Here is a 55558-nt window from a genome sequence, read left to right on the forward strand (position 1 = left end):
CGTGTTGGATTTGCAGCAGCGCAGGGAGGGGAAGCCGCCCCGGGAAAGGTCGGGGCAGGGGAATGACAGGGACGATATTTATTCTGCCTGCCAGAGGGTCTCCGGCTCGGCGAACCCCTCTTCGACTCGGGCAAAGAAGCGGCTGGCGTGCAGGCCGTCAACAAAGGCGTGATTGAATTTGCCCGCCACCGGGATGATGCCGTTTTTCAGCTTGCCCCAGGTGAGGGCGGGCACCGCCGCGCCGACGTAATACTCCGCGTGAGTGATGGCGCTGAAATGCAGCCACGGCAGGCAGCTGGCGCAGAAGAAATTCTCGCCGTTGACGATAAGCGGCACCGGCGCGGTATGTTTCGCCGCTTCAATGTTCGGCGTGGCGGCATGGCTGAAGGCGGCAAAATCGGCGGCGTTGTCGCACCAGACCTGGCGAAAGCCTTCCTGGGCGGTCATCACCGGCGTCATTACCGCCAGCTGGTCATATTCGATAATATCGTCGCCCAGCAGCCGCTGTTTCAGCTGCGGCACCCCGTTCGCCGCGCGAACCAGGGCGTAGAGCGCCAGCTGGAAAAACGAGACGCCGCGATCTTTCGCGCACTCATATAGCCGCTGCGCCTCGACAGGAACGCAGAGATTAAAGCTGGGGTTGGCAAAACCGCGATAAAAATCAAAATGATCTTTACGCGGCCAGTTTTGTTTGTCGATTACGCGATAGTTGGCCACGGGCGTCTCCTGTTGAGTCAGTGCCTGATACTATGCGACGATTTCAATCAGGTTGCCATCGGGGTCTTTAATCACCGCTTCACAATAGCCATCGCCGGTGGTCCGCGGCGGCGAGACCAGAATCCCCTGCGCGGCGGCGCGGTTTGCCAGCGTATCGACCTTTTCAGCGCCGCCAACGGTAATCGCCAGGTGTACCCAGCCGGTGTGGTTGTTATCCGCCGTCTGCGCGACAAGCCCCGGCTTGGTCATCAGCTCAATGGCAATGCCGTCGCCAATCTTGACAAAAAAGGACTCAAAGCCCGGGTTGGTTTGGCTGCAGTACTTCTCATTAATCTCGCCGTCGAAGAAGGCCACCCAAAAGCGGGCCTGTTGCTCAAGCTGGCGGGTCCATAGGGCGATGTGGGCAATTTTCATAGCAAACCTCTTTATAGGGTGTATTGACAGTCAGGGTCTGAATGCACGATCATGCACTTTGTTGCTCGATAAAGATTTTATCAGGAGTTATTTGTGCTCGATTATGCTGCTTTTCCTAAACAACGACAAGCGCTTATTTGCCAGATCCTGCAGGAGAACGGCAGGGTGGTTTGCGCCGAACTCGCCAGCCGCCTTAACGTCTCCGAGCATACTATTCGCCGTGATTTACATGAACTTAGCCGCGAAGGGTACTGTAAAAAGGTCTACGGCGGCGCGGTGATGACCCTGCCGGAGGCGGGGGACTATAGCGAGCGCAAAGAGAAAAATACGGCGACAAAAAGCAGGATCGCGCAGAAGTGCGCAAAGCTGGTGAAGCCCGGCGGCTGCATTTTTATCGATACCGGCACCACTAACCTGGCGATGGCGGAAGCGCTGCCGGCGGAGCTGGCGTTAACGGTGGTCACGAATTCTCCCGAGATCGCTGCCGTACTGCTCAAAAAACCGCTGTATGACGTGGTGATGCTTGGCGGTCAAATCCAGCGGGCAAGCGGCGGCTGCGTGGGCGCCTCCGCCGTGGCGCAGATTCAGGGCATGCTCTTCGATCAGGGATTTATCGGCGGCTGCGCCATGGCGCCTGAGTCCGGTCTGACGGGCTTTGACTACGCCGACTGTGAATTTAAAAAAGCGGTGATAAAACAGTGCAGCGAAATCATCGTCGGCCTGACCTCGGACAAAATCCCGGCGGTGGCGCGCTTTGTGGTGGTCGAAAGCAGCGCCATTGACGTGCTGGTGGTCGAGGAGAATATCAGTCGCGAATATCGCGACGCGTTTAGCGAACACGATATTCGTATTTATACCGTTTAAACGGTTTGCTGGCCTACTTTGACAGCGAAGTGGCAATCAGGCGCAGGCCGAGCGCGCCCAGCACGGTGGCGGTGACGATATCGATCTTACGCTTCATGCGCAGGTAGACGCTGCGCGGTCGCGCGGAAGAGAGCACCAGGGCCACCAGCGAATACCAGCTGACGTCAATCAGGAAGCTCATCAGCGGCACGATATAGTAAAAGGCCAGCGGGATGCGCTCCGGCAGCAGGGCGGTAAAAATAGAGGCGAACACCAGCGCCGTTTTTGGGTTGCTGAGCTGGGTATAGAGGCCATCGCGGAAGGTTTTCAGCAGGGAATGTTCCGCCGCCATGCCGCCTGCCGCAAAATCCATCGGCTGCGCCGCGCCGCGGTAGATTTTATACCCCAGCCAGAGCAGATAGAGGCCGCCCGCGACCTTCAGGCCAATAAACATTTCCGGCACTGCCGTCAGCACTTTTTGCAGCCCCATCATGGCCATAATCGAAAAGATAGCCGCCCCCGTCCCGGTTCCCAGCGCGGTGACCAGACCATGCATCCTTGAGCGCGCAACGGCGTTGCGGGCCACGTAAATAAAGCTTGGGCCGGGGCTGATCACGCCCATGATGAGTACGGCGGCAATGGCCATCAGGCTGGATAAAAACATAAACGCTCCTGGTTGATGTTGAGCGCTAAAGTCGCATCCGGCTCCCGCTCATGATTGTTTCACCGTCAAAAAATAAACAATCTTTAGCGCGCTGTCACCCGACTTTACGGCGCGATGTTTCATCGCCTGTTCGAATAACGATTCCCATTTCGCGCGTCGGTGATAAACTGGCTAAATGTGATCTTTGTCATATCGTCATTAAAACAGAGAAAAGAGACACTGCTATGCAACATATCATTGAGGGCTTCCTCAACTTCCAGAAAGAGATTTTCCCGCAACGTAAAGAGCTCTTCCGCAGCCTGGCCTCCAGCCAAAATCCTAAAGCGCTGTTTATCTCTTGTTCCGATAGCCGCCTGGTGCCGGAGCTGGTGACCCAGCAGGAGCCGGGCCAGCTGTTTGTGATCCGTAATGCCGGGAATATCGTGCCCTCTTTCGGTCCTGAGCCGGGCGGGGTTTCCGCGACGATCGAGTATGCCGTCGTGGCCCTGGGCGTGACCGATATCGTCATTTGCGGCCACTCCAACTGCGGCGCGATGAAAGCCATCGCCACCTGCCAGTGCCTGGACCCCATGCCTGCCGTTTCCCACTGGCTGCGCTACTCCGATGCGGCGAAAGCCGTCGTGGAGAAGAAAACCTGGGCCAACGAGACCGATAAAGTCAACGGTATGGTGCAGGAAAACGTTATCGCCCAACTGAACAATATTAAAACCCACCCGTCGGTTGCCGTGGGTCTGCGGGATAGCACGTTGCGTCTGCACGGCTGGTTCTACGATATTGAAAGCGGTGACATTCGCGCTCTGGATAAAAACAGCAAAACCTTTGTGTCGCTGTCGGAAAACCCTGACGTTTATTTCGAATAAACTTCTCTTTCAGGGCACGGAAGCCCTGAGATGCTCACCTCCTGCCATAAATTCCCTGTCTGCCATACTCATTACGGCTCCCTGAATGATTTCTTAAGGAGAAGTGATGATTAAGCTGTGCGCAACCTGCGGGACGTCCTACGACGATCGCGGCAACACCCTGAACCATTGTCGTATCTGTGAGGATGAACGCCAGTACGTCCCGGCCAGCGGGCAGGTCTGGATCAAGCCAGACGATCTGACCGAGACGCATACGAATACGTGGCAGCAGCATAACGATCGGCTGTTGAGCGTCAGGACGGTACCGAAATTTGCAATCGATCAGCGCGCGTTTCTGCTGCTCACGCCGCAGGGGAATATTCTCTGGGACTGCATCGCCAATCTTGATGCCGCCAGCAAAACGCTGATTACCGCCCTGGGCGGGATAAACGCGATCGCCATCTCCCATCCTCATTACTACACCACGATGCAGGACTGGGCCGACGCCTTTAATGCGCGAATTTATCTCCACGCCAGCGATCGCGAATGGATTATGCGCGATAGCCCGGCCATCACGCTATGGGAAGGAGATGCGCTGGAGATCCTCCCGGCGGTGCGGCTGCTGCGCCTGGGAGGCCATTTCGCCGGAGGAACCGTTCTGCACTGGGCGAAAGATGACGGTATTATGCTGGCGGGCGATATTATCCAGGTGACGCCGGGGGCGCGCGCCGTTTCGTTTATGTGGAGCTATCCCAATTTGCTGCCGTTGGCGGCCGCCAGCGTGGAGAAGATCGTTGAACGTCTGGGCGATACGCCTTTCGGGGCGCTGTACGGCGCCTTTAAGGGGCAGAACGTCCCCAAAAATGCCCGGCAGATCGTTCTGGACTCAGCGCAGAAATACCTCGCCTGTCTTAAGACGACGGCGCACCGCTGAGGGGCGCGCCGCCGCGCGGGATTTACAGCACGCCGTCGCCGCCGTCGGAGCACCACACCTGGCCGGAGGTGAAGGAGCAGGCATCAGAGGCAAGGGTAACGTACAGCGGCGCAATCTCTACCGGCTGCCCGGGACGCCCCAGCGGCGTATCGGCGCCGAACTGACGCACCTTCTCATCCGGCTGGCCGCCGCTTGACTGCAGCACCGTCCAATAGGGACCGGGGGCGACCGCGTTTACCCGGATACCCTTCGGCCCCAGCTGTTTGGCCAGCGATTTCGTGAACGCCACCAGGCAGGCTTTGGTTTGCGCGTAGTCCAGCAGGATGGGGCTCGGCTTAAAGGCCTGCACGGATGAAGTATTAATAATCGCGCTGTGTTCTTTAAGATGTCGCAGGGCGGCTTTGGTGATCCAGAAGGCCGCATAAACGTTGGTTTTGAAGGTGGCGTCAAAGTCGGCGGTGGTGAGTTCTTCCAGTGATTCGCAATATTGCTGGCGTCCGGCGTTATTGACCAGAATATCCAGCCCTCCGAGTTCGCTGGCGGCCTGTTCCACCAGGGTTTCGCAGAAGGATTCGTCGCGCACATCTCCCGGAATCGCGACGGCTGTACGTCCTTCGGCCTGAATCAGGGCAATCACGGTTTCCGCATCGGCCTCCTCTTCCGGCAGATAGTTTATCGCCACATCGGCGCCTTCGCGGGCGAAGGCGATCGCGACCGCGCGCCCAATCCCGGAATCGCCGCCGGTAATCGAGGCGCGCTTACCGGCGAGCCGCCCGGAACCGACATAGCTCAGCTCACCGTGATCCGGCTGCGGCTTCATCTCTTCGGCAAGACCCGGCGGCGATTGCGGCTGGTCAACAAAGGGGGGACGGGGATACTTCGCGGTATTGTTAGCGTTGTCGCTCATACTGACCTCCTCGTGTTAAAAGAGTAAGCGTAGTTGCCTGGTCAGCCTGCCGTGGAATATTGAAGAATAATTGAACGGCTTCGCTGTTATAATTTTGGCGCTTTGATTCCTCTCCCATCGGTAATTTACTGATTGCCGGGAAACTTTTCAAAATGAGAGGCGCCAGCGGCGTTTGGCATTTTAGGATTATTCTATCGCAAGCCTGACGGTATATTTAGCGCCTTTTTAATGCTGTCCGGCGCGCATATTTACGCGGGCGGTGAAGTCGTTAAAAATATTTCCCGGGCGACTCACCAGGTACGGAACTTGTGAAAATGAACATCAGCAACCAGACTTATTAAGACAAGACAAAAATATGCCGGAGGTATGGTTGATGAAAAAATTACTGCCCGTTATTTTCTGTGCGCTGATGGCTCAGGGCGTTTATGCCGCGGATGACGGGGGATTTAAAAAAGATGCCGCTCCGCCGCCGCCGCATAAAATTGACGATGGCTACCGCGGGACGGAGGACGGACGAATTATGACCGTGCGCCAGGCCCTGGAAATGCACGATGGGGCAACCATCTCATTACGCGGCAATCTTATCGAGCAGCACGGTAACGACCGCTATAGCTTTCGCGATAAAACCGACACCATCGCAGTGATTATCCCCGCCGCGGTTTTTGATGGCCGCGAAGTGAAGCCCGATCAGATGATCAGCATCAACGGCAGCCTCGATAAAAAAATGACGCCGCCGGTAGTGCGGGTGGACCGGATCCAGAAATAACCGCTCAAGCAGGAGGAATTGATGTCCGTACAGCATCCAGCCGACCCGGATAAGCGGGGCCGTCATCCGTCGAAAGAGGACCCGCGCGAGCAGGGGGAAGTGCCGCGTAAAAGAGACGACAGCGAAGATCATAAAAAAGATCCCTGGCATCCCCAGCCTGAAAAGCGTTAAAAATAGCCGCCCGTCAACGGGCGGCTATTTTTCTTTCCTAAAGATCGAGCGGGGATAAACGCCTGCGCGAGCGGCTTGCCGGCTGGGATATCGCTTTCGCTATCGCCGCGCCGATCTCCGCGCAGGCGGTGATACCCTGAACGAAAGGCTGATCGTGCATCAGCCAGGGAATGGCGGCGAACGCGATGCGCCCGCGTACTTCGGGCGGTTCCCGCAACGTATAGTCGTCTCCGACCTCAGGAATCTCTTCTCCGGTCGCCAGCAGCTGCTCCCTTAAATGCGGGAAGGGAAGATCTTTATTTTTCAGCGGCTTTTGCCCTCTGGCATCAATAAATACATCAAACGTATAGCGATTTTGTTCGCTGGTAATCACCGTTTTTTCCTGCTCTACCGCCATCTCATAGTCATGCCCTAAGGCGAGAATACTGATGACGCCCGCTTCGCGCAGCGCCAGCAGCCGGCGGATAGACTCTGAAGGAATGGCGGCATAGCAGTCGATAAAGACCCGCGCAAGACCATTTTTGAAACGCTCCCGGTCATGGTCATTTAGGTGAGGCACCATCGCCTGAACGGCTTCATGCAGCCGCAGGATCGCGTAGCGCCAGGGAACCGTATATCGCGCGCGTTTGTTGCGCTCAACCTCTTCAAGGTTATCCAGCGCCCAGTGGAACGGATTATGCTGCTGGCGTTTAGCAAACCACGCCTCGCTGAAGCTGTCGGCGTTAAGGCTGTGAAGGGCGATATTTTCGCTCCATAGGGGGTCGGCAAGCGTGATTTCCTGCGCCACCAGCTCAAAGACGCGATCGAGCAGACCGTCGCTGCCCGCGGCGATGGCTTGCTCCATCGCGCTTTCGCTGACGATGCTCAGCGGCTCCCAGGGAATAGGACAGTAAAAATCCGCTTCCGGCAAAATGCCGGAGCGCGACATCAGCGCGATGCTTAGCGCCTCGCTTGCCTCGTCCAGCCTGAAGGCGAGGGCGTCATCGTCGGACCCGATAAACCGACCGTGCTGGACGGCGACGGCCATCGCGGCGTCAATTCCGCTTAGCGAGGTGCCCATAATGCCCACCCGGCAAGGGTGAATGCTGGCCTCCATGAGGCCAGACCACGGGCTGGGAAACCAGGTGCGGGTCGACTCTTCTTCATCGGGCCAGACGTGTCCGGTGGCGATCACCGCGAGGTCAAAGGCTTCGGCGACCGGCTCATCCTCAACCCACAGTCTGACCCCTTCTTCGGTCGCCTGCAGGTCGCTGACCCGGCAGGACTCATTGACCCGGATGCGAAAGCCCTGCTCCCTGGCCTCTCCGACCAGCGCAAGAAACTGGTCGCGAAAGTATTCACCCAGCAGGATGCGCGGTAAAAATTGACGATCGTGCAAAGCGTCGTAATCCACGCCGTAGCGCGCAAGGCGGGTCCGGCTCTGGGCTTTCAGCCAGTCGAGATAGCTGCTCTGAATGGGGGGGATTTCAATGCTGGCGATATTGGCCAGCATCATGCGCGAATTCTCTTCATCGCTGTAGGGCATGCCCACGCCCGCTTCCTCGGCCTGCTCGTAAATTGACACGTCCAGCGGCTCGCCCTGTTTGAGTAATGAGAACAGGGTATAAATTCCGGTTGGACCTGCGCCGATAATGGCAATTTTCTTCATAATGACTGACCCGCCGTTGTTGTTATCACATTTGTTGTCGGTGGCCTTCCGCCAGTTGAAAAGCTCCACGATAGATCATTTCCGGGTAACGGAAATCTGGCCCAATAATTGTGGTTCAAAATGAGGAAGAGGGCCAATTACTGGCGCGCCTCTTCCTCGGGGTTAGTCAAAGAGGCAGGCTTTCAGAACCAGGTTTCGAGCTGGGCGCCGAAGAATAACGTCCCCGCGCTATGGTATCCGGCGCTGCCGAAGGTGTCCGTCGAGGAGTAGTCATCCAGCGATTTGTCCCAGCGCATCCAGGTGGCAAAAAAGCGGATTTCCGGGCGTTCAAAGAAGTCCGTCACGTTCTGCATCTTGAAAGTAGGAGCAAACGTCAGCTTGTAATAGCTGCCGCTGGCAGCTCTGTTGCCATTAAAGCCTTTCGGATCGATATCCATATACTGATAGCTGGTTTCGTACTGCAGGGCGAAGTTCTGCTTAATCTGCTGAATTATTCTCGCGTTCAGGGTCACCCAGTCGTAATGGTCTGAATCGATATAGCGGCTATTGCTGCTTTGGGCGACGATCAGCGGCGCGAAGCTCAGCCTGTCGGTGAGGGACGTTGTCCCGTAAGAGGCAAACTTGACGGTCCATGCCGGGTTTATCAGATAGCCGTCGGAGCCCGGGCCGCGAACCTCCGCTCCCAGCGCGCGGCCATAAAGCAGGGCCGTTTTGGTACTGCCGGGACGCAGGCCGTAGAAGCTGTCGCCATGGTACGCCAGCATGGTGTTGAACCCCTGCGAGGCCGCTTTATCCGACGCCAGGCCATCGTTAATGCGTTTATCGTTGTCCTGCGAGTATAACCCGTTGAGCATCCACTGCCAGCTGTCCAGCCGGTTATTCAGCGAGAAGGTGTAGTTTTGAATATAGGTGTTATCCGCGCCGGTCATGTTGTTATATTCAACGTTGTCCATCGTATCGATATCGTTGAAATTACGCCCGTATATGGCGAGATTGGTTTTGATATCGCCCCACAAGTTCACGTCATAAATACCTGCGCCGGTACCGATTAAATTCATCATATCGGAATCAAGCCAGTGAATATCAAAGTTATCCCGGTCTTCACGCTTGCCGGCCCACAGCGTGGCCTGTTTAAATGCGCCGCTAAACGAAGGCATATCGCTCATTTCGACAAACGCCTGCCGTACGTTCATCTGACCGTTGTATGAACTGTCGGTATTATACGTTTTATCCCACTCGGCGATTTTCATGTAATAACGCAGCTGGCTGTTATTATCATATTTTCGCCGGTAGTTGATATCGGCGGTTACGTAGGTATCTGATTCATTGCCCAGGCGCCCGACGCTGCCGCCGGTACTGCCCGCAGGCGTCAGAGAGGGGCCTACGGTGCTGGTGGTGCCTTTGCTGGTCAATATTCCGCTGCGCGCGTAGCCGCCGAATTTAATCTCCCGATCCTTCTCTTGTGCGATAAGAGGCTGCGACGGTTTACTTTTTATTCGCGCCAGGTCTTGCTCGGTTTGCTGTTCGACAAACTGTAATCTTTCTTGCGCGCGCGCCGCGTTTTTTTCGGCGCTGGCCGCTCTTTTTTCCGCAGCGTCTATTTTTCGCGTCGCATCCTGTAATTGGATGCGCGACTGTTTTAATTCGGCCTCAAGCCTTTCGAGTCGGGCGTTAATTTCATTCAGGGTCGTATCCGCCGCAGCGGCGGATGCTGGCAAAGCCAGCGCGCAGAGCGTAAGCATATAGGCTTTCATCATTAATACCTGTACAGGGGTAGCTGTGCTCTGGACGCGCGGGCGCAGAGCACAGGTTACTGTGCCATTAAAATGGGATGTATATTGGGGTGTTAAATTAATAGTTGGGCTTTATTTTTTTCAGGCCTCTTTGGTCGCTTTATCGGTTTTGACAAAAATGAACGTGATAATAAAGGCAAAAATAAAGACCGCGAGTCCGACGGTAATATAGGTAACAAACTGATAGCGATCGTAGAGATACATCAGCGGCGACAGAAGGACCGCCAGACCGTATGAGTTCGCTTTTATCGACAATAGCGACAGCACCATGCCGCCCAGCGCCGAGCTGGTGAGCATCACCATTATCGCCCGTAGCCCGGATTGCATCACGATACCGAATAAAGCCGGTTCCGAAACGCCTAATAGCTGAGTAATGGTCGCGGAAATCCCGGCGGTTTTAAACGCGATATTTTTCGCCTTCAGTGAAATAGCCAGACATACGGCGGCGTTGGCAAAGCCGTACATCGCGCACACCGTAATTAATGGATTAAACCCGGTACCGGCAATCAGCGAGGTTTCAATCATAATAAACATATGATGCATCCCGGTCATCACGGCAATGGGATAGATGAAGCCGATTAACAGACCGCCAATACCCGCAGGCAACGTCAGAAATTGCTGAATAGCCATCACGGCATAATGTTCAAACGCATGCACCAGCGGCCCTAAAACCAGTAAAGCGATGGCCACCGCAATCAGGATGACGATAAACGGCGTAAAAATCAGATCCATCGAGTTGGGCATCACCCGGCGGAAAAAAATTTCCAGCTTAGCGCCGATAATGCCGGTGATCAGGGCGGTCAGAATAGACCCCTGATAGCCGACCAGAGGAATAAAACCCAATACATAAATTGGGCTGCTGTTGCCGTACGCCACGTCATAGGCGTTCGGCAGCGCGGGGGAGACCAGCATCAGGCCGATTAAGAAGCCGATAATTGGCGTACCGCCAAATTTCTTAAACGCCGACCAGCAAATAAACGCCGCCAGAAAGGCGAAAGCGGTGTCGCAAAGCACCGTGGTCAGCGTTTGCAGCGCCACCGGAACCTGATGAACGCTGCCGCCAAACCACGCCTGGACGGTATCGTTAAAAATGACCCCCTTCAGGCCGAGAAACAGGCCGGTGGCCCCGAGTACCGGGACAATCGGCACAAACACGTCTGATAAATTGCGAATTCCCCGCTGTAACCGGCCCGTACTCTGCTTCGTCATTTCATCCTTGCTGATTTCGGCAACCTGGAATTCGTTAACAAACGCCTGGTAAACCTTATTGACGATCCCGGTTCCGAGGATTATCTGATACTGGCCAGCATTAAAAAATACGCCTTTGACTTCGCTAATATTGCGGATTTTATCATCATCAATTTTCTGTCGATCTTTTACCTGTAAACGTAAACGGGTGGCGCAGTGGGTGGCTGAGGCAATATTTTCCTTGCCGATGATATTCACGATCTCAACGGCGATATTTTTATAGTTGTTCATATTTGACTCATTCCTTAACGAGAAGGGTTTGATAGGGTTTCAGGGGAGTCTCAGCGTCGGCATAATTATTGAGGACAATCTCACCCGCCGGGAGCGTAAAGGGCAGAGGCTGTGCGCTTAAATTGGTTATCGAGATAAAACGCTCGGTCGCCGTTCTCCGTTCGTAGGCAATGATGCGATCGTCAACGTCTTCTATGGCGGCGAATGAACCATAGATCAGCGTTTGCGGATAGTGCTTATTTCGCAAGGCGATCATCTTCTGGTAAAACGCGAATACTGAATCCGCATCGTTTATCTGGCTTTGCGCGTTGACGCTGAAGTCAGCTGCGGAAAACGCCAGCCAGGGCCGCGCGCCCCGGTTAAATCCGCCGTTGGCGCTATCTGACCACGGAAAGGGCGTTCGCGAATTGTCCCGCGAGCGCTGGTTGATAAAGCCTAACGCCTGCTGTTCAGAGAAACCTTCCGCCAGGGCGCGGTGGTAGTTATCAATACTGGAAATATCGTCAAATTCCGCGATCGATTGTCGGCGGAAATTTTTCATCCCCAGCTCCTGGCCCTGATAAATAAACGGCGTTCCGGCCATAAAGAAGTACATCGCGGCCAGCGCTTTGGCACCGACGTCATTTTGATAATCCGCGTCGCGGATGAGCTTGGACAGCGCGCGGGGCTGGTCGTGGTTTTCAATAAACGTCGTTCCCCAGCCGGCCTGGTAAAAGGCCCGTTGGCTGGCAAATAGCGCCTCCCTGAATTCGCGAACGTTCCAGTCGCGCTGCTTAAACCATTCAGAACCGTTTTCGACATCAATATCGGCGGCGTGAAAATCGAAAATCATATTAAAGTAGCCGTCTGGCCCAATATAGCTGTCGTACTCTTCCAGAGGCACGCCCGGCGCTTCGCCCACGGTTACGCAGCGGTGACGACGGAAAGTGCGCTCTTTTAGCTCGTGGAGAAAGCGCTCGATGCCCGGACGGTTGCGTGATTTCGCTTTAATCGATGCCAGACCATCAATACCGTCTGCGGGCAGAGAGGCGTAGTCCTGATCTTTTTTAATAAAGGTAATTGCATCGATGCGAAAACCGGCGATGCCTTTATCCAGCCACCAGTTAATCATGGCGTAGATTTCCTCGCGCAGCTGCGGGTTTTCCCAGTTGAGATCCGGCTGCTTTTTATGAAAAACGTGCAGATAGTAGCACTCCTCGCCAGCGACTTTTTCCCACGCGCTGCCGCCAAAAATCGATCGCCAGTTATTGGGCGCGCCGCCCGCCGCGGCGGGTTTAAAGATGTAATAATCACGATATTTCGATTGAGGGTCGGCCAGCGCGGCCTGAAACCAGGGGTGTTCATCGCTGGTATGGTTAACCACCAGGTCGACCATTACCTCAATGCCCAGCTCGCCAGCCTGTTTAATCAGGTTATCAACGTCCTGCATCTGGCCTAAATCGGGATTCACCGCATAGTAGTCCGCGATATCGTAGCCGTTATCTGCTCCCGGCGAGCGGTAGAACGGCGAGACCCAAATCAGGGTGATGCCCAGCGTTTTCAGATACGGCAGTTTAGCGATAATACCCGGGATATCGCCAACGCCATCGTTATTGCTGTCATAGAAGCTTTTTGGGTACACCTGATAAATAACCGATTCTTTCCACCATGCGCTTTGTTGTGATTGATTCATCATTTCTCCTGAGTATGAAATCGATACCATATTGAGTGAAAAAAATTACGCCGAGGCTCTGATAACCAGTTCCGATTTCAGGTCTTCCTCGTCATAGCGATACTGCGTGTGGTTGATCAGGGACAGCAGGCGTTCTACAGAGATGCGGCCCAGCTGCTCAATGGGCTGGCTAACGGTAGTGAGCGGAATATGCACCATCTCCGCCACGGGAAGGTTATCAAAGCCCATGACCGCCAGTTCGCCGGGAACGCTGACGCCGTGGGCCGATAGCGCGGAAATCAGGCCGCAGGCGACCTCATCGCTGCCGGCGAAAATCGCATCGGGACGTTCGCTTTTCGTCATCTGCAGAATTTGCTCAGCCAGGCGCTGCCCGTCGCGCCAGGTGTGGACATGACGAAAAATAAACCGCTCGTTAATCGCCTGCTGTCCGTCTTGCATAGCGGCAATAAAGCCGCGGTTCCTTCTGCTGCCGTGGCCCTTTTGCTGGAATGCGCCACCGGTGGAGTAGGCGATTTTTTTATACCCTTTGTTAAGCAGCCAGCTGACGGCGTTATAGGTTGCCAGTTCATCGTTCATTCTGACGACGGGCAAAGTGGTATTATCTATGCTGGTGTTGCACAGCAGGATAGGGCCATATTTCTGATATTGCTCAATGACGTCTTTGTCACTCTCTACGGCGCATAAGATCAGCCCGTCGATGATTTTTTTCTTCAGCAGATCGAGACAGTTTTCTTCTTCGCCCGCGCTATTGTGGTTCTGGACGATCAGCACCGAATAGCCGTTTTTTCGTGCCGTAACTTCAAGGGTGTCGACCAGGCTGGCAAAAAAAGGGTTGGTTATCCTTGAGATAAGCACGCCAATCCGGTGGGTTTTCACCCCGCGCATCTGCTGTGCGACGGTGCTCGGCTCGTAATCCAGCTCTTTCATGGCCGCGAGGATTTTTTCCTTTTTATCTTCAGAGATATAAGGATGATTGTTGAGGAAGCGGGATACCGTCGTGACCGACAGGCCGGCTTTTACAGCGACGTCTTTTATGGTTGCCATGGTTCTTATGAAATCGATATCACATGGGCATAAAATATTTTCGCGCAGGAGCCGGGTCAACCTCATTTTTATAAAACATGACCTGACTCACAATAAAGTTAACGACACGCCTGCTGAGCGGTACGGATGGCGTCGCGGGCAACGGCCTAAGCTCGAGACAACATCCGTGCACCCGCCGCGCTAAATGGAAACATCTTCCTCCGGATGGAGGCGGGGGAGATGCTCAACGAATAACAAGCGAGATGTCCCGTTTAGCTATTATTCCGGCTTTGGCGCGACGAACTTGACATATTAAACCGGGTTGCTATTCCTTAAACTGGCGCTCCGATAATAAGCGCAACGGTGAGGTGAAAAATGGCAAGTGAAAAAGAGAGGCTGCCCGGGATTAAAGAGAACGAATTTTTTCTTAATTTTGAATGCGCTGCCCGCCAGATAGGCCTCGGAATATTATTGGCGATCATACTGGCAGCCCTTTTGGGTCTCTTTTCTGGAGGCTATTTTAGCACTGCCGAAAAAAAAACTGCGCAGCGCAATTTAACGGTGGCCTATGACCGCTTCGGTCGTTTGCAAACTGAATTCAGGTTAAAGATTACCGCCCATCCGCGGGTCGCGGATAAATATATTTTTAGCCTTGGCGGTGATTTTACCTCTTCTTTTGAACCAGGCAGTATCTGGCCCCGGCCAGACAGGATGTACAGTCAGAACGACCGGCTCTTTCTGGTCTATAATGATTTGAAAAGCATGAATAATTTTTCTATATGGCTCTACGTTACGCCCACCCGCCCAGGTAAGTTGAACCACTCTTTGCAGCTAAACGGCGAACCCGAAATCCGCTTCTGGCAATTTATTTATCCTTAGGAGGATGCGATGGAGATGGTCTTGCGTGCGTTAGCGATATATTTAATTTTGCTGGTGGTGTTTAAAATCGCCGGCCGCCGGGCACTATTACAAATGACCAGCTTTGATCTGATTTTATTACTTATTATCAGCGAGGCTACCCAGCAGGCGCTGCTGGGGAACGATTTTTCGGTGACCGGCGCAATGCTGACGATTATGACGCTGGTGGTCGTGGATATGCTTTTCGGATTAATGAAGAAATATTCCGCTGGCGCAGAGTCAGCGCTTGATGGTTGCCCGGTGATTTTAGTCGAAAATGGCGTGCCGTTAATTGATAAGCTGAAAAAAGTGGACGTCTCCTGTGATGATATCCTGGTCGCCGCGCGGCAGAATCAGGGTATTACGGAATTAAGTAAAATCAAATATGCCATACTGGAACGGAATGGCCACATTTCTATTATTCCTGCTGAGAGTTAAAAAGGTCTTTTTATGTCAAATAACCCTTATAACCAGGCGAAAACCACCGGCGAGTTGACTAAACAGGTCGCCAGCGCGCTGATTGACCGTCGTTTACGCTTAACCACCGCGGAATCCTGCACCGGCGGTAGCCTGGCGGCAGCGCTGTGCGCGGAAGCGGATACGGCCGCATTCTACGATATTGGCTTAATCACTTTTAGCGATCGGGCGAAACAGCAGCTTCTCGACGTCAACGCCTCAACGCTGGAGAAATATAGCGCCGTCAGTCGGCATACCGTTGAAGAGATGTCCACCGGCGCGCTGGCGCGTTCCGGGGCGGATATCAGTATCGCCATTAGCGGATACGCGGGGCCGGACGGCGGCGATGACGGGACGCCTGCGGGGACCGTCTGGTTCGCGTGGAATTTTCGCGGCAGTATCGACGCGCATAAAACGCTGTTTTCCGGCGAGTGCCAGGATGTTGTGGAGAAAGCCGTGCGCTATTCACTGGCGATGCTCATCGAGAAACTGCCCAGCTGGCAGAGCGCATAACGCTTTTATTGCGGAGGTTTATATGGCAGTCATGGCGATCACTGGCGGTACTGCGGGAGTCGGTAAAGCAACGGCCCTGCGCTTTGCACGGGCAGGCTATGACGTCGGCATTATTGCCCGCGATGGCCGAAGCCTTGAGGCGACGAAGCAGGAGCTCCTTCGTTGCGGCGTTCGGGTGCATACCGTGCAGGCCGATGTGGCAAATGCCGATGCGCTCTTGACCGCCGCCGGCGAAATCGAAAATCGGCTCGGGGCTATCGAGGTATGGGTCAATAACGCGATGTGTGCGGTGCTGGCGCCTTTCAGAGCGATGACCCACGACGAATTTAGACGGGTAACCGAGGTCACCTACCTCGGCTACGTCAACGGGACTCGCGCCGCGCTGGCGCTGATGACGCCCCGCGATCGCGGAGTGATTATCCAGGTTGGCTCCGCGCTCGCCTATCGCTCCATTCCGCTACAGTCCGCCTACTGCGGGGCAAAGGCCGCGATTCGGGGTTTTACCGATGCGGTGCGTACGGAGTTGATGCATGAAAATAGCGGCGTGAGTATTGCGATGGTACAGATGCCGGGGCTGAATACGCCGCAGTTCGAGTGGGCGCGCAATAAGTTTGCCTGGGCGATGCGCCCGGTGCCGCCCGTATTTCAGCCGGAAGTGGCCGCCCAGGCTATCTTCAACGTCGCGCGCCGGCCCGTACGCGAACTCTGGGTAGGGAGCAGCACGATTCAGTCCATTATTGGGCAATTTCTTTTCCCGGGCTTCCTTGACCGGCTGATGGTCAAAAAAGCGTGGGAAGGGCAAATGACCCGGCGCTTGAATGCCGACGACCGTCAGGACTATCTCGAACAGCCGGTCAGCGGATTGCATAAAACGCACGGGCGTTTTTCCTCTGAGGCGAAATATCGCGCCACCGCCATCACTTCCGGCGTGCCCGGAAAAGCGCTGCTGGGCGGCGCGGCAGCGGCGGGGGTACTTTTAGCAAAATGGTTTATCTCGCGTAAAAAACGCTAACGCAGCGCGCTACTGCTGGTCCAGAACCATCGATAGCCATATGCGCTAATCTCCAGCTTAGCCTGCTTACCGGGAGTGAGGGCGTCCGCGTAGGTTTTGTCGGCCAGGCAGGGCGTCCACACCGCCGCATAGATCCCTTTCGCGGTAAAACGCAGCGGTTTATCACTGAAATTAAGAAAGGCGATAACGCTGCGCTCGTGGTCATCGTAGCAGATCCCGAGAATCGCCTGCCGATCGGTGCTAATGATGCGGAAAGGCGCAACGGCGATTTCCGGGAATTCTGACCGCGTATTGGCGATATCAATAATACGGTGCAGGAGAGAATGGCGGTGCAGCAGGGAATCAGCGACGTTGACTTTCTGATAGCGAAACGGTCCCCGGTCGATCATGGGAGCCACAAACGTCTGCGGATCGGCTGCGGAGAAGCCGCCGCCCGCTGAACCGGCCCACTGCATCGGCGTACGCACCGCGTAGCGCTCTTCCAGCGCCAGGTCGTCACCCATGCCGATCTCATCCCCGTAGCGCATGATCGGTACGCCGGGCAGCGAAAAAAGCACGGCATGACAGAACGCCAGCCGCCGCCGGTCGCCGTTCAGCATGGGCGCCAGCCGACGACGAATACCGCGCTGATAAACGTTCATCTCCTTATCCGGCGCGAAGGCATCCAGCACGGTCTGCTTGTTCTTGTTACCGATCCCTTCAAGATCCAGTTCATCGTGGTTGCGCAGCCAGTTTGCGAAGCAGCAGGCGTCAGGAGGCACCACCATTTTCTTGATGGCGTCGCTCAGCGGGTGGGCGCTCTGGCTGGCGAGGCTGACGTAAAAATATTTGTTCAGCCAGAAGTTAAGTACCATATTAAGTCGGTTATTATCGCCAAAATAGTCGCGATACTGCGCCACCTCAACGTCGACTTCGCCGAGCAGTATGGCCTGCGGATTATGTCGTTCAACCAGCCGACGCAGATGTTCCAGGAGCCATAGCCCGCGTTTCTCCTCGCCGCGTCCGGCCTGTTTCGTCAAATGCGAGGCGGCATCCAGACGAAAGCCGGAAACCCCCAGCTTCAGCCAAAAGATAACGATATTTTCGACTTCTTTGATCACCGCGGGAGAGGCCAGATTGAGATCGGGTTCATGGCGGTAAAACATATGGCGAAAATATTGCCCGGCTTCGTCATCCCATGACCAGATGCTCTCTTCGACGCCGGGAAACATGGGCTGCGTATCGTCATCATCGCTATCTGCCCACAGATAATAGTCGCGGAACGGCGAGCGACGGCTGCGCCGCGCTTGTTGAAACCATGGGTGAGCGTCGGAGGTGTGCTGGATCAGCAATTCAATAATAACCTGCATGCCTAATTCGCGGGCCTGCTCGATAAAAGCAATGATATCCGCCAGTTGACCAAATCGCGGATCGACCTGCAGATGGTCGCTGACATCGTAACCCTCATCCAGAAACGGCGTCAGGTAGAAGGGCGTTATCCAGATCACCGTCGCGCCCAGCCGGCGAATATAGCGCAGCTTCGCGGCGATCCCGGCGATATCGCCGCAGCCATCGCCGTTAAGATCGTAAAACAGCGCTGAATCAATCTGATAGATAATGGCCCGCGTATGCCAGTCAGCCATAGCCCACCTCAGTGATAGCCTTCATTTCCGGAAACTTTGCCGCGGAATACGTAGTAGCTCCATGCGGTGTAAACCAAAATCACCGGAATGATAAGCAGGGTTCCTACCAGCATAAATAGCTGGCTGGCCGGCGGCGCGGAGGCTTCCCACAGCGTGATATGCGGAGGGATGATATTGGGCCACAGACTGATGCCCAGGCCGCTGAAGCCGAGAAAAATAAGCCCAAGCGTCAGGAGGAAAGGGCGGGCGTGGCTTGCGGGATGAGCGCTCAGGCGCCAGATCCACAGGCTAAAGACAAGTACCAGAATGGGAACGGGCACAAACCAGTAGAAATTAGGCAGGGTAAACCAGCGTTCAGCAACGGACGGCCAGCCCAGCGGCGTCCAGACGCTGACCACGGCGATAACCGCCATCAGCGCCAGAAGCGTGTGACGGGTCAGCTCACGCATGCGCTGCTGCAGCGCGCCTTCGCTTTTCATGATAAGCCAGGTGGTGCCGAGGAGCGTATAAGCCACCACCAGCCCTAAGCCGCAGAACAGGCTAAAGGGCGTCAGCCAGTCCAGCGCTGAGCCGATGAACCTGCGGTCGGCAACCTCGAAGCCGCTGATGACCGCGCCCACGACTATCCCCTGGCTAAAGGTGGCCAACAACGAGCCGCCCACAAATGAGTAATCCCAGAATTTTTGATGAGAGGGGGTGGCCTTAAAACGAAATTCGAAGGCGACGCCGCGAAAGATCAGGCCAATTAACATGGCGGTGAGCGGAATCGTTAGCGCATCGGTGATGACGGCGTAGGCCAGCGGAAAGGCGCCGAATAGCCCCGCGCCGCCCAGCACAAGCCATGTCTCATTGCCGTCCCACACCGGGGCGACGCTGTTCATCATCACGTCGCGCTCGTTGGCGTTGGGCACAAAGCTGAAGACGATTCCGATGCCGAGATCGAAGCCGTCCATAACGATATACATCAGCGTGGCAAACACTATGATGACAAACCAGATAACGGGGATATCGATGCCCATTAGCGAGTCTCCTCTTCAGGCACGGCCTCTGCGGCGGAAAGGGGGCGAGCCGGCGTACCGGAGGTTGTCGATGTCAATTCGCTGACGGGCTGAGGCCCTTTCTGAATCAGCCGGATAATGTAGTAATAACCTACGCCAAACACCGAACAGTACACCACGATAAAGACCAGCAGGCTGACGATCATTTGCGCTGTGCTGTGGAGAGAGACCGCATCCCGGGTGCGTAATAAACCATAGATGACCCATGGCTGGCGTCCCGCTTCGGTCGTGATCCAGCCGGCCAGCAGCGCCAGCAGCCCCGCCGGCCCCATCGCCAGCGCAAACCACTGAAAGGCGCGGGAGTGAAAAAGACGCTGCCGGTAGCGGAGCCACAGGCTCCATACGCCGAGGGCAATCATCAACATGCCCATGCCGACCATGATGCGGAAAGACCAGAAGACGATAAGGGAGTTTGGCCGATTCTGCGGCGGAAAATCTTTCAGCGCCGGGACCTGCTTGTTCAGGCTATGGGTGAGGATCAGGCTGCCAAGCGCAGGGATTTCCAGCCCGTATTTGGTGCGTTCTTCATCCATATCGGGCACGCCAAACAGCAGCAGCGGGGTGGCTTCTCCGGGTTTGTTCTCCCAGTGGCCTTCTATGGCAGCGATTTTTGCCGGCTGATGTTCAAGCGTGTTGAGCCCGTGCATATCGCCAACGATAGCCTGGACCGGCGCGACCAGCAGGGCCATCCACATCGCCATGGAAAACATTTTTCGTATGGCCGGCGTATCATTGCCCCGCAGAAGATGCCAGGCGGCGGAGGCGCCGACGAACATCGCGCTGCTGAGAAAAGCGGCAATCGCCATATGGGACAGACGATAGGGGAAAGAAGGGTTAAAGATAATCGCCAGCCAGTCCTGGGGAATGACATGACCGTTTTCAATGGTAAAACCCTGCGGCGTCTGCATCCAGCTATTTGACGCGAGGATCCAGAAGGTTGACATCAGCGTTCCCAGCGCCACCATGCAGGTGGTGAAGAAGTGCAGGCCGGGAGGAACTTTGTTCCAGCCAAAGAGCATAACGCCTAAGAAACCGGCTTCGAGAAAAAAGGCGGTGAGCACTTCGTAAAGCAGCAGGGGACCGGTAATACTACCGGCAAACTGTGAGAAACCGCTCCAGTTGGTGCCGAATTGATAAGCCATGACCAGGCCTGAAACCACGCCCATCCCGAAATTAACGGCAAAAATTTTCAGCCAGAAATTATACAATGAGCGCCAGACGTCATCTTTTGTCCGCAGCCACATCCCCTCCAGCACCACCAGATAGCTGGCCAGTCCGATGGTAATCGCCGGAAAAAGGATATGAAAAGAGACGGTAAATGCGAACTGCAGCCGAGCCAGATTAAACGCGTCGAGTTCAAACATATTCCGGACCCCATCACAGAACACCCCCCCGAATTGAGCAGGGGGAAGTGATTAACAGCAGGTTATCGAGGACCAGGGCTTTTCTTGCCTGCGCCGAGCTCTGCGCCGGTCAGAGGATCGCCATCCGGATCGGATTGGGTCCGTTTCGCCATGGTTTTCGCCAGGGCCTTTTGTTTGGCCGTTAGCTTAACGCTGGCGCCACCCTCTCCGCCATCCACTGCAGGCTGTGGATTTGCCACATATTCGAAGTGCCTATCGCTATTCCAGCTACCGCGAATGTCGTCGCCCTCTGACATATTGTAGTAGGTGCTGGCGTATTCAGGGACGGGCGGTAATTTTCCTGGCGGATAGTTATTTCTGATGGACTGGAGCGCTTTTTCGAAAGAGAGCTGATGAGCGGCTTCCCGGGTCATCAGAAAGGCCAGCGCATCCTTCACTCCGTGGTCATCAGTGACGTTGATCAGGCGCTCATAAATGATTTTGGCCCGCGCCTCGGCCGCCACGTTGGAGCGTAAATCCGCGGTTGGCTCACCAATCGTATCAATATAGGCAGCGGTCCAGGGCACCCCGGCGGAGTTGGTCAGCGGCGTGCCTGCGCCATATAGCAAAGAGGTGATATGGCTGTCGTTACCGTTAGCGGTAAGCGAGCGGTACAGGTCGGCTTCGTTTTCCGCGCCTTCCGCCAGGGCGCCTTTGGCCCCTTTATTGAGCATGCCAACCAGCGAGCCGATAATTTCAAGGTGGCTCAGCTCTTCGGTGGCAATGTCCATCAGCATATCTTTACGGCCCGGATCGTCATCGCTCAGGCCCTGAGTAAAATACCGGCATGCGGCGGCCAGTTCGCCCTGGGGACCGCCGAATTGTTCCAGAAGAAGGTTCGCCAGTCCCGGATTCGGCTCGGCGACCCTTACGGTATACTGAAGCTGCTTAACGTGTCGGAACATAGGCTCTTATCCTTATTGCTTATTTTTTCGCTTCAACGCCTTCGGCTTCAGAGCGCAGAAGGAACTCTTCCGTTGTTTGCGGAATATGTTTCAGCAGCCAGTCGGCCATGGCCCGCTCTTCTGCCAGAATCGATTCGATGGCGGGGATTGAGGCGGTGTCGCCGGCTTTATTCGCGGCGGCAAGCAGGGAGGTATAACAGGCAATTTCAAACTGCTCAAATACATAACCGCTAATTGACCCTTTAACGATTTCATCGGAAGGGAACATCCCGCCAATGGATTGGCCCAACGCGGCCATTTTGCTCATGGAATCCTTCAGCACCGAGCGTGATATATTATTACGATCCAGAATCTCCTCCAGTACCGTAATTTGGCGTTTGGTTTCAGTTACGTGCTGTTGAATTCTGCTGCGCAGGTCAGGATAATTATCGATGCGGCTCGCCATGGATTCCAGCATAGATTCTGCCTGCTTTTCCATTGCATGCGCATCGCGTAGCCAGTCGTGATAATGTTCAAGATAATTCATAATCAACTCCTTAATATTGGTTTACCATCTGGCTATTTATTTTGGGCGTCTTTATTAATGTTGCCGACCGCCAGGTCAGTTAATTTAAGGTCGGTTGATTTTTCTTCTTCTAACGTTTCCGCTAAAAGTTTAACCGCTTTTTTATAGCCAAGCTGTTCTGCTAAAGTGGCGAGAGTGCCGTAGCTGGCAATTTCATAATGTTCAACCTTTTGCGCAGCGGCAATTAATGCCGCATCCCGCACTTCATTTTTCTCCGTGCTCTCAATAACTTCGTTAGCTTCTTCAATCAGCCCCTCCATGGCCACGCATTTCATCCGTTTAATTTTGATATCAGGCTCTTGCTCGACAATTTGATCGATACGTTCAATTTGCCCCTGAGTCTCCTCCAGGTGGGCCTTGAACGCGGCGCTAAGCTGTTCGCTGGACGCCGCTCTGGCGAGTTTCGCCAGGCCGCGGGTTAATTGTTTTTCTGCGCTATATGTATCCGATAAAAGATGAATAAAAACGTCTTCTATGCTCTTCATATTCATATTAATTACCTTTATAAACGGAGAATAACTGCGAGTCCGCAGACTCGCAGGATACTCTTTTAGTTACAAGAGAATGAGGCGATTAATATCAGGAATTATCAGATTTACGCCCGCCGCCATGGCTATTTTGGCCGCCTTTCTTACCGGCCTCAGATGCGCGCTGCGGATCGTTTTTAAAGTTACCACCGCTGTGCTGACCGCCTTTACGTCCTGCTTCAGATGCTTTATCACGGTCTTCAGCGAAATTACCGGAACCACCACGATGTTCTGCCATATTTTCATACCTCTGTTGTTGAGTTTATGTCAGGAAGATACGCTTCAGGTACGTATCCGTTGTCGTTCAGAAATTAAATTTAGTCGTTATTTTTGAACAGTCAAACCGGTTTGTGGTGATATTTTTTGAAATACTCTGAATTGCGCTGCTGTTACCGTTTCGCTTGTTTTTAATGAATGTCAGCATAACGGGTTATGATCTAACGAAAGATTTTTATTCGCGAGGGAATATCGGCGGGGCCGCTGCGTTAATAAATGCAGCGTAGACGCGGCGCAGGGCTTTACGTCAATTTACATAAGCGCAGGAAATAAGTTGTCGGAATGGTGAAAGATATTAAGGACGCGACCGGGAAAAATCAGAAAATAGCGTATTGCCAGTGCTGAGAGTAATTTTCGGATATTTCAATGCGGGAAATAAAAGGCACCACATCACGAGGCTGTGAAATGGTGCGTCCGAGTGGACTCGAACCACCGACCCCCACCATGTCAAGGTGGTGCTCTAACCAACTGAGCTACGGACGCATTATGGTGCGTTTAATTGGACTCGAACCAACGACCCCCACCATGTCAAGGTGGTGCTCTAACCAACTGAGCTATAAACGCATTATGGTGCGTTCAATTGGACTCGAACCAACGACCCCCACCATGTCAAGGTGGTGCTCTAACCAACTGAGCTATGAACGCAATGTTGCAGTGGCAACGGGGACGCATATTAGCGGGAGGGAGGGGTTGTGGCAAGAGGCAAACGTCACTTTTCTTCCAGATTTCTCACGATCGCAGAAGTTTTATCCATATTGGTTATATTTTACTGATGCAAAAGAATATTTCTTCACCAGCTTGAGAAAACGGCGCTGAATCAGCGCCGTTGGATAGCGACTTCTCTTCCGTGACGGGCTAGCGCGCCGCGCGTTGTAAAATGACGCTGGAAGGCTGACGCTGCAGGAAACGCATGCGCAGCATCATCATTACGGCGGCGGAGGTGAGGCCAATAATAAAGCCGCACCAGAACCCGGCGGGGCCCATGCGCGGTACCACGATATCGGTCAGCGCCAGCAGGTAGCCGCTCGGCAGTCCCAATACCCAGTAGGCGGTAAAGGTGATAAAGAAGATGGAACGCGTGTCTTTGTAGCCGCGCAGAATCCCGCTGCCGATCACCTGAATGGAGTCGGAAATCTGGTAGATCGCCGCCAGCAGCATCAGCTGGGACGCGAGGGTAACCACCTCGGGATTATCGTTATACAGCAGCGCGATTTGCTTGCGCATCAGAATGGTGAAAACCGCCGTGAAAACGGCCATGCACACCCCGACGCCGACGCCGGTTCTGGCTGAGGTCTGGGCCTCCAGCGTGGAACCCTGCCCGAGACGGAAACCGACGCGAATGGTCACCGCTGCCGCCAGCGAGAGCGGCAAGACGAACATCAGCGAGCTGAAGTTGAGGGCTATCTGATGCCCGGCGACGTCAACGATCCCCAGCGGCGAAACCAGCAGCGCCACGACGGCGAAGAGGGTCACTTCGAAAAACAGCGCCAGCGCAATCGGCAGGCCCAGCTGTACCAGACGCTGGATGACGGCAAAATCCGGTTTGCTGAAGCGCTCTGTGTGATGAATATCGCGCATCGAACGCGCGCGGCGCACCCAGAAGAGCATGCTGAAAAACATGACCCAGTAAACCGATGCCGTCGCCACGCCGCAGCCGATACCGCCGAGCTCCGGCATACCAAAGTGTCCGTAGATAAAAATGTAGTTCACCGGAATGTTGACCAGCAGACCGATAAATCCCATTACCATACCCGGCTTGGTTTTCGCCAGGCCTTCACACTGGTTGCGAGCGACCTGAAAGAACAGATAGCCGGGCGCGCCCCACAGCAGCGCCCGCAGGTAGCCGACCGCCTTCTCTGCCATCGCCGGGTCGATGTTATGCATTGAGCTGATAATGTAACCAGCGTTCCACAGCACGACCATCACCAGCAGGGAGACGAAGCCAGCCAGCCAGAACCCCTGGCGTACCTGGTGAGCGATACGCTCGCGACGGCCGGAACCATTCAGTTGGGCAATAACGGGCGTCAGGGCCAGCAGCAGGCCGTGGCCAAAGAGGATCGCCGGTAGCCAGATAGAGGTGCCGATGGCGACGGCCGCCATGTCGGTGGCGCTATAGCCACCCGCCATCACGGTATCGACGAAGCCCATGGCGGTTTGCGCCACCTGGGCGAGTATAACGGGTATAGCCAGTGCTAATAACTGACGCGCTTCAATAAAATACTTCTGCACGTAAACACCTTTATATTGTTGTTATTGGAGGACTAAAAAAGCCGCCATATGTGGCAGCAAGAAGAAAAGCAGAGGGATTTGCCAGACTATTGTAGCGAGGATTAGCCATTTAGCCAGTGAAAAAATTCCACTGCACGTTGTGCGCTGGCAACCTGTTTTGCCACCTGTTATTGTTCGTCATAGCCTAAAACGGTACTGATACCGTCACGAATTTATACAGGAGCAAAATATGTTTACCGGTATTGTGCAGGGGACCGCCAAAGTGGTGGCGATCGATGAAAAACCTAACTTTCGCACCCACATCGTGGAGCTGCCTGAGCATATGCTGGCGGGGCTCGAAACCGGGGCTTCCGTGGCGCACAACGGCTGCTGCTTGACCGTCACCCATATAGACGGCGCGCGAGTGAGTTTTGACCTGATGAAAGAGACCCTGCGTATAACTAATCTGGGCGAGGTTGGCGAGGGCGACAGCGTTAACGTTGAGCGCGCGGCGAAATTCAGCGATGAAATTGGCGGTCACCTGATGTCCGGCCATATTATGACCACCGCGGAAGTAGTGAAAATTCTCACCTCGGAAAATAACCGCCAGATCTGGTTTAAGGTTCAGGACCCGACGTTGATGAAATATATCCTCTATAAAGGCTATATCGGCGTAGATGGGATTAGCCTCACCGTCGGTGAAGTGACGCCAACCCGCTTTTGCGTTCATTTAATTCCGGAAACGCTGCAGCGCACCACGCTTGGGGTGAAAAAGCTGGGCGATCGGGTGAATATTGAAATCGATCCGCAGACTCAGGCGGTCATCGATACCGTCGAGCGCGTGCTGGCGGCGAAAGAGGCGGCACTGAAAACGGCGGCAGAATAGCGCTATTTCGCAGCCCGGGACGAGCCCCCGGGCTGCCATTTTACGCCATCAAATATCCATTGCTGCATGGTGGCCTTGATAAATCGCGGTAGTAATTGTCGATACTTTTACGCAATCTCCCACCTGAGCAACCCACGGAGCGCAATCGCGCAGCTGTTCAATTGTTTCATGGCGCGCGCGCTGTCCCAGGGCGCAAATCACGCCTTTCCCGGCAATCTTTACGTTGCTGCCGCTACTGTCTATGCATATCACCCCGTCGTCGGTGATTTCTTGCGCCCGGTACTGGCAGAAAACGGCAATCCCGGATTTAGCGATTTCTTCCAGTAGCAGCGGACGGTGGCGGATATTGGCATCGGGTGAGAGCGAGTCATTCATCTCCACCAGTTTGACTTGTTTACCCTGACGGGCAAGATGAATCGCCACTTCACAACCGGCCAGACCGCCGCCGAGAACAATAACTTCATCGGGAAGCGTCTGATGATGAAGGTGATAATTATTGATCAGCACTACGTTGTCGTTATGGATACCTTTGATTGGCGGAACGTTGGGCTCAGAGCCAGCGGCGATAATCAACGCATCCGGGGTTAGCGCGTTTGCCAGCGCGGGGGTGACCGCAGTATTTAAGCGAATATCGACGCCCGCATCGGCGCAAAGTTTACCCAGTGTCACGCCCAGCTGATACATTTCATATTTGAAGGGAATGGCCTGCTCACCAATAAGAATTCCGCCGACCTCATTATTTTTCTCACAGAGGATAACGTCGTGCCCGCGTCTTGCTGCCGTCCAGGCTGCCTGTAGTCCGCCAGGGCCAGCCCCAACCACCAGAACACGCTTTTTCTGCGGCGCTGGCTGAATTTCAAGTCCATCGCGCTCCCGGCCAATAAGCGGATTAACGGTGCAGCGGCGGGTTGAGGTTTCCGCGCGTTCTGCCATACAGGTAAAGCAGCGCAGGCAGCGAATAATCGTTTCGTCCTGGTTGGTCATGACTTTTTTCGGTAGCTCGGGATCTGCAAGCAGGGCGCGGGCCATTTCCACAATATCCGCCTTACCTGAAGCGATGATCTCTTCCATCATTTGCGGATCGTTTAATCCGCCGACGGTAGCCACGGGAACCTGGACATGTTTTTTTATTTCGGCGGCTAAATAGACGTTGCTGCCGTGCGGTAAAAACATTGAAGGGTGCGTTACGCCAAACCCGCGCTGATAGGTCCCGGCGGAGACGTGAAGAATATCAATGTGACTTTCCAGCAGTTTGGCTATCTCGATGCCTTCCTGTAAATCATATCCGCCCTCGAAGAGCTCCGAGCCGCTCATCCGAAATTCAATAGGGAAGTCTTTACCTACCGCGCGGCGTACGCTTTGCAGGACTTCAATGGCGAAGCGGACCCGGTTTTCCCGTGAACCGCCATAGCAATCGGTACGATGGTTAAACCACGGCGAAAGAAACTGATTGATAAGCCAGCCGTGCCCGCCGTGTACCATCACCATCTCAAATCCGGCTCTTTTAGCCAGCGCAGCCTTTTCACCATAGGCCTCGACGATCTCGTGGATTAGCTCAGGCGTCAGTTCATGAACTGCCCGGCCGTCGGGGCGTGTACCCTGGCTCGGTCCCCATTGATACAATCCTTCTTTCTTATTTTTATCCGTTAGATAGGTTCCCGCATATTGACCTGAGTGCGATAGCTCAACGCTGGCGATTGCGCCATGGCGGCGGATGGCATCGGCGGTGTAGGTAAAGCTGGCCAGCGAACCGGGAGTTTGCAGATCCAGATGAAACATATGCGAACCTTCGGTTTTCGGGTGTACCACCAGTTCGCTGACGGTGACATTAGCGACGCCGCCCTTCGCACGGTTTTCATAAAATGCCGTGGAAGCCGGACCAATGGTGCAGTCAGCGGTAATATCGGTCCCTCCCATTGGCGCGCCAAACATACGGTTTCGGAAATAGACATTGCCGATTTTAATTGGCTGGCAGAGATGGGGATATTTTCGGGTGATAGTCATGCGTTAATTCTCCGGAAATTATTTAAGCTGAGCGTTTATATTTATCAGGCGGAAGATGAGGGCGAGCAGCAGCGCGGCAACGCTGAATGCGATACCGATCGGAAAGGCGCTGTGGTAACCGCGCGTTGCGGCAAACGTTGAGGTCATGATGGTTGGCCCGACGTATCCGGCGATAGCAAAGCCGCAGAACATGATGCCGAAGTTCACGCTGTTATGCTGGGCGCCGAACTGATCGGCCGTAAAACCGGGGAAGACGCCCATAAACGCGCCGAAACAGAGGCCGATAGCGGAGATGCCGGTGTAAAACAGCGCATCGTCGCCAATACCTGTGCAATAGAGGGCGTAAAGGCCTGGAATCGAGAGAATACAGGCCAGCATCAGGGTGTTAATTCGGCCAATTTTGTCCGAAATACTGCCTGCCAGTATGCGACCCAGCACGTTGAAAAGCGCAAGGATGGAAACGGCCAGGGTTGCTGCGCCGGTGGACATCCCAACCATAAGTTTTGCCAGCGGGGAGGCCAGCGAAATACACATCAGCCCGGCGACCGCGCCGCAGGTCAGCATGATAAGCATCAGATAAAAATTGAGGCTGGACAGCATTTGGCGCCAGTTTTTATTCCCTGACGGCGCCCCGGTTCGCGCCTGTTGTGGCGGTTGCCAGCCGTCCGGAATAAAACCGTTTGGACATTTGTCGATAACAAAAGCGCAGGCGCAGACAATAACGGCGAATGCGAGTCCGATGATTTTAAAGGCGGAAAGAATTCCGGCCTGCGCGGTAATTAATGCGGCAATAGGGGGAATAATGACGGAGCTGATACCAAACAGCGCGGTGGTGACGCCGCCGACAAAACCGCGTTTATCCGGGAAAAACTTAATGGAGGTACCGATCGTTGCACCGTACACCATGCCTAAGCCCAGCCCGGTTAAGATCCCGTATGCCAAGATCAGGTGGCTGATTTCTGAAGCGAAGCCGCAGAGGATCATCCCACCACCAAACATCAATCCGCCGATAAAAATAACCAGCCTGGGGCCGAGCGTATCGTTTATTTTTCCGCCAGCGATCATCGTAATAGGGCCAACGGAGTTACAGATAACAAAGACGATAGCCAGGTTGGCTGAGGTTATGCTGGTGTTGTGTAGCTGGGAGAGGTAATCCGCCATTGGCGCGGCAAAAATGCTCCAGGCGTACATAGACCCCACACATAGGTTGATAAAACAGCTGGCTATCAGGATCCGCCATCTTTTCCTTGAGTAATCCATTATTTATCCTCGATATAATTTTTCTATTCAGCAACAAAATCAATGTTTTATTAACATGTGCTGGTTTTAAATGATCCTGACGAAACGCTAAACCACACAAATAATCATGTCAATATTTACATGTTTTTTTTGACATGATTGTTCAGGGGGAAAGAAGGAGAAATGAGGAGGAGGACGCATGATATACTGCGCATGAAAAGACCACGGGTGAGGCGCAATGAGAGTTTTAACTTATGCCATTCTTGGCTTACTTAACCGCACGGCGATGACCGGCTACGACATCAGTAAGGCGTTTAACCACGAGCTGGCAAAGTTCTGGCACGCCAAACATAGCCAGATCTACGGCGAGCTTAAGAGCATGTATAACGACGGGCTGGTGACTTACGATATTGAGATTAGCGGCGATATTCTGGAAAAGAAGAAGTACAGCATTACCGATAGCGGGCGGGATGAGCTCCTTCGGTGGCTGCATAAGGACGAGCCGATAGAGAAAACGGCGAAAGATGTTTTTCGGGTTCGTATGTATTTTTCCCACTATCTGGACTTGGCCACGCGCATCCATCTGCTGGAAAACCAGCGCATACAGCATCTTGAGCGATTGAATATTTTACAAAAAACGATGGAACAATATCCGCAGGTTCCGCCTCTTGAAAGCGACAGGTTTGGCGATTTTATTGTGCTTGAAGGGGCAATATGTCGTCAGGAGAGCGTCCTGCGTTGGATTGATAAATGCATTGGCTATTGCCGTAGCGGCAAGTAAGAGAAGAAAGCACCTGCGCCAACAGCGCAGGTGAGGGAGCGATTAGCGGGCCACGCGCAGGCCGTGTTCGGCCCCGCGAGAAAAAACCACCTGCCAGAGCTGAATATCGCGCGCGCGGAAAGCGCCAGCGCAGGCATTCAGATAATAGCTAAACATACGTTTGAAGCGTTCCGAGTAGTTGTCGGCGATTTCCGGCCAACTGGCGAGGAAGCGCTCATACCAGGCCATCAGCGTCGTGTCGTAGTCGGCACCAAAATTATGCCAGTCTTCCATAACGAAATGCGATTCGCTGGCTTCGGCAATATGGCGCACCGACGGCAGGCAGCCGTTAGGGAAGATATATTTGTTAATCCACGGGTCAACGCTATGATCGGTTTTTTTCGAACCGATGGTATGCAGCAGGAAACGACCGTCGGGTTTCAGATTACGATCGACCACATCAAAATAGGTGGCGTAATTTTTAGGCCCGACATGTTCGAACATGCCGACGGAAACAATACGATCGAAGCTTTCGTGCAGGTCGCGATAGTCCTGGAGCAGAATGGTGACGTCGAGGTCCGCGCAGCGCTGCTGCGCCATTTTCTGCTGCTCTGCCGAGATGGTCACGCCAACCACGCTGACCTGGTAATGTTTGGCCATGTAGTAAGCCAGCCCGCCCCAGCCGCAGCCGATATCCAGCACCCGCATCCCTGGCTCAAGCTCAAGTTTACGGCAGATCAGATCTAATTTTGCCTGCTGCGCGTCATCGAGAGTCTGCGCGTCTTTCCAGTAAGCGCAAGAGTACTGCATATAGGGGTCGAGCATGCGGCTGAACAGATCGTTACCTAAATCGTAATGCTCTTTACCGACAATCCAGGATCGTTTTTTACTTTGCAGATTGAATAAGCGTGCGCTGGCGATACGCAAGGTATCTTTGAAATGATGGGGAAGCTGATTTTCCAGACCGGCGCGTAAAACTTTATGGAAAAATATATCCAGCCGCTCACAATCCCACCAGCCGTCCATATAGCTCTCGCCTAACCCCAGCGACCCTTCCTGTAAAACGCGCTTAAAAAAGAGAGGGTTTTTAATTCGCAGGTCGGAGGGAGCAGGACCATTAATTTCAATGCCCGCACGGCCTAATAATTCAGCTGCAATTCGGTACCAGTCATCATTTGGTACACTTACTTCTTCTATACACGATGAACTCATAGCTTCTCCATCACGCCCAAGTGATCAGAACCTTAAAACAGCGTAGACGCTTTTTTGGCTTTGTGAGAAATCTCACGGATAATCCGTGAGGCTGCTATCCGACGTAGAACAGAGGAAGGGAGATAACCCTTGCCGAAAGGCCTTCCATGGTGAAACGGGATGCATCCTGCTCCCGTTAAAATCAATTAGTTTTCTATTTATGTGATGCCGGATCCAGTATAGGCCGCTAAAAACAGGCTTTCAACAAAAATATCTTAGCAAGCTAATTACTGGATCTTATCACTATCAGCACATTACCTTAAGCATGTGACGATTTTGTTGCCAGATGCGCGGCTTTGTGCTGCATGCGGTAGCCCATCCCGGCCAGCACGATGGAGACCAGCATCACGCTGGTGGTCGTTTGCAGCGGGGTGGCAATCAGCGTCGAGACCAGCAGGCTGGTAAGGAAACAGAGGCCAAGCTGCAGGGTGTTTTGCAGCGCAGCGGCGCGGCCGGTCGCCTGCGGGAATGGCTTCAGGGCCTGCGCGACGACGATAGGGTAAATACCGCCATTCACCACCGCCATGGCGCAGAACGGAATCATCAAACCAACGAGCGTGGCGTTTTCCCGCAGGCCTACCAGCCAGGTGGCGGCGACGCTGAGGGCGAAAATAGCCAGCAGCCAGGGCAGAATTTGCTGGCCCTGCCATTTTTGCAGCGCCGCGCGGCAGCCATAACCGCCCACCAGAAACGCGATAGTTTGCGGAACGTAGCTCAGGCCGATAACGGTCGGGCCATAGCCCATTTCATGAAGAATAAACGGCGACCCCGTCAGCCAGGCAAAAAAGCTGGCGGAACAGGCGGCGTAGATGAGCACGTTACCGCTATACTCGCGTGAGCGCAGCAGGGTGAGAAACGTGAGCTTCTGCTGGGCGCTGGCAACCGGTTTGTTCGCTGGCTTCAGGCGCAGGGCGGGCAGCATCAGCAGCAGGGTAATCGCGAACAGCACGGCAAAAATAGCCTGCCATTCAAAATGGACCAGCAGCCAGCTGCCGAGCAGCGGCGCCAGCGCGGGCGATAAACCGACCAGCGGCATAATGGCGGCGAAAATCCGGTTGGTTCTTTGCGCTGGATAATAATCGGTGACCATCGCCTGCCAGGTCACCGCGGCGGCGCAAACCCCCAGGGCCTGAATAAATCGCAGCGCGAGCATCAGGTTGGCATCGCGAACCCACAGCATCCCCAGACAGCCGATAGCAAAAATGGCCAGCCCGCTCAACAGCACCGGCTTGCGGCCATAGCGATCGGAAAGGGGCCCCCAGAAAAGCTGGCCCAGCGCAAAGCCTGCCAGGAACAGGCTCAGGCTGGCGCTGACGGAGGCCGCAGAAGTGTTCAAATCTTGTTGCATGGCGGCGAAAGCCGGAAGATACATATCGGTCGCCAGAAAGCCCAGTACGCTGAGTCCAGCCAGCCAGACTAAAAATCCTTTCCCAGGTTGTTGCATCATCTTCTCTTTTTATTGTTGCAGGTACGATGGCGCAGAGTGTAGGGAGTGCATTAAGGCTTGTGAAACGCTAATATTTGTCAGGTGAATTCAAAAATTTTGCAGGCAGAAAATGTGGTCCGAATACTCGCTTGAAGTTGTCGATGCTGTCGCCCGCAACGGCAGCTTTAGCGCCGCAGCGCAGGAACTGCACCGCGTACCCTCGGCCGTCAGCTATACCGTGCGTCAGCTGGAGGAGTGGCTGGCGGTACCGCTGTTCGAACGCCGTCATCGTGATGTGGAATTAACGCCGGCCGGCGTCTGGTTTTTACAGGAGGGGCGTTCTGTTATCAAAAAAATGCAGATCACCCGCCAGCAGTGCCAGCAGATAGCCAACGGCTGGCGCGGGCAGCTCTCTATTGCGGTGGATAATATCGTTAAACCCACGCGCATGCGGCAGATGATCGTTGATTTCTATCGTCATTTTGATGACGTCGAACTGATTGTTTTTCAGGAGGTGTTCAACGGCGTCTGGGATGCGCTCGCCGACGGTCGCGTGGAGCTGGCCATCGGCGCGACGCGCTCAATTCCGGTAGGGGGCCGCTACGCCTTTCGCGATATGGGAATGCTGAGCTGGGACTGCGTCGTCGCGAGCCACCATCCGCTGGCCAAAATGGCCGGGCCTCTGAGCGATGACGTCCTGCGCAACTGGCCGTCGCTGGTCAGGGAGGATACCTCGCGCTCGCTGCCGAAGCGGACCACCTGGCTGCTGGATAACCAGAAGAGGGTGGTGGTGCCGGACTGGGATGCCTCAGAAACCTGTCTCTCCGCCGGACTGTGCGTCGGTATGGTTCCCGGGCATTTAGCGCGCCCGTGGCTTGATAGCGGCGCATGGACGGCGCTGGAGCTGGAGAACCCCTTCCCGGACGCCGCATGCTGCCTGACGTGGCAGCAAAGCGATGCCTCGCCGGCGCTGCTATGGCTGCTGGATTACCTTGGCGATAGCGAAACGCTAAACCGGGAGTGGCTGCGGGCGCCGGAATGACCGACGCCGCGGGAAAGGTTAACGGCGATAATCAACAAACGGGCCGTCGGCCACGGAACGGCGCTCGACCAGGCGAGGGTGGACTTCAATCGACTGCGAGATTTCACGCTTATTAACGATGCGGTCCAGCAGCATGTTAAACGCCGCTTCGCCAAGAGAGTCTTTAGGCTGATGAATGGTGGTCAGCGCCGGGCTAAAGTAGCGGGCGTTGCGCACGTTATCATAACCGATCAGCGAAATATCCTGCGGCACGCGCAGACCCATTTCATCCGCCGCGCAGATGGCGCCCATCGCCATAATATCCCCGCCGCAGAAGATGGCCGTTGGGCGAGGATGCTGGCCGAGAATCTGCTGCATGGCGCGGTAGCCGGATTCCGGCTCAAAATCGCCCTGCACAATCCAGTTTTCCGGAACGCTAATATGCGCCTCTTCCATCGCTTTCATAAAACCTGCCAGCCGGCCTGCGCCGGTGTTACGCTCCAGCGGGCCGGGGATCACGCCGATATCGCGATGCCCGCGTTCAATAAGGTAGCGCCCGGCGATATAGCCGCCTTCAAAGGCGTTATCGACAACCGAGTCGGTGAAGTCGGCTTTTGCCTCGCCCCAGTCCATCACTACCATCGGAATATGACGATACTCTTCCAGCATGCTTAACACCGACTCCGGATACTCGGAGCACATCACCAGCAGGCCGTCTACGCGTTTCTGCGCCATCATTGACAGATAGGCGCGCTGTTTCTCAGGGTCGTTCCACGCGTTGCCGAGGATCAGGGTGTAGCCCTTCTGGAAGCAGCTCTTCTCGACGGCTTCGATAATCTCAGCGAAATAGGCCGCTTCGCTGCTGGTTGCCAGCAGACCAATAGATTTGGTGTGATTGACCTTCAGGCTGCGGGCAACGGCGCTGGGGGAGTAATGCAGTTCTTTTATTGCCGCCCACACCGCATTGCGCGTCTCTTCCGCAACGAATCGGGTTTTGTTAATCACATGTGACACTGTTGTAGTGGAAACGTTTGCGCGCTTCGCTACATCTTTAATAGTTGCCATTACTTCTCACTCCAGACCTTGACCTGATCGTCTGTTTATCGGTACGTAAACGTTTGCCTGTACACACCCTGGCGCCAAAATTGAGCATGGCATCACGTCGGGAAAACGACACAGAACGACAGGAAGGGGTCAATGGCCGATACGCTTTCAAATTAGCGTGGGATTTTGTCCGATCTTGGGGCAAAGGGGAAGAGCAAAAATGTGCATCACTCTAAATCTCGGAAGATTTTTACGCTATTCTGTGTAAAAATGAGCAAGCTCACTTTTCATGTGGGGATAATCAGGGGGAAAAATTGATGGATACAAATTTAAAGTTTTCGCTGACGACGACGATTATTGTTCTGGGTTTGATTGTTGCCGCAGGTTTGACCGCCGTACTGCACTAATTATGCGATAAGGGAGGGGCCGCTCTCCCTTTCTCTCCGCCATTATTATCATTTTCGCAAAAATCTTTTGCCATTTCGTTCACTTTTGTTTTTCTGTGATTGATGTCATGCTTTTGACTTCTGATGAGATGCCGTCGCGGAAGGCGGCCTGATGGAGTCCCTGCATGAAAATCAATTTTCCCCTGCTCGCGCTGGCGATCGGTGCCTTTGGTATCGGCACAACCGAGTTCTCCCCGATGGGGCTATTACCGGTTATCGCTAAAGGCGTGGACGTTTCGATTCCGGCGGCGGGAATGCTGATTAGCGCCTATGCCATCGGCGTGATGGTCGGCGCGCCGCTGATGACTCTGCTGCTCTCCCACCGCGCGCGCAGAAATGCGCTGATCTTTCTGATGGCGATTTTTACCCTCGGTAACGTACTCTCTTCCATTGCTCCGGATTACACCACGCTGCTGCTGTCGCGCATTATTACCAGCCTTAACCACGGCGCCTTCTTCGGCCTGGGTTCAGTGGTGGCGGCGAGCGTTGTGCCAAAACACAAACAGGCCAGCGCCGTGGCGACGATGTTTATGGGGCTGACGATAGCGAATATCGGCGGCGTTCCCGCGGCGACCTGGCTGGGCGAAACCATCGGCTGGCGGATGTCGTTTCTTGCCACGGCGGGGCTGGGCGTGATTGCGATTATCGGTCTGTGGTTTTCTCTACCGAAGGGCAGCGCCGGCGAGCGCCCTGACGTCAAGCAGGAGCTTTCCGTGCTGATGCGTCCGCAGGTGCTGTCGGCGCTGCTGACGACGGTACTGGGGGCAGGGGCGATGTTCACGCTTTATACCTATATTTCTCCCGTTTTGCATACCATCACCCACGCCTCTCCGCTGTTTGTGACCGCCATGCTGGTGCTGATTGGCGTCGGCTTCTCGCTGGGTAACTACCTTGGCGGTAAGTTTGCCGACCGTTCCGTTAGCGGGACGCTGAAGGGCTTTCTGCTGCTGCTGATGGTTATCATGCTGGCGATCCCGCTGCTGGCGCAATCGCAGGTGGGCGCGGCAATCAGTATGGTGGTCTGGGGCGCGGCGACCTTTGCGGTGGTGCCGCCTTTGCAGATGCGCGTGATGCGCGTCGCCCACGAAGCGCCGGGGCTGTCATCATCGGTCAATATTGGGGCTTTTAACCTCGGAAACGCGCTGGGCGCGGCGGCGGGCGGCGCGGTGATCTCTGGCGGCCTGGGCTATGCCTTTGTCCCGGTGATGGGGGCGATTATCGCAGGCGTGGCGCTACTGCTGGTGCTATTCAGCGGCCGGGCGCAGCCGGAAGAGGCGTTCGCCAACCGTTAATATTGCGTGAAGTCATACAATAACCGCAGAAGCTGCAAGGCTTCTGCGGTTTGCTTTTATGCAGCCAGATTAGCAGCAACAAACTTCCAGTTTACCAGCGCCCAGAAGTGCTCCAGATAGTTCGGACGGGCGTTACGGTAGTCGATGTAATAAGCGTGTTCCCAGACATCCACGGTCAGCAGCGGAGTTGCGTCGCTGGTCAGCGGCGTACCGGCGTTGCTGGTGGAGACAATAGCCAGGCTACCGTCGGCGTTTTTCACCAGCCAGGTCCAGCCTGCGCCGAAGTTTTTTACCGCTGCGTCGGTGAATTTGGCTTTGAAATCAGCGAAGCTGCCGAAGGACTTAGCAATAGCCGCCGCCAGTTCGCCTTGCGGTTCGCCGCCGGCGTTCGGCGCGAGGCAGTTCCAGTAGAAGGTGTGGTTCCAGACCTGAGCTGCGTTGTTAAAAACGCCGCCATCGGAAGAACGCACGATCTCTTCCAGGGTTTTGCCTTCAAACGGGGTGCCTTTGATCAGGTTATTCAGGTTGGTGACGTAGGCCTGGTGGTGTTTACCGTAGTGGTATTCCAGGGTTTCTGCGGAAATGTGCGGCGCCAGGGCGTCTTTTGCATATGGTAATGCAGGTAATTCGAACGACATTGCTACTCTCCTTTTTATAGTTTGCCTGCGTAATAACCATGTATTACGCAGGGTAATAATAGTAGCAAATTAAAAGATGTGGCAAAAGAGAGAGTTACCCTGCCGCCGCAGCGACAAGGCACAATTAGCGAATGGTTTTCGGCGTCATGACGCGACGCGCGCCAACGTAGTGGCGTACCCAGTAATCGTCGCTTAATGAGGTGATCTGAATATCGCGGCCGGTACGCGGAGACTGGATAAATTTGCCGTTGCCAACGTAAACCCCGACGTGATCGGCAGTGCCGCGCCCGCGGGTGCGGAAGAAGACGAGATCCCCACTTTGCAGCTCGCCGCGATCCACCGGACGGGCGTCGCGCAGGTGATACATCTCATTGGCGGTGCGCGGAATGTGAATTTTAACCAGGTCCTTATAGGCGTAATAGACCAGACCGCTACAATCAAACCCGGTACGCGGAGAGGTGCCGCCCCAGCGATAGGGTTTGCCAATCTGATCCATCAGCTTGGACATGGCGGTGCTTTGCGCCTTTTGTACCCGAGCTTTATGCGCGTCGGCAATGGTCAGCTGCGGCTCGTCGGCAACCGGTTTGCAGCGGGTTTTATAGCCTTTACGCACCACGCACTTTTTCTGCACGCTTGCGGTTGCCAGCTTGCTTTCCGCTATCGACCTTGTCGAGCTGGCGCACAGTTTTTTATAGCCTTTGCGTAGAACGCATTTTTTTGTGGCGCTGGCAGTCTGGCGTGACGCGGTTGATTTGCTGCGGCTGGCGGTCGACGTTTTCTTGCTGGGGGTTTTGGCGGTGGTTTTACTTTTAGAACTGGCTGCTTTTTTCTTACGCTCTGCGGTCGTGCCCTTGGCCGGATGCGCTTTTGGCGTGGCCGAAGCGTGCGTATGCCCGGAAGCATGCGCCAGCGGCGTAAGTGAAATAGATGTGAAAAGTAATGCACAGAGCGAAATCGCGATTTTGTTAAGACGCGCCACTGAGCAATCCCCTGATTAAATTACAGACATATACAGATGCCTGACGATGAATGACAAACCGCATCGATTCTAAAGCATAAAATCGTGGAGAGTTACTACTCTTTTGTATCTAACGTCTCGTTTGGTTAACATTTGCAAAAAAATGCTTCCGTCAGCGGTACCCGCGCGTGAAAAACGCGCAACGCGTTGCCGCGTATAGCAATAAAATGATATTTTTAAGGCAACTTATGCCGACAGAAGATAAAATGTGGCAAGTGAAAAAAATGTTATTATCGGTCCTGCGCCCAGGGCGCTACAATGACAAATTACTGCCGTAAAGAAGTTTAAGGAAGCACGACAATGAGCACGACTTTAGAAAAAATCCAACGTCAAATCGCTGAAAACCCGATCCTGCTGTACATGAAAGGGTCGCCGAAGCTGCCAAGCTGCGGTTTCTCCGCTCAGGCCGTTCAGGCGCTCTCCGCCTGTGGCGAACGTTTTGCCTACGTCGATATCCTGCAAAATCCGGACATCCGCGCAGAGCTGCCGAAATACGCTAACTGGCCGACCTTCCCGCAGCTGTGGGTTGACGGTGAACTGGTCGGCGGCTGTGACATCGTGATTGAAATGTATCAGCGCGGCGAACTGCAGCAGCTGATCAAAGAAACGGCCGCGAAGTACAAGACTGACGAACCGAAAGCCGAGTAATTCGGCTGCCAATAAAAAAGCGACTTCCGGTGAAGTCGCTTTTTTTATCGCTTACTCTTCGGCCACGGGTAATGGCCAGCCGCCAAGGCGCTTCCAGCGGTTGACGATTTCGCAGAATAGCTGGGCGGTTTGCTGGGTATCGTAAAGCGCCGAGTGTGCCTGGGTACCATCAAATGCCATTCCCGCGGCAATACAGGCTTTCGACAGCACCGTTTGACCCAGAGCCAGGCCGCTCAGAGCCGCGGTATCGAAGGTCACGAACGGATGAAAGGGGTTACGTTTCAGGCCAGCCCGCTCTGCCGCCGCCATGGTAAAGCTGTGATCGAACGTGGCGTTATGCGCGACCATAATCGCGCGGCTGCAGTCGCTCTCTTTCATTCCCTTGCGGACCATTTTAAAAATCGCGTGCAGCGCATCGTATTCGCTCACCGCGCCGCGCTCGGGATCGTTAGGGTTAATACCATTAAAAGCCAGCGCTTCGGGCTGCAGGTTGGCGCCTTCAAAAGGCTCAACATGAAAATGCAGCGTTTCGTCCGGCATCAGCCAGCCTTCCTCATCCATTTTCAACGTAATAGCGGCGATCTCCAGCAGGGCGTCGGTTTTGGCATTAAACCCGGCGGTTTCAACATCGATTACCACAGGATAAAAACCGCGAAAACGGTCGCACAGACCATTAAGTTGAACGTTCTCGGACATCAGATTCTCTTAGCTGGAAAAAAGTAGCGCGCATTATGGCAAATTTTGCCGCGGCTTGCAGCAGGAAGGGGATAAAACAGCAGGCACCGCGGGTGCCCGCAGCCGATCAGTTGCCGAGGCCTTTTCCGGCGTCTTTCTCTTCAATCAGTTCAATTTTATAGCCATCCGGATCTTCGACGAAGGCGATGACGGTGGTGCCGCCTTTGACCGGGCCGGCTTCACGGGTCACGTTGCCGCCGTTCTGGCGGATACGCTCGCAGGCTTCGGCCGCGTTTTCAACGCTGAGCGCGATATGGCCATAAGCGCTGCCGAGATCGTACTTATCAACGCCCCAGTTATAGGTCAGCTCAATCACGGCGGTATCGCTCTCTTCGCCGTAACCCACGAATGCCAGCGAGTATTTATACTCAGTGTTTTCGCTGGTGCGCAGCAGTTTCATGCCCAGCACGTTGGTGTAAAACTCAATAGAACGTTGCAGGTCGCCAACGCGCAGCATGGTGTGAAGTAAGCGCATAATGTCCCCTATGCAGTTTATTTTGATACATCAGAGCGTTGAGTATAGCGGCGATAACCCGCCGCTATCAATGGAGGGATTACAGGGTAGGGTAATCGGTATAACCTTCCGCGCCGCCGCCGTAGAAGCTTTCCGGACGCTGCGGATTCAGCGCGGCCTTCTTCTGCAGGCGCGCGACCAGATCCGGGTTGGTAATATAGTCGCGACCGAAGGCCACGGCATCGATCAGGCCTTTACCGATCAGATCGTTTGCCTTTTCCACCGTGTAGGCGCCAGCGCCGATAATAGCGCCCGGGAAGCGGTCGCGGACTTTCTGACGGAATTCATCGCTGTACGGTTGGCCGCCAGCCCAGTCCGGCTCGGACATATGCAGGTAAGCAATACCGCGTTTGGCCAGCGCTTCGATGAGATAGAGCGCGTCGGCTTCTTCATTCGGGCCATTATCGACGTTCTGGAAGCTGCCGATAGGCGAGACGCGAATCCCGATACGGTCGGCGCTCCACTCTTTACTCGCCGCATCAACCACTTCCAGCACCAGGCGAGCGCGATTTTCCACGCTGCCGCCGTACTGGTCAGTACGATGGTTGGAAGAAGGGGAAAGGAATTGGTGCAGCAGGTAGCCGTGCGCGGAGTGCAGTTCGACAAGGTCAAAGCCGGCATCGCGGGCGTTGCCTACCGCCTGGCGGAAATCATCAACGATCCCCGGGATCTCGGCGGTTTCGAGCGCGCGCGGCATCGAGGTGTCTACGCGAATAGCGTGGCCGTTTTCATCACGCAGCGAGGTACGGGTGCCCGCGCTAATGGCCGATGGCGCAACCGGCGCGGCGCCACCCGGCTGGATGCTGCTGTGGGAAATGCGCCCGGTGTGCCACAGCTGAACGGCAATACGCCCGTTTTCGGCGTGTACGCCGGCGGTAATTTTTTTCCATGCGGCAATCTGCTCCGGGCTGTGCAGGCCCGGTGCGCCCGCGTAGCCTTTAGCCTGAGCGGAGATCTGGGTAGCTTCGGAAATAATCAGGCCTGAGCTGGCGCGCTGGCGGTAGTATTCGCCCATCAGCGGGGTAGGAATATCGCCCGGTTCAATGCTGCGCAGACGCGTCAGCGGAGCCATAAACACGCGATTCGGTACGGTTACCGCACCCACTTTCAACGGGGTAAACAACTTTGATTCTGACATAATGACTCCTGAGTAGACCGGTCGTCTTGAAACGGGGTAAATAAAAACGCCTGTTAAACGGCAGGCGCAGCAATAATACGTTTGGCGTGGGCAAGGGCGCTTTCCAGCGGCGTTGCGCTACGCGTAATTTTAGCCTGCAGATTCGCCCCCAGCCACAGGGAGTAAAGCACCTGCGAAAGCGTTAAGGCGTCGCCCTCAAACGCAAGGCTGCCCTCCTGACGGCCTTTCTCCAGCGCATCGCCGAGGAGAACGATGATCTGGCTGGCGCCTTTATCCATCGCGGTGCGCATATCTTCCGACAGATCGCAGACCTCTGCCGACAGCTTCACCGTCAGACAGCCGCTGATGATGCCCTGCTGGCAAAACTGCGTCAGCGTATGCTGATAGTAGGCCAGGAGGCGGTCGCGATAGTTCCCCTCGCCGTGGTCAAAATGATCGACCAGGCGCTGAAGATATCCGGCGTAGTGATGGTCGAGCAGCGCAACGCCAAAGGCTTCTTTAGAGCGAAAATAGTGATAGAAAGAGCCTTTCGGCACCTCCGCTGTTTTCAGCAGTTCGCTCAGACCCATACCGGTAAACCCCCGATGCATGCAGAGCTGCTCGCCGGTGGCCAGGATATGTTCGCGGGTGTTACATTCACTGTGCTTGTTCATGGCGCTCACTGTAATAGACCGATTGGTCTAACGCAAGTCATATTTAAAAATGCCGCCTGGCGCAGAGGCTGATGAACAAAATTTGCGTACGGCGGATGAAACGTCTTCAATAAAGAAAGAGATGAGCGGCAGGAGAGGCGAAGTGGCTGAACAACTGGAATTCTTCCCGGTACAGAGTCCGTGCCGGGGGATTTGTCAGTCTGATGAACGCGGCTACTGTCGGGGGTGTATGCGTAGCCGCGACGAGCGTTTCAACTGGCAGAAAATGAGCGATGCGCAAAAGCAGGATGTTTTGCGTCTGTGCCGTCAGCGGCTACTGCGCAAATTACGCGCAGCTAAGCAGGATAGTGCGGAAGAACCGCAGCAACCCTCACTGTTTTAAGCCTAAAATTGCGTATACTCAGGGCACTTTTTTATTGAGGAAGCTGTTATGGTTCAGCGTATTGCTATGGCTCCGCAGGGGCCGGAATTCTCTCGTTTTGTGATGGGCTACTGGCGTCTGATGGACTGGAATATGTCCGCTCAGGCGCTGATGGGCTTTGTTGAGCAACACCTGGATCTGGGCATTACCACCATCGATCATGCCGATATTTACGGTGACTATCGCTGCGAGGCGGCGTTTGGCGAAGCGCTAAAGCTGGCGCCGCATCTGCGCAGCAGGATGGAAATTGTCACCAAGTGCGGGATTGCCACGAAAGCGCGGGCGGAAAACACCATCGGCCACTATATTACCGACCGCGACCATATTGTTCTCAGCGCGGAGCAGTCGCTGCGTAACCTTGCCACCGACCATATTGACCTGCTGCTGATTCATCGTCCGGACCCGCTGATGGATGCGGATGAAGTGGCGGAAGCCTTCCTGGCCCTTCACCATAGCGGCAAGGTTCGTCACTTCGGCGTATCGAACTTTACCCCCGCCCAGTTTACCCTGCTGCAGTCGCGCCTGCCGTTTACCCTGGCGACCAACCAGGTGGAAATTTCTCCGGTTCATCAGCCGCTGCTGCTTGACGGTACGCTGGATCAGCTTCAGCAACTGCGTATTCGCCCGATGGCCTGGTCCTGCCTCGGCGGCGGTCGTTTGTTTAACGACGACAGCTTCCAGCCGCTGCGCAATGAGCTGGCGCGCGTTGCTCAGGAGCTGAATGCGGAGAGCATTGAGCAGGTGGTGTATGCCTGGATCCTGCGCCTGCCGTCGCAGCCGTTGCCGATTATTGGCTCAGGGAAAATGGAGCGCGTGCGTTCCGCGGTGGTGGCCGAAAAGCTGAAGATGTCCCGCCAGCAGTGGTTCCGTATCCGCAAAGCGGCGTTAGGTTACGACGTTCCGTAAACCCCATCACCTCCGCAATGGCCTACACTTAGTAGCGACAGAGCCATTAAGGAGGTGTTATGCAACGATGTATTCTCGCCATACTTACCCTGGCCGCGTGCGCAGGCGCGCAGGCGGCCAGTGAAAGCGTCGATATCAATCTTGTCACCAGCCAGAGCGTCGGTCAGGCTATCGGTAGCGTTAAAATCAGCGAAACCGCGAAAGGCCTGGAATTTACGCCAGACCTGAAGGCGCTGCCTCCCGGCGAGCACGGCTTCCATATCCACGCCAACGGCAGCTGCCAGCCCGCGATTAAAGAGGGTAAAGCCGTCGCCGCTGGCGCGGCAGGCGGGCACTACGATCCGCAAAAAACCGGTAAGCATGAAGGTCCCGACGGCGCCGGTCACCTCGGCGATCTGCCGTTCCTGGTGGTCAATAACGACGGTAAAGCAACCCAGCCGGTGGTCGCGCCGCGCTTAAAAACGCTGGATGAGGTTAAAGGGAAGGCGCTGATGATTCACGTGGGGGGCGACAATATGTCCGATAGCCCGCAGCCCCTTGGCGGCGGCGGCGAGCGGTTCGCCTGCGGCGTGATTAAGTAGTTCTTTCCGTTAAGGTGCCGGCAATGGGCGCCTGTTCCAGCTGCGACAGCGCGCACCACAGTCGCCAGATAACCGCCGCCAGCTCTTTGGCTGCCGGCTGGTGGTGGTGATTAAGCGCGTCGCAGATGCGCTGCAGCTCCTGCAGCGTCGAGGCGAGTGGCCGCTGCTGTACCCCGCGCTCGCTCATCACATCCCGCAGCAGGCTGATGCATAAATCGCGCACCTGCGATAGCGGGTCGGAACGGGTTTCCCACTCGCGAAGCTGCCACACCACGTGGGAACAGTTGAGCAAAACCACGCCCCAGCGCAGCAGCCAGCGGCGCGCCAGCGCATCCTGGCTATTGCTGAGCTGGCTGATGTGGTGATAAACCAGCGATTCAAATTCATGCTCGCTATGCTGCGGGCGGCGGCTTAGCTGGTCGACAAAGTGACGCCGTAACGCACGGATATGACGGCGGCTTTTACGCGCGTCTGAACCCGGGCTGATGATGGCGAACGCCAGCCAGGCAAGGCCGACGCCGATGATTTTGCCCAGATTATCGTTAAGAAACGATGCGTAGTCGTAGACCGGCGGGTTGGTCACCGAAATAAACGACCCCATAAATACAATCAGCTGCCCCCACAGTCCGGCGAGCTTAGGCATCTGGAGTTTCAGCAGCTGCATGGTGGTCAGCAGGGGAAACAGAAACAGCAGGAACTGCCATAAATCGGTTATCTGCACCATCAAGCCAAACTTCACCACAAAGCTAAAGAGTGAAAGCAGGATCAGGGTACGCATCAGCAGCGTTAGTGACTTAAACGGCGAAGGAGAGACCGAATAGAGCACGCAGCAGATCGCCGCCAGGGTCAGAGCTGCGGCGCAGGCCTGCCATTGGGTGCTAATTCCCCAGGCGCCGACCATCACCAGCGCGCAAAAGGTGCGTACGCCGTTCCATAAGGCTTCGGCCTGATCGGTATGGCGAGCCAGCGCTGGCGCGGAAGGTACGTTAAATTCGGTTATCGCGCTGGCGTTTTCGATGCGCCTGAGCCAGCGGCTGCTCTCCAGATAAAGACGACAGAAGTAGCGCAGACGCTTCCAGAAGGCGATATGCCGGTAGTCAGCGTCCGCGGGGGGCGCCAGCGGAGCGATGATGCGGGCAACGCTCAGGGCGTCGGCGTTGGCATGAGATAACTCGTTGAGCAACGACTCCAGTATCTCGCGGGTGCGGGCGGGCGCGGTGGGCCAGTTGAGCAGCATTCGCCGCAGGCTCGAAATCACGCTGGTCATTCGCAGCTGTTGATGCAGCAGGTAGTTCAGCAGCGGGTTTTGCCGACGAAAGCGATAGTGGCTCCAGAACGCCTGAATGCGCAGCAGATTCATGGTCAGGATTTGCCCGATCACGCTCTCGTGCGCGGTGCGAATGGCATCGGTCGTTTCCGGCACCCACAGCAGGCTGGCGTGTTCCAGCAGGCGCGCATGCATGTTTTTCAGCGCCGTCAGCAGCGTAGCGCCATCGGAGGTGCTCGGTAAGATCATCATCATCAGCCCGCCGCACAAAATACCGACGATGACTTCGCAGACGCGCGACTGGGCGATAGTCCACAGTTCGTTCGCGTCGGTGATATTGATAACCGGGAACGCGATAATCGCGCAGGTGTAGCCCGCAAGCTGGAAAGCGTAGGCGACGTTATTGGTAAACATCGCGCAGGCCCACGTGCAGAGGGCTATCCACGCCGAAATGCTGAACAGAAACAGCCACGGATCGTTGAGCGTATGCCCGGCCAGCAGCAGCGCCGCGCAGGCGCCGAGCAGGCTGCCGGCAATACGCCCGAAGCTTTTGCTGATCACCCCGCCGACGGTGGGAAAGCTGACCACCGCGGCGGAGGTCATCGCCCAGTAGGGTTCGTCAAGATTCAGCCAGTAGGCGACGCTCAGCGCCAGGCACATGGCAATCCCGTTACGCAAGGCATAGCGCCACTGCGGACGGCTGGCCTTAATCCACGGGAGCGAGCGCCACGTCAGAGCCTGCAGCTTCATTATTGCGCGCCGATGGCTACGGTGCAGGTGGTACCGGAGACCAGGATGGTATCCGGCGGCAAATGATCAAACTCAATACGCACCGGTACGCGCTGGGCAAGTCGGACCCACGGAATATTCGGTTTAATGTTCGCTACCAGATCGCCGCCGCTCTCCACGCTCTGGTCGACGATGGCGCGTCCGATGCTGCTCACGTGACCCTGTAACTTCTGCTTGCTGCTATAAAGAATGATCTGCGCGCTGTCACCGGGACGGATATTGCGCAGTTTCGTTTCTTCGAAATAACCCACCACGTAGAAGGAGCGGCTGTCCACGAGGGCGAAAACCGGGTGGCCAACGGCGGCGTAGTCGCCAACCCGGGTTGAGAGATTGGTAACCCAGCCGTCAACCGGCGCTTTTATTTCCGTCTGCGTGAGCTGCCATTGGGCGTGATCGAGAGTGGCCTGCGCCACGCCAACCACGGCCTTAGCGGCTTCGAGGTTGGTCGTGGCGGTATTCAGCGCGGTGTTGGCGTTTTCTAAATCTTCTGCCGAGATAAAGTTCTGTGAAAGATGGCGCCGACGGCTGGCATCGCTGGCGGCTTTTTTCTGTTCTGCCTGCGCGCGGGCGACTTCCGCTTTGGCTTTAGCAAGCTGCGCCCGGGCGTTGAGCAGGGCGATTTTATAAGGCGTGTCATCGATTCTGAACAGCACGTCTCCCGCTTTAACCAGCTGGTTGTCGCGCACGTTGAGCTGCAGGATGCTGCCGGAAACCTGGGGCGTGACGCCAACCTGCTCGGCGCGGACCTTGCCGTCGCGGGTCCACGGGGATTGCGTGTAGTAATTCCAGACCAGCCAGGCGGCAATAATAGCCAGCGCGGCGACCAGCAGCGTGGATAAGTATTTTAGTTTCTTCATGTAATGAACATTACCAGATAGTCAGTAAAACCAGCGCCAGACAGACGGAGAGCGCAAAGAAGGAAAGGTCCATTAGCAGGGGATGCCAAATCTCGCCTGCATACATCCAGTCCCGCAGCTGGCGGTGGATAATCAACCAGATAAAAAAGCCCAGCAAAACGGCTTTAAAGACGGGAGGGAAATAGACAGAAGCGCCGAACACCAGGTCCTGGAGCGACAATCCGGCAGTGTTAAGACTCAGTTTCACAAGCAAAAATCCTTTGCCGTTGCAGGAAGAATGTTCAGGTTATGCGATTATTCACATTGTAAATCATTGTTCTGATTTTAGTGAATCGGGTAATTCATTTGTTTTGGTAATTTAAATGCTGCACACTATTCTAAAATCAGTATAATAACTTAGCAAGCTAATTATAAGGAGATGAAATTGGAATCGCCACTTGGTTCTGATCTGGCACGTTTGGTGCGCGTCTGGCGCGCGCTAATCGACCATCGCCTGAAACCTCTGGAGTTAACGCAGACGCACTGGGTCACGCTGCATAACATTCACCAGCTGCCGCCTGAACAGTCGCAGATTCAGCTGGCGAAAGCCATTGGTATTGAGCAGCCGTCGCTGGTTCGCACGCTCGACCAGCTGGAGGAGAAAGGGCTTATTTCTCGCCAGACCTGTGCTAACGATCGGCGGGCAAAACGTATCAAGCTTACCGAAAAAGCCGAGCCTCTGATCAACGAAATGGAAGAGGTTATCGGCAAAACGCGTGATGAGATTCTGGCCGGCGTATCTAAGGAAGAGGTGGAAACGCTGCTTAATTTGATTCGTAAACTTGAACACAATATTCTCGATCTCCAGGCAAAAGATTGACCTTAGCGAGGCCTTGAGGACTCTCAAGGCCTCTTTTTTGTTTATTCACGCCAGACCACTACGCGGTTACGCCCGCTGTTTTTCGCTTCGTACATCGCGGTATCCGCGCGCTTAACGCACTCTTCTGCCGAAACGTGCGCATCCTGCGTGGTGAACACGCCCATACTGATGGTCATTCTCTCCGGTAATCCCTCCTGCTTCTCGCTGACCGACAGGCGGATACGTTCGGCGATTGCCAGCGCTTCGTTGGCGCCGATATTCACCAGCAGCACGGCAAACTCTTCCCCGCCGATACGCGCGGCAGCGTCGTCCAGGCGCACGTTGTTCTGCAACACGCTGGCAGCAAACTGAATCACCTTATCTCCCTGCACGTGACCGTAGGTGTCGTTGATGCGCTTAAAGCGATCGAGGTCGCAGACGATAACCGACAGCGGCTGTGAAGCGGAAGCCTTCGACAACCGCTGAGTCAGGGTGTCATAGAAATAGCTGCGGTTATACAGCCGGGTCAGGGGATCGCGAATCGAGTTCTGGTAAGAGCGGACGTATCTTTCGTTTGATTCGCGATAGAGTATAAAAACGTCACCAAGCAGAATTAAAATCAGAAACAGGGTGCTCAGCGTTTCAAAAAGTCGCGCCTGATTCCACGAGTGAGCGTTACCGCTAACCGTGGAGAGCAGCACCAGCAGCGTAAAGATATAGGCGGTACAAAAAAAAGCGCCGCTGTACCAGAATATATTACGCAGCCGAGTCAGGCCGATCAGTAAAATCAGCGTTAATGACCATATGATAATTAATAGCCAGCCAATGCGATTATGCCATAGTGGCGTAAAGGTGTAGGTTAGATTGTCAATGAATTCAATGCTTAGCAACGGCGAGTTGCTTGAATGAACCCACGATAATATGAGCGTTGCGGTGATAAAAATAAAACAACTACTGAGCACCGCACCGTGAATTTTTCTTGAGTGGCCGGTAATGTGTCGGATGCGATATAAAACAATTGAGGTTATAAATAAAACAGCCATCATCACGTTGCGGAAAAAATAAAAAATCAGCGCGTCATTTTGATTGATCTCGCGCCCCTGAGCACAGACCAGCCAGTCGGGATAGCTGCCTATCGTTCCCAGCATCAGCAGGGCCGAGCAGGTAAACGCGAAGGCTATCGGGGCCAGGTACAGCTGTTTTTTATCACACAGATATTTCATGCCCATAAAGCAGGCAATCATAATATGAAAACCCATCAGTGAAATAGTCAGCACGGGGAAAAGCATGGATGATGTTGTAGAGATACGATGAATTAATGAGGTAGTGATAAAATTAACCACAGCAATGGATAAACCGCACGCGACAGCGTAAATAAATATCCGGTAGGGTAAGCTTTTTATATTAACGCGCATAGTCATCATCCCTGAGAAGTGCGAAGGTAAAACGACAAGATAGTCGTGAATGCTTTTAAATAATACTGACTGGAGAATACGTGATGGTGGCGGGCAGAATATTGCGCGGGCGCAAATTAGTGTATGTATAAAAGGAAAATATAAATATATATGAATTATTTATTTACGATGGGAAAATAATGCGTATTTTATATCAATAAGCGGCCCGTCCGGGCCGCAGAGAGAAGATTTAGCGCGGGGAGACCGTAACCTGGCTGCCGCTGCCGGCAATGGCTACGCGCTGGCCGACGGAGAACGGCGTGCTGCCTTGCTTTTGCACTACCATGATGGTGTTACCGTCATCTTTGCGGATTTCCAGCTCAACGCCCTGAGTTTTGTTCATCGCGCCCTGTACGCCCTGACCGGCTACGCCGCCGGCGACAGCGCCTGCCGCCGTTGCCAGGGAGCGACCCGTGCCGCCGCCAATGGTGTTACCGAGGAAGCCGCCGAGCACCGCGCCGCCGATAGCGCCGATGGCGTTGCTGTCATCTCCGCCCTGAATCTGCACCGCACGGGTATGCACAATGGTGCCGTAGGTCACGCTCTGGACCTGTTTGGCTTCAGATGCGGAGTAAACATCGCCGGACAGGCCGCTGCTGCTGACGCAGCCTGCAAGCGTAAAACCAATCATCGAGACAGCCAAAACACGTAAAATCATTTATGAATCTCCTGTTCACCAAGAAGCGTTCTGTTGAACTTCCTTGTAGCCAATTATATGGCATTTAAGCGTCTGCTGGCATAGCAGATGCAACGACTATACAAAAAATAATAATCAGAGTCGTCTCAACCTAAACTAAACACAAGTTCTTTACCCTAAGAACCGGCAGCGCTGCTTGTATTGTTAAAAAGTATTATAGCAGCGTAGCTTTGCCCCCTCGTTTATGATGGAGTGTGGGGATATACGAGAGTCATGGAATGAAGGAAAGCGTATGAAATCAGGCCGCTTTATCGGCGTTATGTCCGGCACCAGCCTTGATGGTGTTGATGTTGTTCTCGCAGCAATTAATGAAAATCTGGTTGCCCAGCAGGCCAGCCTGACCTATCCCATCCCCATCGCGATTAAAGAAGATATCCTGGCCATCTGCCAGGGGCAGCCGCTGACTCTCTCGCAGCTGGGGCGGCTCGATACGCGCCTGGGACGGCTATTTGCCGATGCGGTTCTGGCATTGATGGCTCAGGAAAAGCTTAAGGCGGCGGACATCATCGCTATCGGCTGCCACGGCCAAACGGTCTGGCATGAGCCAGCAGGCGATGCGCCGCATACTCTGCAGATTGGCGACAATAACCAGATTGCCGCGCATACCGGCGTGACGGTGGTCGGGGACTTTCGCCGTCGCGATATGGCGCTCGGCGGGCAGGGCGCGCCGCTGGTCCCGGCGTTCCACCACGCGCTGCTGGCGCACCCGGTTGAGCGTCGAATGGTTCTCAACATTGGCGGGATCGCCAACCTCTCTTTGCTGGCGCCAGGTCTGCCGGTGCGCGGCTACGACACCGGCCCGGGCAACATGCTGATGGATGCGTGGGTCTGGCGTCAGTGCGGTAAACCCTTCGATAAAGACGCACAGTGGGCCAGCGAGGGTAAAATTGTGCTGCCGTTGCTGCAGGATATGCTAAGCGATCCGTGGTTTGCGCTGCCGGCGCCAAAGAGCACCGGTCGTGAATACTTTAACTACGGCTGGCTGTCGCAGCATCTGGCGCGTTATCCGGGGCTTCGCGCCCAGGACATTCAGGCGACCCTTGCGGAGCTGACCGCCGTCAGCATCAGTGAACAGGTGCTGCTCAGCGGGGGATGTGAACGTCTGTTGGTATGCGGCGGCGGGGCGCGCAATCCGCTTCTGATGGCCCGTCTGGCGGCGCTGCTGCCGGGAACCGAGGTATCGACGACCGATGAGGCGGGGATCAGCGGTGATGATATGGAGGCGCTGGCTTTCGCATGGCTGGCGTGGCGGACGCTTGCCGGACTACCCGGCAATCTCCCTTCCGTGACCGGCGCGTCGCAAGCTTCCGTGCTTGGCGCGATTTTTCCGGCCAATCCGCCGCAAAATCAGAGTTAACTGAAATCACCCGCGCCGGTTTCTTCGTAAACTGGACAGCGTTGAGGGAGGGCGTTATGCCTTCCCGGACCGGGAAAGTCGAAGGCAAATTGATGAAAAAAATTCTTATTCTTGCTGTACCTTTTATGCTGGCGGGCTGTAGCTATTACAACCAGTTTGTCGAGCGGATGAATACGGACACCCTCGAGTATCAGTGTGACCAGAAACCGTTGACCGTCCATCTCAATCATACTCGCCAGCAGGTCAGCTTTATTTACGATAATCAGCAGCTCAATTTACAGCAGGGGCTCTCCGCTTCTGGTGCGCGCTATACCGATGGCGTTTACGTCTTCTGGTCGAAGGGCGATAGCGCCACCGTCTATAAACGGGACCGTATCGTGCTGGAAAACTGTCAGCTGCAAACCGCCAAACGTTGAGATTTCAGCCATGGGGGCGCACAATAACGCTACCCTTTGATTATTTTCTCAATTGCCATGTCTGATAACGACGAATTGCAGCAAATCGCGCACCTGCGCCGTGAGTATACCCGTGGTGGCCTGCGTCGCCACGATCTTCCCGCCGAACCTCTGGCACTCTTTGAGCGCTGGCTGCGTCAGGCCTGTGACGCAAAGCTCGCTGACCCAACGGCGATGGTTGTCGCGACCGTCGATGAAAACTCGCAGCCTTACCAGCGCATCGTGTTGCTCAAGCACTACGATGAGAAAGGCCTGGTGTTCTATACCAACCTCGGCAGCCGCAAAGCCCATCAGATTGAAAAAAATCCCCGCATCAGCCTGCTTTTCCCATGGCATATGCTGGAGCGTCAGGTGATGGTTATCGGTAAAGCGGAACGTCTTTCAACGCTGGAAGTGGTGAAATATTTCCATAGCCGTCCGCGCGATAGTCAGATTGGCGCATGGGTGTCGCAGCAGTCAAGCCGTATCTCGGCGCGCGGCATCCTTGAGAGTAAGTTCCTGGAGCTTAAGCAAAAATTCCAGCAGGGCGAAGTGCCGCTGCCGAGCTTCTGGGGCGGATTCCGCGTCAGTATCGAACAGATGGAGTTCTGGCAGGGCGGCGAGCATCGTCTGCACGATCGTTTTCTCTACCAGCGGCAAAACGGCGGCTGGCAAATCGACCGACTGGCGCCATAAAGGACGCAAAAATGTTGTGTTAAGCGCTGGTGCATCGTGGCCCGGCGCTTTATTCTATACGCTTCATTTTTCAAGCTGCATCTTTGTTAGCTGCGCCTGCCTGGCTCTGTCGCTTACCTGAGTAAGTTCCCTGGGCTTTCACATGCTTGCCGCGGCGACGCAGCTTGAATAATTTTGCGTAGATATTTTTTTCGCGTCTGGCGAAAAGTCGTGTACCGGCAGAGGTGCAGTCGTTTTATAGATGGAGAATTTGATGGCAAGCAGTAACTTGATTAAACAATTGCAGGAGCGGGGGCTGATAGCCCAGGTGACGGACGAAGAAGCGTTAGCAGAGCGACTGGCGCAAGGCCCGATCGCGCTCTATTGCGGCTTCGATCCCACCGCTGACAGCTTGCATTTGGGGCATCTTGTTCCATTGTTATGCCTGAAACGCTTCCAGATGGCCGGCCATAAACCGGTTGCCCTGGTGGGCGGCGCGACCGGTCTGATTGGCGACCCGAGCTTTAAAGCCGCGGAGCGTAAACTGAACACTGAAGATACCGTGCAGGAGTGGGTAGATAAAATTCGTAAACAGGTCGCGCCTTTCCTCGACTTTGATTGCGGTGAAAATTCTGCCATTGCCGCCAACAACTACGACTGGTTTGGCAGCATGAACGTGCTGACTTTCCTGCGTGATATCGGCAAGCACTTCTCGGTAAACCAGATGATTAACAAAGAAGCGGTGAAGCAGCGTCTGAACCGCGACGACCAGGGCATCTCTTTTACCGAGTTCTCCTACAACCTGCTGCAGGGTTACGACTTTGCCTGCCTGAACAAGCTGCACGGCGTGGCGCTGCAAATCGGCGGTTCTGACCAGTGGGGCAACATTACCTCCGGTATCGACCTGACCCGTCGTCTGCACCAGAACCAGGTCTTTGGCCTGACCGTTCCGCTGATCACCAAGGCGGACGGCACGAAATTCGGTAAAACCGAAGGCGGCGCAGTGTGGCTGGATCCGAAGAAAACCAGTCCGTACAAGTTCTACCAGTTCTGGATCAACACCGCGGATGCCGACGTTTATCGCTTCCTGAAGTTCTTCACTTTTATGGACATGGCTGAAATCAATGCCCTGGAAGAAGAAGACAAAAACAGCGGTAAAGCACCGCGCGCCCAGTATGTGCTGGCCGAACAGGTGACCCGCCTGGTGCACGGTGAAGAAGGTCTGGTGGCGGCAAAACGCATTACCGAGAGCCTGTTCAACGGTAACCTGAGCGATTTGAGCGAAGCCGATTTCGAACAGCTGGCGCAGGATGGCGTGCCGATGATCGAAATGGATAAAGGCGCCGATCTGATGCAGGCGCTGGTGGATTCTGAACTGCAGCCGTCCCGCGGTCAGGCGCGTAAAACCATCGCATCCAATGCGGTGACCATCAACGGCGAAAAACAGTCCGACCCGGAATACGTATTTGTTGATGCCGACCGTCTCTTTGGTCGCTACACCTTACTGCGTCGCGGTAAGAAAAATTACTGTCTGGTCTGCTGGAAGTAATTGCGTAAAGGCAGGGGCGTGGGAAACCGCGCCCCTTATTTTTTGCTCTCAGGTAATCAAGATGAAGAATATCCTCGCCATCCAGTCCCACGTTGTGTTTGGCCATGCGGGCAACAGCGCCGCTGAATTTCCGATGCGCCGCCTTGGTGCCAACGTCTGGCCGCTTAATACCGTACAATTCTCCAACCATACCCAATACGGAAAGTGGGCCGGCTGCGTGATGCCGCCAGCGCATCTGACGGAAATTGTTCAGGGGATTGCCGATATTAACCAGCTTCAGCGCTGTGACGCGGTATTAAGCGGATACCTGGGATCGGCGGAACAGGGCGAACATATTCTTGGCATCGTGCGTCAGGTGAAAAGCGCCAATCCGGCCGCGAAATATTTCTGCGATCCGGTCATGGGGCACCCTGAAAAGGGCTGTATCGTAGCGCCCGGCGTCGCGGAGTTTCATGTACGCTATGCGCTGCCGGCGAGCGATATTATTGCGCCAAACCTGGTTGAGCTGGAGATCCTCTGCGGGCATCCGGTGGCGAACGTTAACGAAGCGGTGCTGGCCGCGCGCGAGCTGATTGCACAGGGGCCGGAAGTGGTGCTGGTGAAGCATCTTTCGCGGGCCGGGCTGAGTATGGATCGTTTTGAAATGCTGCTGGTCACCGCGCAGGAAGCCTGGCACATCAGCCGTCCGCTGGTGGATTTTGGCATGCGCCAGCCGGTGGGCGTCGGCGATGTCACCAGCGGGCTGCTGCTGGTTAAGCTGCTGCAGGGCGCGGGACTGCGCGATGCGCTGGAGCACGTGACCGCCGCGGTGTATGAAATCATGCTGGCGACAAAAAATATGCAGGAGTATGAGCTACAGGTTGTGGCGGCTCAGGATCGCATCGCGCAGCCGGAGCACTACTTCAGCGCCACGCAGCTTTAAGAGGCGTGAGAACAACTTGCCCGACCTGCGTCGGGCAAGCATCGGCTTCACTTCAGCCCTTCAGCCTCGAGGGCGGCGGCTACCGCAGGCCGCGCGGCAACGCGCTTCATCCAGGCCGCAATATTGCTATAGCCTTCCATATCCAGCTTCACGGCGTACGCCCAGCGCAGCACGGTAAACAGGTAGCCATCGGCGATAGTGAAACGGTGCCCGTTAATCCACTCTTTATCTTCCAGGCATTCGTTCACGTACTGCATTTTTTTGTCCAGCAGCGCGCGAGCGACAGGTTTGTAATCCTCCGGCGTATCCGGGCGAAACAGCGGAGTAAAACCTTTATGCAGCTCCGTCGCCACGTAGTTTAGCCACTCCAGCGTCTGATAGCGGGCGATGCTTCCCACCGGCGCCAGCAGCTGGCGGTCCGGCACGCGATCGGCGATATATTGCATAATGGCCACGCCTTCCGTCAGCAGCACATCATCGTCCAGCAGCAGCGCCGGTACCTGACCCTTCGGGTTGATCTGCAGATAATCATCCCCGTTTTCGAGACGTTTTTTCATCACGTCAACGCCCTGCAGGGTGAAGTCCAGCCCGCTTTCGCGTAGCGCGATATGCGAAGCAAGAGAACAAGCGCCGGATTTGTAGAACAGTTTCATCGGTAACTCCTCGTGGCTGCGGTTTCCTGTATGTTAGTCCGCCCAGGGGTAAAAAAAAAACCGCTAACAGCGCGTTAGCGGTTTAAATTTATGGGTTTTCCCGGGGAGCTTAAGCCGTAGCGGTATCGCTGGC

At 55.0% G+C, this 55558-nt stretch carries 59 protein-coding genes and 3 tRNA genes (1 of these 62 running past the window's edge); 24 read left to right on the forward strand and 38 right to left on the reverse strand.

All coding sequences use genetic code 11. The features are described 5' to 3' along the window. Nucleotides 1–78: 78 nt before the first annotated feature. Both MKleb_RS11690 and MKleb_RS11695 read right to left on the reverse strand, forming a co-directional pair. The gene (locus MKleb_RS11690) at nt 79–717 is read right to left on the reverse strand and encodes a CatA-like O-acetyltransferase, family 1 (protein ID WP_217076689.1); all 639 of its coding nucleotides are present in this window, start codon (nt 715–717) and stop codon (nt 79–81) included. A 30-nt stretch (nt 718–747) separates the two neighbouring features. Beyond that, nucleotides 748–1131, reverse strand: coding sequence for a VOC family protein (locus MKleb_RS11695; RefSeq protein WP_217076691.1), 384 nt, complete (start codon nt 1129–1131; stop codon nt 748–750). 93 nt (nt 1132–1224) lie between these two features. On the opposite strand from MKleb_RS11695, the gene MKleb_RS11700 reads away from it, so the two are divergent. Continuing rightward, nucleotides 1225–1995: a DeoR/GlpR family DNA-binding transcription regulator gene (locus tag MKleb_RS11700; RefSeq protein ID WP_004851588.1), complete on the forward strand. Its 771-nt coding sequence runs from the start codon at nt 1225–1227 to the stop codon at nt 1993–1995. A 13-nt stretch (nt 1996–2008) separates the two neighbouring features. Here the strand turns inward: MKleb_RS11700 and MKleb_RS11705 are convergent, their stop codons facing one another. Continuing rightward, on the reverse strand, nt 2009–2638 hold the full coding sequence (locus MKleb_RS11705; RefSeq protein WP_014229623.1) for a LysE family translocator: 630 nt from the start codon (nt 2636–2638) through the stop codon (nt 2009–2011). 224 nt (nt 2639–2862) lie between these two features. Here MKleb_RS11705 and MKleb_RS11710 point away from each other — a divergent pair, with 224 nt between their 5' ends. Together MKleb_RS11710 and MKleb_RS11715 are read left to right on the forward strand one after the other, a co-directional pair. Further along, nucleotides 2863–3498 carry a carbonic anhydrase gene (locus MKleb_RS11710; protein WP_004119381.1) on the forward strand — a complete coding sequence of 212 codons (636 nt, stop codon included), beginning with the start codon at nt 2863–2865 and terminating at the stop codon, nt 3496–3498. A 106-nt stretch (nt 3499–3604) separates the two neighbouring features. Continuing rightward, the gene (locus tag MKleb_RS11715) at nt 3605–4411 is read left to right on the forward strand and encodes an MBL fold metallo-hydrolase (protein WP_025105856.1); all 807 of its coding nucleotides are present in this window, start codon (nt 3605–3607) and stop codon (nt 4409–4411) included. A gap of 22 nt (nt 4412–4433) precedes the next feature. On the opposite strand, the gene MKleb_RS11720 is transcribed toward MKleb_RS11715, so the two are convergent. Continuing rightward, nucleotides 4434–5318, reverse strand: coding sequence for an SDR family oxidoreductase (locus MKleb_RS11720; protein ID WP_217076693.1), 885 nt, complete (start codon nt 5316–5318; stop codon nt 4434–4436). Between the two features lie 373 nt (nt 5319–5691). On the opposite strand from MKleb_RS11720, the gene MKleb_RS11725 reads away from it, so the two are divergent. Both MKleb_RS11725 and MKleb_RS11730 read left to right on the forward strand, forming a co-directional pair. Further along, the gene (locus tag MKleb_RS11725; RefSeq protein ID WP_025105854.1) at nt 5692–6084 is read left to right on the forward strand and encodes a YdeI family stress tolerance OB fold protein; all 393 of its coding nucleotides are present in this window, start codon (nt 5692–5694) and stop codon (nt 6082–6084) included. 21 nt (nt 6085–6105) lie between these two features. Next, the gene (locus MKleb_RS11730) at nt 6106–6255 is read left to right on the forward strand and encodes a hypothetical protein (RefSeq protein ID WP_004851580.1); all 150 of its coding nucleotides are present in this window, start codon (nt 6106–6108) and stop codon (nt 6253–6255) included. 37 nt (nt 6256–6292) lie between these two features. On the opposite strand, the gene MKleb_RS11735 is transcribed toward MKleb_RS11730, so the two are convergent. The 5 genes from MKleb_RS11735 to MKleb_RS11755 all read right to left on the reverse strand — a co-directional run bounded on the left by MKleb_RS11735 (nt 6293) and on the right by MKleb_RS11755 (nt 13891). Next, nucleotides 6293–7903 carry an FAD-NAD(P)-binding protein gene (locus MKleb_RS11735; protein WP_025105853.1) on the reverse strand — a complete coding sequence of 537 codons (1611 nt, stop codon included), beginning with the start codon at nt 7901–7903 and terminating at the stop codon, nt 6293–6295. 182 nt (nt 7904–8085) lie between these two features. After that, nucleotides 8086–9660 carry a carbohydrate porin gene (locus MKleb_RS11740; protein WP_217076696.1) on the reverse strand — a complete coding sequence of 525 codons (1575 nt, stop codon included), beginning with the start codon at nt 9658–9660 and terminating at the stop codon, nt 8086–8088. 117 nt (nt 9661–9777) lie between these two features. Next, nucleotides 9778–11175 carry a PTS transporter subunit EIIC gene (locus MKleb_RS11745; RefSeq protein ID WP_025105851.1) on the reverse strand — a complete coding sequence of 466 codons (1398 nt, stop codon included), beginning with the start codon at nt 11173–11175 and terminating at the stop codon, nt 9778–9780. Nucleotides 11176–11182: 7 nt separating this feature from the next. Then, nucleotides 11183–12850 (reverse strand): glycoside hydrolase family 13 protein, encoded by a 1668-nt coding sequence (locus MKleb_RS11750; protein ID WP_224226551.1) that lies wholly within the window; start codon nt 12848–12850, stop codon nt 11183–11185. A gap of 42 nt (nt 12851–12892) precedes the next feature. Beyond that, nucleotides 12893–13891, reverse strand: a complete 999-nt coding sequence (locus MKleb_RS11755; protein WP_025105849.1) for a LacI family DNA-binding transcriptional regulator — start codon at nt 13889–13891, stop codon at nt 12893–12895. Nucleotides 13892–14245: 354 nt separating this feature from the next. On the opposite strand from MKleb_RS11755, the gene MKleb_RS11760 reads away from it, so the two are divergent. Genes MKleb_RS11760 through MKleb_RS11775 form a run of 4 tightly spaced genes read left to right on the forward strand, consistent with a single transcriptional unit; the run spans nt 14246 to nt 16748 of the window. Beyond that, on the forward strand, nt 14246–14749 hold the full coding sequence (locus MKleb_RS11760) for a hypothetical protein (protein ID WP_025105848.1): 504 nt from the start codon (nt 14246–14248) through the stop codon (nt 14747–14749). A 9-nt stretch (nt 14750–14758) separates the two neighbouring features. After that, entirely contained in the window at nt 14759–15205 is a 447-nt protein-coding gene (locus MKleb_RS11765; protein ID WP_025105847.1) for a DUF421 domain-containing protein, read from the forward strand. A 12-nt stretch (nt 15206–15217) separates the two neighbouring features. Further along, nucleotides 15218–15736 (forward strand): 2-oxo-tetronate isomerase, encoded by a 519-nt coding sequence (locus MKleb_RS11770; protein WP_025105846.1) that lies wholly within the window; start codon nt 15218–15220, stop codon nt 15734–15736. Between the two features lie 22 nt (nt 15737–15758). After that, nucleotides 15759–16748 carry an SDR family oxidoreductase gene (locus tag MKleb_RS11775; RefSeq protein WP_014229616.1) on the forward strand — a complete coding sequence of 330 codons (990 nt, stop codon included), beginning with the start codon at nt 15759–15761 and terminating at the stop codon, nt 16746–16748. On the opposite strand, the gene MKleb_RS11780 is transcribed toward MKleb_RS11775, so the two are convergent. The 11 genes from MKleb_RS11780 to mdtK form a co-directional block, all read right to left on the reverse strand. After that, entirely contained in the window at nt 16745–18370 is a 1626-nt protein-coding gene (locus MKleb_RS11780; protein WP_025105845.1) for an alpha-amylase family protein, read from the reverse strand. The two genes, MKleb_RS11775 and MKleb_RS11780, sit on opposite strands and share 4 nt — an antisense overlap. An 8-nt stretch (nt 18371–18378) precedes the next feature. Further along, complete coding sequence (gene cydB, locus MKleb_RS11785; protein ID WP_025105844.1) at nt 18379–19389, reverse strand: cytochrome d ubiquinol oxidase subunit II; 1011 nt, start codon at nt 19387–19389, stop codon at nt 18379–18381. Next, a complete protein-coding gene (locus MKleb_RS11790; protein WP_025105843.1) occupies nt 19389–20792 on the reverse strand; it encodes a cytochrome ubiquinol oxidase subunit I in 1404 nt (467 codons plus the stop codon). Before MKleb_RS11790 ends, cydB begins: the two co-directional genes overlap by 1 nt. A gap of 62 nt (nt 20793–20854) precedes the next feature. After that, nucleotides 20855–21736: a manganese catalase family protein gene (locus MKleb_RS11795; RefSeq protein ID WP_025105842.1), complete on the reverse strand. Its 882-nt coding sequence runs from the start codon at nt 21734–21736 to the stop codon at nt 20855–20857. A gap of 19 nt (nt 21737–21755) precedes the next feature. Then, on the reverse strand, nt 21756–22262 hold the full coding sequence (locus MKleb_RS11800) for a ferritin-like domain-containing protein (RefSeq protein WP_009653688.1): 507 nt from the start codon (nt 22260–22262) through the stop codon (nt 21756–21758). A 32-nt stretch (nt 22263–22294) separates the two neighbouring features. Continuing rightward, nucleotides 22295–22792 (reverse strand): YciE/YciF ferroxidase family protein, encoded by a 498-nt coding sequence (locus MKleb_RS11805; protein WP_014229611.1) that lies wholly within the window; start codon nt 22790–22792, stop codon nt 22295–22297. 88 nt (nt 22793–22880) lie between these two features. Further along, on the reverse strand, nt 22881–23066 hold the full coding sequence (locus MKleb_RS11810; RefSeq protein WP_004136767.1) for a con-10 family general stress protein: 186 nt from the start codon (nt 23064–23066) through the stop codon (nt 22881–22883). A gap of 444 nt (nt 23067–23510) precedes the next feature. After that, a tRNA-Val gene (locus tag MKleb_RS11815) sits at nt 23511–23587 on the reverse strand. A gap of 4 nt (nt 23588–23591) precedes the next feature. After that, nucleotides 23592–23668: transfer RNA gene (locus MKleb_RS11820), tRNA-Val, on the reverse strand. Between the two features lie 4 nt (nt 23669–23672). Then, nucleotides 23673–23749, reverse strand: a tRNA-Val gene (locus MKleb_RS11825). Nucleotides 23750–23959: 210 nt separating this feature from the next. Next, nucleotides 23960–25333, reverse strand: a complete 1374-nt coding sequence (mdtK, locus tag MKleb_RS11830) for an MdtK family multidrug efflux MATE transporter (protein WP_014229610.1) — start codon at nt 25331–25333, stop codon at nt 23960–23962. Between the two features lie 229 nt (nt 25334–25562). On the opposite strand from mdtK, the gene MKleb_RS11835 reads away from it, so the two are divergent. Then, complete coding sequence (locus tag MKleb_RS11835; RefSeq protein ID WP_025105841.1) at nt 25563–26198, forward strand: riboflavin synthase; 636 nt, start codon at nt 25563–25565, stop codon at nt 26196–26198. A gap of 48 nt (nt 26199–26246) precedes the next feature. Here the strand turns inward: MKleb_RS11835 and MKleb_RS11840 are convergent, their stop codons facing one another. Beyond that, a complete protein-coding gene (locus tag MKleb_RS11840; protein ID WP_196587685.1) occupies nt 26247–28202 on the reverse strand; it encodes an NAD(P)/FAD-dependent oxidoreductase in 1956 nt (651 codons plus the stop codon). 18 nt (nt 28203–28220) lie between these two features. Then, nucleotides 28221–29393 carry an L-lactate MFS transporter gene (locus MKleb_RS11845; RefSeq protein ID WP_217076698.1) on the reverse strand — a complete coding sequence of 391 codons (1173 nt, stop codon included), beginning with the start codon at nt 29391–29393 and terminating at the stop codon, nt 28221–28223. A gap of 286 nt (nt 29394–29679) precedes the next feature. Here MKleb_RS11845 and MKleb_RS11850 point away from each other — a divergent pair, with 286 nt between their 5' ends. After that, nucleotides 29680–30222, forward strand: a complete 543-nt coding sequence (locus MKleb_RS11850) for a PadR family transcriptional regulator (RefSeq protein ID WP_025105839.1) — start codon at nt 29680–29682, stop codon at nt 30220–30222. A gap of 42 nt (nt 30223–30264) precedes the next feature. On the opposite strand, the gene cfa is transcribed toward MKleb_RS11850, so the two are convergent. Together cfa and punC are read right to left on the reverse strand one after the other, a co-directional pair. Beyond that, nucleotides 30265–31413 carry a cyclopropane fatty acyl phospholipid synthase gene (cfa, locus tag MKleb_RS11855; protein WP_014838673.1) on the reverse strand — a complete coding sequence of 383 codons (1149 nt, stop codon included), beginning with the start codon at nt 31411–31413 and terminating at the stop codon, nt 30265–30267. Between the two features lie 298 nt (nt 31414–31711). Further along, entirely contained in the window at nt 31712–32896 is a 1185-nt protein-coding gene (gene punC, locus MKleb_RS11860; RefSeq protein WP_025105838.1) for a purine nucleoside transporter PunC, read from the reverse strand. 112 nt (nt 32897–33008) lie between these two features. On the opposite strand from punC, the gene punR reads away from it, so the two are divergent. Then, entirely contained in the window at nt 33009–33920 is a 912-nt protein-coding gene (gene punR, locus MKleb_RS11865) for a DNA-binding transcriptional activator PunR (protein WP_004851483.1), read from the forward strand. A gap of 18 nt (nt 33921–33938) precedes the next feature. On the opposite strand, the gene purR is transcribed toward punR, so the two are convergent. Continuing rightward, the gene (gene purR, locus MKleb_RS11870; protein WP_217076699.1) at nt 33939–34964 is read right to left on the reverse strand and encodes an HTH-type transcriptional repressor PurR; all 1026 of its coding nucleotides are present in this window, start codon (nt 34962–34964) and stop codon (nt 33939–33941) included. A 296-nt stretch (nt 34965–35260) separates the two neighbouring features. On the opposite strand from purR, the gene MKleb_RS11875 reads away from it, so the two are divergent. Both MKleb_RS11875 and MKleb_RS11880 read left to right on the forward strand, forming a co-directional pair. Next, nucleotides 35261–35350: a cytochrome bd-I oxidase subunit CydH gene (locus MKleb_RS11875; protein WP_049082851.1), complete on the forward strand. Its 90-nt coding sequence runs from the start codon at nt 35261–35263 to the stop codon at nt 35348–35350. Between the two features lie 164 nt (nt 35351–35514). Next, nucleotides 35515–36681 carry an MFS transporter gene (locus MKleb_RS11880; RefSeq protein ID WP_004851479.1) on the forward strand — a complete coding sequence of 389 codons (1167 nt, stop codon included), beginning with the start codon at nt 35515–35517 and terminating at the stop codon, nt 36679–36681. 56 nt (nt 36682–36737) lie between these two features. On the opposite strand, the gene sodB is transcribed toward MKleb_RS11880, so the two are convergent. Continuing rightward, entirely contained in the window at nt 36738–37319 is a 582-nt protein-coding gene (gene sodB, locus MKleb_RS11885; RefSeq protein WP_004851476.1) for a superoxide dismutase [Fe], read from the reverse strand. 124 nt (nt 37320–37443) lie between these two features. Beyond that, the gene (locus MKleb_RS11890) at nt 37444–38298 is read right to left on the reverse strand and encodes a C40 family peptidase (RefSeq protein ID WP_025105837.1); all 855 of its coding nucleotides are present in this window, start codon (nt 38296–38298) and stop codon (nt 37444–37446) included. 339 nt (nt 38299–38637) lie between these two features. Here MKleb_RS11890 and grxD point away from each other — a divergent pair, with 339 nt between their 5' ends. After that, entirely contained in the window at nt 38638–38985 is a 348-nt protein-coding gene (gene grxD, locus MKleb_RS11895) for a monothiol glutaredoxin 4 (RefSeq protein ID WP_004102692.1), read from the forward strand. Between the two features lie 51 nt (nt 38986–39036). Here the strand turns inward: grxD and rnt are convergent, their stop codons facing one another. From rnt to MKleb_RS11915, 4 genes are all read right to left on the reverse strand, one after another. Further along, on the reverse strand, nt 39037–39681 hold the full coding sequence (gene rnt, locus MKleb_RS11900) for a ribonuclease T (RefSeq protein ID WP_014229602.1): 645 nt from the start codon (nt 39679–39681) through the stop codon (nt 39037–39039). A gap of 106 nt (nt 39682–39787) precedes the next feature. Further along, complete coding sequence (gene gloA, locus MKleb_RS11905; RefSeq protein WP_004119471.1) at nt 39788–40195, reverse strand: lactoylglutathione lyase; 408 nt, start codon at nt 40193–40195, stop codon at nt 39788–39790. A gap of 79 nt (nt 40196–40274) precedes the next feature. Then, nucleotides 40275–41372 (reverse strand): alkene reductase, encoded by a 1098-nt coding sequence (locus MKleb_RS11910; protein WP_217076700.1) that lies wholly within the window; start codon nt 41370–41372, stop codon nt 40275–40277. Between the two features lie 53 nt (nt 41373–41425). Next, complete coding sequence (locus MKleb_RS11915) at nt 41426–42025, reverse strand: TetR/AcrR family transcriptional regulator (protein WP_025105836.1); 600 nt, start codon at nt 42023–42025, stop codon at nt 41426–41428. Nucleotides 42026–42146: 121 nt separating this feature from the next. On the opposite strand from MKleb_RS11915, the gene MKleb_RS11920 reads away from it, so the two are divergent. The 3 genes from MKleb_RS11920 to sodC are packed head-to-tail and all read left to right on the forward strand — an operon-like array spanning nt 42147 to nt 43933. Further along, complete coding sequence (locus MKleb_RS11920; RefSeq protein WP_162140793.1) at nt 42147–42407, forward strand: DUF1289 domain-containing protein; 261 nt, start codon at nt 42147–42149, stop codon at nt 42405–42407. 48 nt (nt 42408–42455) lie between these two features. Beyond that, nucleotides 42456–43352 carry an aldo/keto reductase gene (locus tag MKleb_RS11925; RefSeq protein WP_025105835.1) on the forward strand — a complete coding sequence of 299 codons (897 nt, stop codon included), beginning with the start codon at nt 42456–42458 and terminating at the stop codon, nt 43350–43352. Nucleotides 43353–43411: 59 nt separating this feature from the next. Further along, on the forward strand, nt 43412–43933 hold the full coding sequence (gene sodC, locus MKleb_RS11930) for a superoxide dismutase [Cu-Zn] SodC (protein ID WP_004119475.1): 522 nt from the start codon (nt 43412–43414) through the stop codon (nt 43931–43933). On the opposite strand, the gene MKleb_RS11935 is transcribed toward sodC, so the two are convergent. Genes MKleb_RS11935 through MKleb_RS11945 form a run of 3 tightly spaced genes read right to left on the reverse strand, consistent with a single transcriptional unit; the run spans nt 43926 to nt 47093 of the window. Then, complete coding sequence (locus tag MKleb_RS11935) at nt 43926–45950, reverse strand: FUSC family protein (RefSeq protein WP_025105834.1); 2025 nt, start codon at nt 45948–45950, stop codon at nt 43926–43928. The genes sodC and MKleb_RS11935 overlap by 8 nt on opposite strands. Next, entirely contained in the window at nt 45950–46846 is an 897-nt protein-coding gene (locus tag MKleb_RS11940; protein ID WP_014229597.1) for an efflux RND transporter periplasmic adaptor subunit, read from the reverse strand. Before MKleb_RS11940 ends, MKleb_RS11935 begins: the two co-directional genes overlap by 1 nt. Nucleotides 46847–46856: 10 nt before the next feature. Then, nucleotides 46857–47093, reverse strand: coding sequence for a DUF1656 domain-containing protein (locus tag MKleb_RS11945; RefSeq protein WP_004851455.1), 237 nt, complete (start codon nt 47091–47093; stop codon nt 46857–46859). A gap of 171 nt (nt 47094–47264) precedes the next feature. On the opposite strand from MKleb_RS11945, the gene slyA reads away from it, so the two are divergent. After that, a complete protein-coding gene (gene slyA, locus MKleb_RS11950; protein WP_016810099.1) occupies nt 47265–47705 on the forward strand; it encodes a transcriptional regulator SlyA in 441 nt (146 codons plus the stop codon). A 41-nt stretch (nt 47706–47746) separates the two neighbouring features. Here slyA and MKleb_RS11955 read toward each other — a convergent pair whose 3' ends face one another. After that, nucleotides 47747–49099: a sensor domain-containing diguanylate cyclase gene (locus MKleb_RS11955; protein WP_025105833.1), complete on the reverse strand. Its 1353-nt coding sequence runs from the start codon at nt 49097–49099 to the stop codon at nt 47747–47749. A 229-nt stretch (nt 49100–49328) separates the two neighbouring features. Next, the gene (gene slyB, locus MKleb_RS11960) at nt 49329–49796 is read right to left on the reverse strand and encodes an outer membrane lipoprotein SlyB (protein WP_004851450.1); all 468 of its coding nucleotides are present in this window, start codon (nt 49794–49796) and stop codon (nt 49329–49331) included. Between the two features lie 271 nt (nt 49797–50067). Between slyB and anmK the strand changes: the two genes are divergently transcribed. From anmK to pdxY, 5 genes are all read left to right on the forward strand, one after another. Next, on the forward strand, nt 50068–51192 hold the full coding sequence (gene anmK, locus MKleb_RS11965; protein ID WP_025105832.1) for an anhydro-N-acetylmuramic acid kinase: 1125 nt from the start codon (nt 50068–50070) through the stop codon (nt 51190–51192). Nucleotides 51193–51284: 92 nt separating this feature from the next. Beyond that, nucleotides 51285–51608, forward strand: a complete 324-nt coding sequence (mliC, locus tag MKleb_RS11970) for a C-type lysozyme inhibitor (RefSeq protein ID WP_014229593.1) — start codon at nt 51285–51287, stop codon at nt 51606–51608. Between the two features lie 57 nt (nt 51609–51665). Beyond that, nucleotides 51666–52322, forward strand: a complete 657-nt coding sequence (pdxH, locus tag MKleb_RS11975) for a pyridoxamine 5'-phosphate oxidase (RefSeq protein ID WP_004851446.1) — start codon at nt 51666–51668, stop codon at nt 52320–52322. 253 nt (nt 52323–52575) lie between these two features. After that, on the forward strand, nt 52576–53850 hold the full coding sequence (tyrS, locus tag MKleb_RS11980; protein ID WP_004851444.1) for a tyrosine--tRNA ligase: 1275 nt from the start codon (nt 52576–52578) through the stop codon (nt 53848–53850). A gap of 61 nt (nt 53851–53911) precedes the next feature. Further along, complete coding sequence (pdxY, locus tag MKleb_RS11985) at nt 53912–54772, forward strand: pyridoxal kinase PdxY (protein WP_025105831.1); 861 nt, start codon at nt 53912–53914, stop codon at nt 54770–54772. A gap of 47 nt (nt 54773–54819) precedes the next feature. Here pdxY and gstA read toward each other — a convergent pair whose 3' ends face one another. Beyond that, nucleotides 54820–55425 (reverse strand): glutathione transferase GstA, encoded by a 606-nt coding sequence (gene gstA / locus MKleb_RS11990; protein ID WP_004851441.1) that lies wholly within the window; start codon nt 55423–55425, stop codon nt 54820–54822. 109 nt (nt 55426–55534) lie between these two features. After that, nucleotides 55535–55558: the 3' portion of a dipeptide/tripeptide permease DtpA gene (dtpA, locus tag MKleb_RS11995; protein WP_032748929.1), read on the reverse strand. Its footprint extends 1482 nt past the window's final position; the window shows 24 of its 1506 coding nt (coding positions 1483–1506); the start codon falls outside the window, past its right edge; its stop codon occupies nt 55535–55537.

This window comes from Klebsiella sp. PL-2018, assembly GCF_019048985.1.
GTDB lineage: Bacteria > Pseudomonadota > Gammaproteobacteria > Enterobacterales > Enterobacteriaceae > Klebsiella > Klebsiella michiganensis.

Excerpts from the sequence above, each read along its gene's own strand:
- MKleb_RS11695 (WP_217076691.1), bottom strand. The coding sequence starts at position 1,131 with ATGAAAATTGCCCACATCGCCCTATGGACCCGCCAGCTTGAGCAACAG.
- MKleb_RS11705 (WP_014229623.1), bottom strand. The coding sequence starts at position 2,638 with ATGTTTTTATCCAGCCTGATGGCCATTGCCGCCGTACTCATCATGGGC.
- MKleb_RS11710 (WP_004119381.1), top strand. The coding sequence starts at position 2,863 with ATGCAACATATCATTGAGGGCTTCCTCAACTTCCAGAAAGAGATTTTC.
- MKleb_RS11715 (WP_025105856.1), top strand. The coding sequence starts at position 3,605 with ATGATTAAGCTGTGCGCAACCTGCGGGACGTCCTACGACGATCGCGGC.
- MKleb_RS11720 (WP_217076693.1), bottom strand. The coding sequence starts at position 5,318 with ATGAGCGACAACGCTAACAATACCGCGAAGTATCCCCGTCCCCCCTTT.
- MKleb_RS11725 (WP_025105854.1), top strand. The coding sequence starts at position 5,692 with ATGAAAAAATTACTGCCCGTTATTTTCTGTGCGCTGATGGCTCAGGGC.
- MKleb_RS11730 (WP_004851580.1), top strand. The coding sequence starts at position 6,106 with ATGTCCGTACAGCATCCAGCCGACCCGGATAAGCGGGGCCGTCATCCG.
- MKleb_RS11735 (WP_025105853.1), bottom strand. The coding sequence starts at position 7,903 with ATGAAGAAAATTGCCATTATCGGCGCAGGTCCAACCGGAATTTATACC.
- MKleb_RS11740 (WP_217076696.1), bottom strand. The coding sequence starts at position 9,660 with ATGATGAAAGCCTATATGCTTACGCTCTGCGCGCTGGCTTTGCCAGCA.
- MKleb_RS11745 (WP_025105851.1), bottom strand. The coding sequence starts at position 11,175 with ATGAACAACTATAAAAATATCGCCGTTGAGATCGTGAATATCATCGGC.
- MKleb_RS11750 (WP_224226551.1), bottom strand. The coding sequence starts at position 12,850 with ATGATGAATCAATCACAACAAAGCGCATGGTGGAAAGAATCGGTTATT.
- MKleb_RS11755 (WP_025105849.1), bottom strand. The coding sequence starts at position 13,891 with ATGGCAACCATAAAAGACGTCGCTGTAAAAGCCGGCCTGTCGGTCACG.
- MKleb_RS11760 (WP_025105848.1), top strand. The coding sequence starts at position 14,246 with ATGGCAAGTGAAAAAGAGAGGCTGCCCGGGATTAAAGAGAACGAATTT.
- MKleb_RS11765 (WP_025105847.1), top strand. The coding sequence starts at position 14,759 with ATGGAGATGGTCTTGCGTGCGTTAGCGATATATTTAATTTTGCTGGTG.
- MKleb_RS11770 (WP_025105846.1), top strand. The coding sequence starts at position 15,218 with ATGTCAAATAACCCTTATAACCAGGCGAAAACCACCGGCGAGTTGACT.
- MKleb_RS11775 (WP_014229616.1), top strand. The coding sequence starts at position 15,759 with ATGGCAGTCATGGCGATCACTGGCGGTACTGCGGGAGTCGGTAAAGCA.
- MKleb_RS11780 (WP_025105845.1), bottom strand. The coding sequence starts at position 18,370 with ATGGCTGACTGGCATACGCGGGCCATTATCTATCAGATTGATTCAGCG.
- cydB (WP_025105844.1), bottom strand. The coding sequence starts at position 19,389 with ATGGGCATCGATATCCCCGTTATCTGGTTTGTCATCATAGTGTTTGCC.
- MKleb_RS11790 (WP_025105843.1), bottom strand. The coding sequence starts at position 20,792 with ATGTTTGAACTCGACGCGTTTAATCTGGCTCGGCTGCAGTTCGCATTT.
- MKleb_RS11795 (WP_025105842.1), bottom strand. The coding sequence starts at position 21,736 with ATGTTCCGACACGTTAAGCAGCTTCAGTATACCGTAAGGGTCGCCGAG.
- MKleb_RS11800 (WP_009653688.1), bottom strand. The coding sequence starts at position 22,262 with ATGAATTATCTTGAACATTATCACGACTGGCTACGCGATGCGCATGCA.
- MKleb_RS11805 (WP_014229611.1), bottom strand. The coding sequence starts at position 22,792 with ATGAATATGAAGAGCATAGAAGACGTTTTTATTCATCTTTTATCGGAT.
- MKleb_RS11810 (WP_004136767.1), bottom strand. The coding sequence starts at position 23,066 with ATGGCAGAACATCGTGGTGGTTCCGGTAATTTCGCTGAAGACCGTGAT.
- MKleb_RS11835 (WP_025105841.1), top strand. The coding sequence starts at position 25,563 with ATGTTTACCGGTATTGTGCAGGGGACCGCCAAAGTGGTGGCGATCGAT.
- MKleb_RS11840 (WP_196587685.1), bottom strand. The coding sequence starts at position 28,202 with ATGACTATCACCCGAAAATATCCCCATCTCTGCCAGCCAATTAAAATC.
- MKleb_RS11845 (WP_217076698.1), bottom strand. The coding sequence starts at position 29,393 with ATGTACGCCTGGAGCATTTTTGCCGCGCCAATGGCGGATTACCTCTCC.
- MKleb_RS11850 (WP_025105839.1), top strand. The coding sequence starts at position 29,680 with ATGAGAGTTTTAACTTATGCCATTCTTGGCTTACTTAACCGCACGGCG.
- cfa (WP_014838673.1), bottom strand. The coding sequence starts at position 31,413 with ATGAGTTCATCGTGTATAGAAGAAGTAAGTGTACCAAATGATGACTGG.
- punC (WP_025105838.1), bottom strand. The coding sequence starts at position 32,896 with ATGCAACAACCTGGGAAAGGATTTTTAGTCTGGCTGGCTGGACTCAGC.
- punR (WP_004851483.1), top strand. The coding sequence starts at position 33,009 with ATGTGGTCCGAATACTCGCTTGAAGTTGTCGATGCTGTCGCCCGCAAC.
- purR (WP_217076699.1), bottom strand. The coding sequence starts at position 34,964 with ATGGCAACTATTAAAGATGTAGCGAAGCGCGCAAACGTTTCCACTACA.
- MKleb_RS11875 (WP_049082851.1), top strand. The coding sequence starts at position 35,261 with ATGGATACAAATTTAAAGTTTTCGCTGACGACGACGATTATTGTTCTG.
- MKleb_RS11880 (WP_004851479.1), top strand. The coding sequence starts at position 35,515 with ATGAAAATCAATTTTCCCCTGCTCGCGCTGGCGATCGGTGCCTTTGGT.
- sodB (WP_004851476.1), bottom strand. The coding sequence starts at position 37,319 with ATGTCGTTCGAATTACCTGCATTACCATATGCAAAAGACGCCCTGGCG.
- grxD (WP_004102692.1), top strand. The coding sequence starts at position 38,638 with ATGAGCACGACTTTAGAAAAAATCCAACGTCAAATCGCTGAAAACCCG.
- rnt (WP_014229602.1), bottom strand. The coding sequence starts at position 39,681 with ATGTCCGAGAACGTTCAACTTAATGGTCTGTGCGACCGTTTTCGCGGT.
- gloA (WP_004119471.1), bottom strand. The coding sequence starts at position 40,195 with ATGCGCTTACTTCACACCATGCTGCGCGTTGGCGACCTGCAACGTTCT.
- MKleb_RS11910 (WP_217076700.1), bottom strand. The coding sequence starts at position 41,372 with ATGTCAGAATCAAAGTTGTTTACCCCGTTGAAAGTGGGTGCGGTAACC.
- MKleb_RS11915 (WP_025105836.1), bottom strand. The coding sequence starts at position 42,025 with ATGAACAAGCACAGTGAATGTAACACCCGCGAACATATCCTGGCCACC.
- MKleb_RS11920 (WP_162140793.1), top strand. The coding sequence starts at position 42,147 with ATGAGCGGCAGGAGAGGCGAAGTGGCTGAACAACTGGAATTCTTCCCG.
- MKleb_RS11925 (WP_025105835.1), top strand. The coding sequence starts at position 42,456 with ATGGTTCAGCGTATTGCTATGGCTCCGCAGGGGCCGGAATTCTCTCGT.
- sodC (WP_004119475.1), top strand. The coding sequence starts at position 43,412 with ATGCAACGATGTATTCTCGCCATACTTACCCTGGCCGCGTGCGCAGGC.
- MKleb_RS11935 (WP_025105834.1), bottom strand. The coding sequence starts at position 45,950 with ATGAAGCTGCAGGCTCTGACGTGGCGCTCGCTCCCGTGGATTAAGGCC.
- MKleb_RS11940 (WP_014229597.1), bottom strand. The coding sequence starts at position 46,846 with ATGAAGAAACTAAAATACTTATCCACGCTGCTGGTCGCCGCGCTGGCT.
- slyA (WP_016810099.1), top strand. The coding sequence starts at position 47,265 with ATGAAATTGGAATCGCCACTTGGTTCTGATCTGGCACGTTTGGTGCGC.
- MKleb_RS11955 (WP_025105833.1), bottom strand. The coding sequence starts at position 49,099 with ATGCGCGTTAATATAAAAAGCTTACCCTACCGGATATTTATTTACGCT.
- slyB (WP_004851450.1), bottom strand. The coding sequence starts at position 49,796 with ATGATTTTACGTGTTTTGGCTGTCTCGATGATTGGTTTTACGCTTGCA.
- anmK (WP_025105832.1), top strand. The coding sequence starts at position 50,068 with ATGAAATCAGGCCGCTTTATCGGCGTTATGTCCGGCACCAGCCTTGAT.
- mliC (WP_014229593.1), top strand. The coding sequence starts at position 51,285 with ATGAAAAAAATTCTTATTCTTGCTGTACCTTTTATGCTGGCGGGCTGT.
- pdxH (WP_004851446.1), top strand. The coding sequence starts at position 51,666 with ATGTCTGATAACGACGAATTGCAGCAAATCGCGCACCTGCGCCGTGAG.
- tyrS (WP_004851444.1), top strand. The coding sequence starts at position 52,576 with ATGGCAAGCAGTAACTTGATTAAACAATTGCAGGAGCGGGGGCTGATA.
- pdxY (WP_025105831.1), top strand. The coding sequence starts at position 53,912 with ATGAAGAATATCCTCGCCATCCAGTCCCACGTTGTGTTTGGCCATGCG.
- gstA (WP_004851441.1), bottom strand. The coding sequence starts at position 55,425 with ATGAAACTGTTCTACAAATCCGGCGCTTGTTCTCTTGCTTCGCATATC.